The organism is Streptomyces sp. NPDC054765 (genome assembly GCF_053612065.1).
In genome coordinates, this window is record NZ_JBSHBP010000013.1 from 1 (window position 1) to 56729 (window position 56729).

Annotated in this window: 50 protein-coding genes and 1 pseudogene (1 of these 51 running past the window's edge); 30 read left to right on the top strand and 21 right to left on the bottom strand. The window is 71.8% G+C overall.

The annotated features are described in order from the left end of the window. Positions 1–12: 12 nt before the first annotated feature. The gene (locus ACWGJY_RS11265; protein WP_453260524.1) at positions 13–1599 is read right to left on the bottom strand and encodes a solute carrier family 23 protein; all 1587 of its coding nucleotides are present in this window, start codon (positions 1597–1599) and stop codon (positions 13–15) included. A 390-nt stretch (positions 1600–1989) separates the two neighbouring features. Here ACWGJY_RS11265 and ACWGJY_RS11270 point away from each other — a divergent pair, with 390 nt between their 5' ends. Genes ACWGJY_RS11270 through ACWGJY_RS11280 form a run of 3 tightly spaced genes read left to right on the top strand, consistent with a single transcriptional unit; the run spans position 1990 to position 6306 of the window. After that, the gene (locus ACWGJY_RS11270; RefSeq protein WP_453260525.1) at positions 1990–4332 is read left to right on the top strand and encodes an FHA domain-containing protein; all 2343 of its coding nucleotides are present in this window, start codon (positions 1990–1992) and stop codon (positions 4330–4332) included. A gap of 16 nt (positions 4333–4348) precedes the next feature. Then, positions 4349–5248, top strand: a complete 900-nt coding sequence (locus ACWGJY_RS11275; protein WP_453260526.1) for a hypothetical protein — start codon at positions 4349–4351, stop codon at positions 5246–5248. After that, complete coding sequence (locus tag ACWGJY_RS11280) at positions 5245–6306, top strand: serine/threonine-protein kinase (RefSeq protein ID WP_453260527.1); 1062 nt, start codon at positions 5245–5247, stop codon at positions 6304–6306. The genes ACWGJY_RS11275 and ACWGJY_RS11280 overlap by 4 nt, the downstream gene beginning before the upstream one ends. A gap of 92 nt (positions 6307–6398) precedes the next feature. Here ACWGJY_RS11280 and ACWGJY_RS11285 read toward each other — a convergent pair whose 3' ends face one another. Continuing rightward, positions 6399–7151 carry an alpha/beta fold hydrolase gene (locus tag ACWGJY_RS11285; protein WP_453260528.1) on the bottom strand — a complete coding sequence of 251 codons (753 nt, stop codon included), beginning with the start codon at positions 7149–7151 and terminating at the stop codon, positions 6399–6401. A 101-nt stretch (positions 7152–7252) separates the two neighbouring features. On the opposite strand from ACWGJY_RS11285, the gene ACWGJY_RS11290 reads away from it, so the two are divergent. Then, complete coding sequence (locus ACWGJY_RS11290; protein WP_453260529.1) at positions 7253–7876, top strand: TetR/AcrR family transcriptional regulator; 624 nt, start codon at positions 7253–7255, stop codon at positions 7874–7876. A gap of 126 nt (positions 7877–8002) precedes the next feature. Here the strand turns inward: ACWGJY_RS11290 and ACWGJY_RS11295 are convergent, their stop codons facing one another. Then, a complete protein-coding gene (locus ACWGJY_RS11295) occupies positions 8003–9322 on the bottom strand; it encodes a streptophobe family protein (protein ID WP_453260530.1) in 1320 nt (439 codons plus the stop codon). 560 nt (positions 9323–9882) lie between these two features. Between ACWGJY_RS11295 and ACWGJY_RS11300 the strand changes: the two genes are divergently transcribed. Both ACWGJY_RS11300 and ACWGJY_RS11305 read left to right on the top strand, forming a co-directional pair. Next, positions 9883–10863 carry a DUF6777 domain-containing protein gene (locus ACWGJY_RS11300; protein ID WP_453260531.1) on the top strand — a complete coding sequence of 327 codons (981 nt, stop codon included), beginning with the start codon at positions 9883–9885 and terminating at the stop codon, positions 10861–10863. Between the two features lie 366 nt (positions 10864–11229). Beyond that, complete coding sequence (locus ACWGJY_RS11305; RefSeq protein ID WP_453260532.1) at positions 11230–12411, top strand: Ig-like domain-containing protein; 1182 nt, start codon at positions 11230–11232, stop codon at positions 12409–12411. Positions 12412–12426: 15 nt separating this feature from the next. On the opposite strand, the gene ACWGJY_RS11310 is transcribed toward ACWGJY_RS11305, so the two are convergent. From ACWGJY_RS11310 to ACWGJY_RS11330, 5 genes are all read right to left on the bottom strand, one after another. Then, entirely contained in the window at positions 12427–12876 is a 450-nt protein-coding gene (locus tag ACWGJY_RS11310) for a hypothetical protein (protein WP_453260533.1), read from the bottom strand. Positions 12877–13046: 170 nt separating this feature from the next. Then, complete coding sequence (locus ACWGJY_RS11315) at positions 13047–14105, bottom strand: aldo/keto reductase (protein ID WP_453260534.1); 1059 nt, start codon at positions 14103–14105, stop codon at positions 13047–13049. A 320-nt stretch (positions 14106–14425) separates the two neighbouring features. After that, complete coding sequence (locus tag ACWGJY_RS11320; protein ID WP_453260535.1) at positions 14426–16483, bottom strand: phosphocholine-specific phospholipase C; 2058 nt, start codon at positions 16481–16483, stop codon at positions 14426–14428. A gap of 705 nt (positions 16484–17188) precedes the next feature. After that, complete coding sequence (locus ACWGJY_RS11325) at positions 17189–17746, bottom strand: ATP-binding protein (protein ID WP_453260536.1); 558 nt, start codon at positions 17744–17746, stop codon at positions 17189–17191. Between the two features lie 239 nt (positions 17747–17985). Beyond that, complete coding sequence (locus ACWGJY_RS11330) at positions 17986–18372, bottom strand: hypothetical protein (protein WP_453260537.1); 387 nt, start codon at positions 18370–18372, stop codon at positions 17986–17988. Positions 18373–18670: 298 nt separating this feature from the next. Here ACWGJY_RS11330 and ACWGJY_RS11335 point away from each other — a divergent pair, with 298 nt between their 5' ends. Further along, complete coding sequence (locus ACWGJY_RS11335) at positions 18671–19948, top strand: serine hydrolase domain-containing protein (RefSeq protein ID WP_453260538.1); 1278 nt, start codon at positions 18671–18673, stop codon at positions 19946–19948. Here ACWGJY_RS11335 and ACWGJY_RS11340 read toward each other — a convergent pair. Beyond that, complete coding sequence (locus ACWGJY_RS11340) at positions 19878–20417, bottom strand: MarR family winged helix-turn-helix transcriptional regulator (protein WP_453260539.1); 540 nt, start codon at positions 20415–20417, stop codon at positions 19878–19880. The two genes, ACWGJY_RS11335 and ACWGJY_RS11340, sit on opposite strands and share 71 nt — an antisense overlap. Before the next feature lie 164 nt (positions 20418–20581). Here ACWGJY_RS11340 and ACWGJY_RS11345 point away from each other — a divergent pair, with 164 nt between their 5' ends. Then, positions 20582–20839, top strand: coding sequence for a hypothetical protein (locus ACWGJY_RS11345; protein WP_453260540.1), 258 nt, complete (start codon positions 20582–20584; stop codon positions 20837–20839). A 25-nt stretch (positions 20840–20864) separates the two neighbouring features. Here ACWGJY_RS11345 and ACWGJY_RS11350 read toward each other — a convergent pair whose 3' ends face one another. Next, a complete protein-coding gene (locus tag ACWGJY_RS11350) occupies positions 20865–22292 on the bottom strand; it encodes a hypothetical protein (RefSeq protein ID WP_453260541.1) in 1428 nt (475 codons plus the stop codon). Between the two features lie 250 nt (positions 22293–22542). Between ACWGJY_RS11350 and ACWGJY_RS11355 the strand changes: the two genes are divergently transcribed. Further along, on the top strand, positions 22543–23805 hold the full coding sequence (locus ACWGJY_RS11355; protein WP_453260542.1) for a molybdopterin-dependent oxidoreductase: 1263 nt from the start codon (positions 22543–22545) through the stop codon (positions 23803–23805). A gap of 104 nt (positions 23806–23909) precedes the next feature. Continuing rightward, positions 23910–24356, top strand: coding sequence for a hypothetical protein (locus ACWGJY_RS11360; protein ID WP_453260630.1), 447 nt, complete (start codon positions 23910–23912; stop codon positions 24354–24356). On the opposite strand, the gene ACWGJY_RS11365 is transcribed toward ACWGJY_RS11360, so the two are convergent. The 4 genes from ACWGJY_RS11365 to ACWGJY_RS11380 form a co-directional block, all read right to left on the bottom strand. Next, the gene (locus ACWGJY_RS11365) at positions 24305–25024 is read right to left on the bottom strand and encodes a class I SAM-dependent methyltransferase (RefSeq protein WP_453260543.1); all 720 of its coding nucleotides are present in this window, start codon (positions 25022–25024) and stop codon (positions 24305–24307) included. The two genes, ACWGJY_RS11360 and ACWGJY_RS11365, sit on opposite strands and share 52 nt — an antisense overlap. An 8-nt stretch (positions 25025–25032) precedes the next feature. Further along, entirely contained in the window at positions 25033–25701 is a 669-nt protein-coding gene (locus tag ACWGJY_RS11370; protein WP_453260544.1) for a TIGR04282 family arsenosugar biosynthesis glycosyltransferase, read from the bottom strand. After that, on the bottom strand, positions 25698–26429 hold the full coding sequence (locus ACWGJY_RS11375) for a glycosyltransferase family 2 protein (RefSeq protein ID WP_453260545.1): 732 nt from the start codon (positions 26427–26429) through the stop codon (positions 25698–25700). Before ACWGJY_RS11375 ends, ACWGJY_RS11370 begins: the two co-directional genes overlap by 4 nt. Before the next feature lie 85 nt (positions 26430–26514). Continuing rightward, complete coding sequence (locus tag ACWGJY_RS11380; protein ID WP_453260546.1) at positions 26515–27576, bottom strand: NAD-dependent epimerase/dehydratase family protein; 1062 nt, start codon at positions 27574–27576, stop codon at positions 26515–26517. A 329-nt stretch (positions 27577–27905) separates the two neighbouring features. On the opposite strand from ACWGJY_RS11380, the gene ACWGJY_RS11385 reads away from it, so the two are divergent. Continuing rightward, on the top strand, positions 27906–28910 hold the full coding sequence (locus tag ACWGJY_RS11385) for a PP2C family protein-serine/threonine phosphatase (RefSeq protein ID WP_453260631.1): 1005 nt from the start codon (positions 27906–27908) through the stop codon (positions 28908–28910). A 102-nt stretch (positions 28911–29012) separates the two neighbouring features. Here the strand turns inward: ACWGJY_RS11385 and ACWGJY_RS11390 are convergent, their stop codons facing one another. Beyond that, entirely contained in the window at positions 29013–30242 is a 1230-nt protein-coding gene (locus tag ACWGJY_RS11390) for a YihY/virulence factor BrkB family protein (RefSeq protein WP_453260547.1), read from the bottom strand. Between the two features lie 18 nt (positions 30243–30260). Here ACWGJY_RS11390 and ACWGJY_RS11395 point away from each other — a divergent pair, with 18 nt between their 5' ends. The 16 genes from ACWGJY_RS11395 (at position 30261) to ACWGJY_RS11470 (ending at position 46767) form a co-directional block, all read left to right on the top strand. Further along, positions 30261–31904 carry an acyl-CoA dehydrogenase family protein gene (locus ACWGJY_RS11395; protein ID WP_453260548.1) on the top strand — a complete coding sequence of 548 codons (1644 nt, stop codon included), beginning with the start codon at positions 30261–30263 and terminating at the stop codon, positions 31902–31904. Positions 31905–32387: 483 nt separating this feature from the next. After that, positions 32388–33677 (top strand): GAF domain-containing protein, encoded by a 1290-nt coding sequence (locus tag ACWGJY_RS11400; RefSeq protein ID WP_453260549.1) that lies wholly within the window; start codon positions 32388–32390, stop codon positions 33675–33677. Between the two features lie 251 nt (positions 33678–33928). After that, positions 33929–34597: a class F sortase gene (locus tag ACWGJY_RS11405; protein WP_453260550.1), complete on the top strand. Its 669-nt coding sequence runs from the start codon at positions 33929–33931 to the stop codon at positions 34595–34597. A gap of 429 nt (positions 34598–35026) precedes the next feature. Continuing rightward, positions 35027–35644, top strand: coding sequence for a GNAT family N-acetyltransferase (locus tag ACWGJY_RS11410; RefSeq protein ID WP_453260551.1), 618 nt, complete (start codon positions 35027–35029; stop codon positions 35642–35644). 92 nt (positions 35645–35736) lie between these two features. Then, positions 35737–35820 carry a putative leader peptide gene (locus ACWGJY_RS11415; RefSeq protein WP_350257049.1) on the top strand — a complete coding sequence of 28 codons (84 nt, stop codon included), beginning with the start codon at positions 35737–35739 and terminating at the stop codon, positions 35818–35820. A 219-nt stretch (positions 35821–36039) separates the two neighbouring features. After that, a complete protein-coding gene (locus ACWGJY_RS11420) occupies positions 36040–37737 on the top strand; it encodes a nitrite/sulfite reductase (RefSeq protein WP_453260552.1) in 1698 nt (565 codons plus the stop codon). Further along, positions 37734–37940 carry a hypothetical protein gene (locus ACWGJY_RS11425; protein ID WP_453260553.1) on the top strand — a complete coding sequence of 69 codons (207 nt, stop codon included), beginning with the start codon at positions 37734–37736 and terminating at the stop codon, positions 37938–37940. The genes ACWGJY_RS11420 and ACWGJY_RS11425 overlap by 4 nt, the downstream gene beginning before the upstream one ends. After that, complete coding sequence (locus ACWGJY_RS11430) at positions 37937–38629, top strand: phosphoadenylyl-sulfate reductase (protein ID WP_453260554.1); 693 nt, start codon at positions 37937–37939, stop codon at positions 38627–38629. The genes ACWGJY_RS11425 and ACWGJY_RS11430 overlap by 4 nt, the downstream gene beginning before the upstream one ends. 20 nt (positions 38630–38649) lie before the next feature. Then, positions 38650–39183 carry an adenylyl-sulfate kinase gene (gene cysC / locus ACWGJY_RS11435; protein WP_453260555.1) on the top strand — a complete coding sequence of 178 codons (534 nt, stop codon included), beginning with the start codon at positions 38650–38652 and terminating at the stop codon, positions 39181–39183. After that, positions 39180–40127: a sulfate adenylyltransferase subunit CysD gene (gene cysD, locus ACWGJY_RS11440; RefSeq protein WP_453260556.1), complete on the top strand. Its 948-nt coding sequence runs from the start codon at positions 39180–39182 to the stop codon at positions 40125–40127. The genes cysC and cysD overlap by 4 nt, the downstream gene beginning before the upstream one ends. 2 nt (positions 40128–40129) lie before the next feature. Beyond that, the gene (locus tag ACWGJY_RS11445; RefSeq protein ID WP_453260557.1) at positions 40130–41491 is read left to right on the top strand and encodes a sulfate adenylyltransferase subunit 1; all 1362 of its coding nucleotides are present in this window, start codon (positions 40130–40132) and stop codon (positions 41489–41491) included. 213 nt (positions 41492–41704) lie between these two features. Next, positions 41705–42814 carry an aliphatic sulfonate ABC transporter substrate-binding protein gene (locus ACWGJY_RS11450; RefSeq protein ID WP_453260558.1) on the top strand — a complete coding sequence of 370 codons (1110 nt, stop codon included), beginning with the start codon at positions 41705–41707 and terminating at the stop codon, positions 42812–42814. Between the two features lie 40 nt (positions 42815–42854). Next, positions 42855–43685, top strand: a complete 831-nt coding sequence (locus ACWGJY_RS11455; RefSeq protein ID WP_453260559.1) for an ABC transporter ATP-binding protein — start codon at positions 42855–42857, stop codon at positions 43683–43685. After that, positions 43672–44610 (top strand): ABC transporter permease, encoded by a 939-nt coding sequence (locus ACWGJY_RS11460; protein WP_453260560.1) that lies wholly within the window; start codon positions 43672–43674, stop codon positions 44608–44610. Before ACWGJY_RS11455 ends, ACWGJY_RS11460 begins: the two co-directional genes overlap by 14 nt. 3 nt (positions 44611–44613) lie before the next feature. Then, positions 44614–45447 carry a sirohydrochlorin chelatase gene (locus tag ACWGJY_RS11465; protein ID WP_453260561.1) on the top strand — a complete coding sequence of 278 codons (834 nt, stop codon included), beginning with the start codon at positions 44614–44616 and terminating at the stop codon, positions 45445–45447. 228 nt (positions 45448–45675) lie between these two features. Beyond that, positions 45676–46767: a DegT/DnrJ/EryC1/StrS family aminotransferase gene (locus tag ACWGJY_RS11470; protein ID WP_453260562.1), complete on the top strand. Its 1092-nt coding sequence runs from the start codon at positions 45676–45678 to the stop codon at positions 46765–46767. Here the strand turns inward: ACWGJY_RS11470 and ACWGJY_RS11475 are convergent. Then, positions 46716–47567 (bottom strand): annotated as a pseudogene (locus ACWGJY_RS11475) (MFS transporter); the annotation flags it as partial. The gene ACWGJY_RS11470 and the pseudogene ACWGJY_RS11475 sit on opposite strands and share 52 nt — an antisense overlap. A gap of 128 nt (positions 47568–47695) precedes the next feature. After that, the gene (locus tag ACWGJY_RS11480) at positions 47696–48178 is read right to left on the bottom strand and encodes a MarR family winged helix-turn-helix transcriptional regulator (RefSeq protein ID WP_453260563.1); all 483 of its coding nucleotides are present in this window, start codon (positions 48176–48178) and stop codon (positions 47696–47698) included. A 324-nt stretch (positions 48179–48502) separates the two neighbouring features. Between ACWGJY_RS11480 and ACWGJY_RS11485 the strand changes: the two genes are divergently transcribed. Next, the gene (locus ACWGJY_RS11485) at positions 48503–48913 is read left to right on the top strand and encodes a DUF4328 domain-containing protein (RefSeq protein ID WP_453260564.1); all 411 of its coding nucleotides are present in this window, start codon (positions 48503–48505) and stop codon (positions 48911–48913) included. A 165-nt stretch (positions 48914–49078) separates the two neighbouring features. On the opposite strand, the gene ACWGJY_RS11490 is transcribed toward ACWGJY_RS11485, so the two are convergent. Next, positions 49079–50284, bottom strand: coding sequence for a S8 family peptidase (locus ACWGJY_RS11490; RefSeq protein ID WP_453260565.1), 1206 nt, complete (start codon positions 50282–50284; stop codon positions 49079–49081). 860 nt (positions 50285–51144) lie between these two features. On the opposite strand from ACWGJY_RS11490, the gene ACWGJY_RS11495 reads away from it, so the two are divergent. Then, complete coding sequence (locus ACWGJY_RS11495) at positions 51145–52035, top strand: aminoglycoside phosphotransferase family protein (RefSeq protein WP_453260566.1); 891 nt, start codon at positions 51145–51147, stop codon at positions 52033–52035. 141 nt (positions 52036–52176) lie between these two features. Here ACWGJY_RS11495 and ACWGJY_RS11500 read toward each other — a convergent pair whose 3' ends face one another. Further along, complete coding sequence (locus ACWGJY_RS11500; RefSeq protein ID WP_453260567.1) at positions 52177–52896, bottom strand: exonuclease domain-containing protein; 720 nt, start codon at positions 52894–52896, stop codon at positions 52177–52179. A 200-nt stretch (positions 52897–53096) separates the two neighbouring features. Here ACWGJY_RS11500 and ACWGJY_RS11505 point away from each other — a divergent pair, with 200 nt between their 5' ends. Then, the gene (locus ACWGJY_RS11505) at positions 53097–53897 is read left to right on the top strand and encodes an SDR family NAD(P)-dependent oxidoreductase (protein WP_453260568.1); all 801 of its coding nucleotides are present in this window, start codon (positions 53097–53099) and stop codon (positions 53895–53897) included. A gap of 136 nt (positions 53898–54033) precedes the next feature. Here ACWGJY_RS11505 and ACWGJY_RS11510 read toward each other — a convergent pair whose 3' ends face one another. Both ACWGJY_RS11510 and ACWGJY_RS11515 read right to left on the bottom strand, forming a co-directional pair. Then, positions 54034–55284, bottom strand: a complete 1251-nt coding sequence (locus ACWGJY_RS11510) for an SAV2148 family HEPN domain-containing protein (protein ID WP_453260569.1) — start codon at positions 55282–55284, stop codon at positions 54034–54036. A 102-nt stretch (positions 55285–55386) separates the two neighbouring features. Beyond that, positions 55387–56729, bottom strand: the 3' portion of a protein-coding gene (locus ACWGJY_RS11515; RefSeq protein WP_453260570.1) for a copper amine oxidase. 49 nt of this gene lie beyond the right edge of the window; only the last 1343 of its 1392 coding nucleotides appear in the window; the start codon falls outside the window, past its right edge; the stop codon is at positions 55387–55389.

Genomic DNA, 56729 nt, shown 5'->3' on the forward strand with positions numbered 1-56729 from the left:
GCCGTTGGCGGCTCAGTGGGTGGGGGTACCCCAGCCCTGCGGGCCGGACGAACCGGGCGGGGTGTGCGGGCCCTGCGGGGTGTAGTGGCCCTGCGGGGTGTAGTGACCCTGCGAAGTGTGCGGGCCCTGCGGGTCGTACGGGTCCGCCGGCCCGTGCGCGCCGGCCGGCTGGTGCGCGCCCGTCGGGGTGTGCACCTCCGCCGACTCGTCCTCCTCCATGTCGTCCCAGTCGATCTCCATCGCGCTGCGGCGGGTGAAGACGTTGAAGAAGAGGTTCAGCAGGATGGCGGTCAGACTGCCCAGCGTGATCCCGCTGTTGAGGACCGCCCGAATGTCCTCCGGCATCCGCTGGAAGAACGGCGCGACGGCGTTGGGCAGCAGCGCGGCGGCGAGGCTGACGGCCAGGATCAGGGCATTGCGCTCCTCGCGCAGATCCACCTTGCCCAGGATCTGGATGCCGACCGCGGCGACCATGCCGAACATCGCGATCGCGGCACCGCCGAGCACCGGGTGCGGAATCGCGGCCACCACGCTGCCCGCCTTGGGCAGCAGCCCGAGGACGATCATGAAGCCGCCTGCCGCGACCACCACGAACCGGCTCATGACTCTCGACATCCGCACCAGGCCGATGTTTTGCGCAAAAGCTGCATAGGGGAAGGAGTTGAGCACTCCACCGAGAATGGTGGCGGCACCATCGGCGCGCAGGGCGTTGGCGACCGTGGCGTTGTCGACCTTCTTACGGGTGACCTCCCCGATGGCGTAGATGTCTCCGGTGGTCTCCACCATGGTGATCAGCATGACGACGACCATGGCGATGATCGGGAACAGCTCGAACTTGGGCATGCCGTAGTGGAAGGGCGTGCTGACACCGAACCAGTCGGCATCCTTCACCGCACCAAAATCCGCGTCGCCCAGCAGCCAGGCCACCGCGGTACCGGCGACCAGGCCGAGCAGTACGGCGAGGCTGCTCAGATATGGCTTACCGACCCGGACCACGGCCAGGATGAAGAGCAGGGTTCCCAGCGCGTAGGCGAGGTTCTTGGGATCGCCGTATCCGGGCTGCCCGATCAACTTCGCACCGCCGGCCGCGTCTTGCAGACCCTGCGGGATCAGGGTGAGGCCGATGATGGTGAGGATCGTGCCGATGACGACCGGGGGGAAGTACTTCACCAGCTTGCTGAAGAATGGCGCGAACAGGAAGGTCGCTATGCCCGCGGTGATCACCGCGCCGTAGACGACGAGCAGTCCCGCGGTACCGCCGCCCGCACCCAGGCCGATGGCGATCATCGGCGAGACCGCGGTGAAGGTGACGCCCTGGACCAGCGGCAGCCGGGCGCCGACCTTCCAGATGCCGAGGGCCTGAATGATCGAGGCGATACCACAGGTCAGCAGGTCCGCGTTGATCAGATAGACGAGCTCCTCGTGGGAGAGGCCCAGGGCGTTCCCGACGATGATCGGGACGATCACCGCTCCCGCGTAGAAAGCGAGGACGTGCTGGAAACCGTAGAGAGTGAGCTTGCCGACGGGGAGCACCTCGTCGACGGGGTGGACCTGCTGGCGGGGGAACTGCTGGGGGTCTTGTCGGGAGACTCGTGCCATCTCTGCCTTGCCTTCGCGAGGTAGGTGAATAAGAAGGAACCGGCGCCGTCGCACCCCGGGTGACGCGACGGGCCGGCTGGGTCTTACAAAGCCGACGTTGAGCGGTGCTGCCGACACCACGTAGCCCTGCGCCGCACTGTGCGTCCTGGTTCGGCAGGACTTCCTTCGACCAGCGCGGCAAATTCCGGCATTTCCATGGAATTTACAGGTGGGGCTAATCGGAGGGTTCACCTTAGTTGACCTGCGCCGTTTCTCGCGAGTAGCCGGTCGTGTTCGCTCACATAAAAGGGGATCATGCCCTGAAATCCCGTTTTGGGGCGGTACTTTGTATGCCACGGCAACGTTTGCGCCAACAGGCGGGGCCCGGCCCGCCGCCGTAAAATTTCGGGTATGGCTGAGCGGCAGGATGCGCCCACCGCACCGGAACTCGTCGTCGAGTCCGACGGCAGTACCCAGGTGATGAGCCCCGGCCGCGTCTACCACGTAGGGCGGGACCCCGAGAGCGAACTCGTCATGAGTGACACCCGGGTCTCCTGGCACCACGCGGTGCTGCGCACCAAGTCCGGCCACTGGACGGTGGAGGACGAGGGCAGCACCAACGGCACCTTCGCCGACGGGCGGCGGGTGGCGGAGACCGGCATCGGACCGGGCAGTGTGATCCGGTTCGGCAACCCCGCCGACGGCCCGTGTGCGGTGCTCTCCGGGGTGCCACGGCCGACCCGGGTGGAGCGGCCCTCCGCCGTCTCATATCCCGCCGGCACCCGCACCTTCCGCAGGCCCAGTGCGGTACGGCCGCTGCCGGCCGCCCGGACCACCCGTATCGGCCGCGGGCCCGACAACGACCTGGTCGTCGACGACCTCACGGTCTCCCGCCGGCACGCGGAGCTGCGGGCGGGCCCGGAGGGCTTCGAGATCGTCGATCTGGACAGCCACAACGGCACCTATCTCAACGGCCGGCCGGTGGACCGGGCCCCGATGATCCCCGGCGATATCGTCGGCATCGGCCACTTCGCTTTCGCGCTGGTCGGCGATGAACTGCAGGAGTTCATCGACACCGGCGAGGTCTCGCTGGACGTGCAGGACCTGGCCGTACGGGTCGACAAGGGCCAGAAAACGCTGCTGGACAAGGTGTCGTTCCCTGTGGGCGAGAAGTCGCTGCTCGCCGTGGTCGGCCCCAGTGGCGCGGGCAAGTCGACGCTGCTCAACGCGCTGACCGGGCTGCGTCCCGCGGACAACGGCACGGTCCTCTACGACGGCCGTGACCTCTATCGCGACTACGCCGAGCTGCGCCAGCGCATCGGACTCGTACCGCAGGACGACATCCTGCATCTGCAGCTGACCGTGCGCCGGGCGCTCGGCTACGCCGCGCAACTGCGCTTCCCCGAGGACACCGCGAAGGAGGAACGGCAGGCGCGGGTCGACGAGGTGATCCATGAACTGGGCCTCGACCAGCGGGTGGACCAGCCGATCCACAGCCTCTCGGGCGGCCAGCGCAAGCGGGTGAGCGTGGCCCTGGAGCTGCTGACGAAGCCGTCGCTGCTCTTCCTCGACGAGCCGACCTCCGGTCTCGACCCCGGCATGGACCGCTCCGTCATGCATATGCTGCGCGGCCTGGCGGACGACGGCCGCACGGTCATCGTCGTCACCCACAGCGTGCTGAGCCTGGACGTCTGCGACCGGCTGCTGGTGCTGGCGCCGGGCGGGACGATCGCCTACTACGGCCCGCCGGCAGAGGCGCTGGCGTACTTCGGGTACGAGCAGTGGCCGGAGGCGTTCGAGGCCTTCGAGAACGACAAGGACCGTGACTGGGCAGGGGAGTTCCGCGCCTCGGCGCTGCACCGGCGCTATGTCGCCGGGGACTCCCATCAGCCCCTGCGCGCCCCCGAGGCGCCGCGGGGCCCGGTGGCCGCGCCCAAGGCGCAGAGCTGGGGCAAGCAGCTGAACACGCTGGTGCGGCGCTATGCGGCGGCACTGACCGCCGACCGGACCTTCCTGATCATCATGGTCGCGCTGCCGTTCGTGATGGGGGCAATGGCGCACGCCCTGGCCGGGTCCTCACTCGCCAAGGGCTCGGCCGCGATCAACGCACTGCTGATCCTGTGCGTCGGAGCGGTGCTGACCGGCGCCGCCAACGCGGTACGGGAGCTGGTCAAGGAGCGGACGATCTATCAGCGGGAGAGAGCCGTGGGCCTGTCCCGCTCGGCGTATCTGATGTCCAAGGTGCTGGTGCTGGGCGTGATCACCATCGTCCAGGCCGTGGTGCTGACGCTGGTGGCACTGTTCGGCGTCAAACTGAACGCACCGGGCGGAAAAGGAGTGTTGCTGCCACCACTGATCGAAATCATCCTCGCGGTGGCCCTGTTGGCCTTCACCGCCATGATGCTCGGCCTGTTCGTGTCCGCGCTGGTGCGGAAGGAGGAGGTCACCATGCCGCTGCTGGTCCTCCTCGCGATCGTCCAGGTCGTGTTCTGCGGCGCGTTGCTCAAACTGAACGGTGTGCCGGGGCTGGAGCAGCTGGCATGGCTGGTGCCGTCCCGGTGGGCGCTCGGCGCCATGGCGGGCACCATCGATCTGCACCACCTCGTGCCACAGGGGACCTCGGACCCGCTGTTCCAGCACAGCCCGGGGACCTGGCTGCTGAACATGGGCATGCTGGTCGTGCTCTCGCTGGTCCTCGGCTTCGTGGTCACCAAGCTGCTGCGGCGGCACGAGCCCGAGATCATGCGCAAGTAGCGCCGAGGAGCCGCCTGTGACCGCGCCCGAGTTCCTCCCCAGCCATGTCGTCCCCCCGGAAGGGATGGCGACCTGGTCGGCGCCGGACACCACCCGGCCGGCCTCGCCGCTCGATCCGCTGCTGCCGGTCCAGATCATCGACCGCCGCGGCGACTGGGCCCTTGCGCTGTGCTCCAACGGCTGGTCGGCATGGGTGGACGGCCGGCTGCTGCTGTCCGTACCGCGCGAACCGCCGGCCGCGGAGCAGCCCTCCGCCCGCACCGCCGATCCCCGTCCGCTGCTGGGCGCGGTGGAGGGTGAACTGAGCCGGTACCGGCAGCTGGTGGAGGAGCTGGCCGCCGGCCAGCTGGACGGCGAGTCGTTCACCCGGCGCACCCGGGGCACCCGGCTGGGGGTGGTCGTGGAAGGCGATGCGGTCTGGATGTACGACGCGCGGCACGAGCGGTGGTGCTACTGCGACGGGGTGTCCTTGCAGACGTACGCGGTGACGGCGGGGCCGTCGTCACGCTCGGGAGAGCGGGCGCCCCCGGGGGCAGCCCCGGAGGCGCAGGACGGGCCGGGAGGGACGGCGGATCCCGCGGGCCCGCCGGCCGACGACACCGGCGCCGGCATCGGCGCCGGTTCCAGGTCCGATGCCGGGACCAGGACCAGGACCTCCGGGACCGGAACCAGGGGAGGGGCAGGGTCCGGGGCCGGGTCCGGGTCCGGGGCCACCACCGGAGCCGCCCCGGAAGCCGATCCGCCGGAAGCCGATCCGCCGGAAGCCGATGCACCCCGAGCGGCGGACGCGCAGCCCCCGACGCCGCCCCCGCCGCCCCCGCCGGCCCCGCCGCCCCCCGACCCCGACCGGACCCGGGCGCTGCGCCCCGGTGATCCTCCGCCGCAGCCGCCGGACCCCGTGGGTGACATCCGGTGAACGGCGAGCAGGCAGCGCCCGGCCGGCCTCCCGAGTGCTCCACCGCTCCCGACTCCTCCGGTCTGAGCGGGCGGCGGATCGCCGGGTATCTGCTGCAGGACGAGATCGGCCGGGGCGGGATGGCGGTGGTCTACCGCGCGGAGGACCTGCGGCTCGGCCGTACCGTGGCGGTGAAACTGCTGGCGCCCGAGCTCGCCCGCAACGACACCTTCCGGCAGCGCTTCGCCCATGAGTCGCGGGTGGCCGCGGCGATCGACCATCCGCACATCGTGCCGGTCTTCGAGGCCGGGGAGACCGAGGGCGTGCTCTACATCGCGATGCGCTACGTCCAGGGGCGGGACCTGCGGGCTCTGCTGGACCGCGACGGCCCGCTGTCCCTGGAGACCGCCTGCCGGATCGCCCTCCAGGTCGCCTCGGCGCTGGACGCCGCCCATGCGCACGACCTCGTGCACCGGGACGTCAAACCGGGCAACATCCTGATCGCCGAGGGCACCGACAGCGACCGCCCCGAGCATGCCTATCTCACCGACTTCGGGCTGACGAAGAAGTCCCTGTCGCTGACCGGGTTCACCAGCGTCGGCCAGTTCGTCGGCACGCTCGACTATGTGGCGCCCGAGCAGATCTCGGGCCGCCCGGTGGACGGCCGCTGCGATGTCTACAGCCTGGCCTGCGTCCTGTTCGAGATGCTGACGGGGGCGCCGCCATTCCGGCGCGATGACGACATGGCGCTCCTGTGGGCGCATCAGTACGATCCGCCGCCGGCGCTGACGGAGCTGCGCCCGGATCTTCCGGAGGCCGTCGACACGGTCTTCGCCGAGTCCCTGGCCAAGGTGCCCGAGGCCCGCTACGAGACCTGTCGGGGATTTGTGGCGGCACTGCGCGCGGCCGGGCGGACCGCGGACCCCGGGGCGGCCGCGGGCACCCCGTCCGCGCACCCCGTGACGCGGGTGGACGCCCAGGCGGACCAGGGCGGCCGGCGCAGCGCGGCTCCCCCGCCACCGCCGCGCTGGGCGACCCCGGTGTTCCCCGGCCGCGCGGGGCTACGGGCCGGCCCTTAGGCACGAAGACGTTCGGGTCTGGAGCGGCAGGAACTCAACAGAGTCGGGCAGTCCCGCGACCGTGGCCAACCGCACGCCACACGCGCCGCCTCCTACGCCGAACTTTGTTCGGCCCAGAATGAGGTGAGGGCTCGCGCGCTGCGGACCGGATCTTGCACCATCCACCAGTGCCCCAACCCGTCGAGGGTGGCGATCCGGGCTCCTGCCCGGGTCGCGGACCGGCGGCGCATGTCCTGGGAGCCGACGAGATGGTCGTCGGTGCCGATGACGGCGAGGCCGGGGCGTGCTGCGGCGGCGGGGAGGTTCTGGCCCAGTTCGGCCATGACCGGTTGGATGGCGGAACGGTAGAAAGCAAGGATGGCCTGGCCCATGTGCGGCCCCTGAGCGGCGGCCAGCCGTGCGGCGACCGGCCTGTTGATGCCTCTGGCGACCATGCGCTCGGTGCGTTCGTCGCGCGTGCCGCCCATCAAGTCCGCGACCGACTTCTCGCCGGTCTCGGGCAATTGCCATTGCTGGGCGAGGTCGTGCCAGACATAGTCCGGATCGAACACGCCCAGGGAGTCGCTGACCCAGGTCCGCAGCAGGTCGGGCCTGGTCATGGCAACGGAAACGACCGTGCTGCCGCCCACGTCGTGGCCGACGAGATCGACCGGCTCGCCAAGTGTCTCCAACTCCGCGACGAGCCAGTCTCGGTAGGCAGACACGGTGCAGCCGAAGCCGGACGGGATGGGCGCGCCGAAGCCGGGCGGGGACAGACGCAGGACGTCCCTCCTGTCCAGTTCGGCGCACAGCGGGTCCCAGATCGCGGCGGTCTCGGGATTGCCGTTCACAAATACTGTGGTCATGAGGCTCCTGGAGCTCAGATGGCGAGCGAGGTTCCCCCACCCTTGCAAACTTGTTATTCGACAAGCAAGTTAGTTCGGGTGCGTGCGATATTCTCGCGCTCATGCCGCCCGAACAGCGCACCCCGGCCCGCAGGGCACGTCGCACCCAGGAACAGCGGCGCACCGAGACGAGAGCCGCGTTGCTCGTGGCGGCCGCGGAGCTGGTGGTGGAGTCCGGAGTGCGCGCGGTGACCCTGGCTCGCGTCGGTGAGCGGGCCGGGTACAGCCGGGGAATCGTCACCCACCACTTCGGCTCGAAACAGGCGCTGCTCGATGCGCTGGCGAGGTCCGGCCAGAGCGGGTTCGTCCCGGGCGTCGGTGACCTGCCGGCCGGGCTCGAACGCCTGGTACTCCTGATCGAAGGCTACGTCAGTGAACTCGGCCGCGACGGGGTTGCCAGCCGGGTGTTCCTGTTGCTGTGGGCCGAGGCATCGACGACTTCCGAACTCTCCTTGATTTTCCGGGAACGCGACGAGGCATTCCGGGCGGATCTGCGCGACGACGTGGCCGCCGGTATCGCGGACGGCACAATACGAGCGGACATCGACCCGCAGGACGTGGCGGTGGCGGTCCTGGGGCAGTTGCGGGGCATCGGAATGCAGCGCCTGTTGGACTCGAACGCCGTCGACACCCAGCGGCTCAGCCGTACCGTCGCCGAGCAGTGGCGCCAGGCATTGTCGGCATAGCGGAAGGACCAAGTAGGGACGCCCGGCAGAGGTGTTGGCCAACGGCACCCGCAACGAGGTCAAGCTGTCAGGACTTCTTCAGGCATGGAAACCGGGCGCGGGATCAGTCAGCGGCGGCCCGGCTCGTTACGGCTCCCGCGGCTCGTGCGGCTCCGGTACCTCGCCCGGATGGCGGACCCGCCGGGCCAACAGGCTGCCGAGGAAGCCGGTGACCAGCCCCCAGAGGAGGCCCACGCCCACCAGCCGGAGCAGTTGCGGCTCCAGGGTGACCTTGCCGCCCAGGTCGCCGCCGAGGTCACCGACGCCCATCAGGGACAGCCCGTAGTGGGCGGAGATGCGAGTGAGCAGTCCGACGACGAGCAGGGTGAGCGCCAGCGCCACGGCCATCTCGACGGCGTGCCGCCAGGCCGGCAGCCGGGCCGGGGAGCGGACCGCCGCGGTGAAGGCGGCGATGAGCAGCACCACCGCGGCCACCGCCACCAGCAGCCAGGCCCGGCCGTCGTACCGCGCGAGCGAGCCGAGGTCGAGGGTCCGCTGCCCGTGGGTGCGGAGCACCTGGTCGAGGGCCTGCGGCAGGGGAAGTCCGATGGCCTTGTCCACATGCCCCACCCAGGCGCCGCCGGTACCGATGCCCAGCGCCATCCAGGCGAGGTTCGGCAGCCCGAGGAACATGACCGCGAGGGTCTCGGCCGGGTGCCCCTTGGCGATGAGCTCGACGATGCCGATGACCAGCCCGATCACGGCATAGCCGAGCAGCGTCAGCAGCATCGCGAAGGCGGGTGGCCGTACGGAGTCCTGGAAGTGCAGCAGCCGGGGGGAGAGCGGGGCCCGGCGCGAGACGACGAAGGTCAGCACGAGCAGCGCCAGCACCCACAGCAGTCCGGCTCCGAGCGTCGCGGGCACATCTGCGCGGAAGCCGACGGTGGGGGTGGCGCCCAGGTCGGCGCCGATCCGGTTGGCGAGGTCGTTGCCCACGGAGATCCGGAAGCTGTGCCGGGCGGCGAGCGTGAGCAGCAACAGAAGCACCAGCCAGCACACCGCCGTCCGGGCGATCCGGGCGAGCAGTTCCCGGTTGCCGGCCACCGCCCGGTGGCGCAGCGGCAGCAGGAAGACGGCGGCGGTCACCAGCGCTCCGGCGAGCGTGACCGACAGCGGTACGACATCCAGGGCGGCATCGGCCTGTGCGAGGCCGCCGAGGTCGCCGGTGAGACCGACCGAGCCGCCGGCCGCGACCAGCACCGTGGCCGCGACCACGGACGGGAACGCCCCGCCGGGAAGGTCCGCCGCGCCCGCCGCCCACAGGCCGAGCGCGGCGACCACGATCATGGTGACGATGCCCGCCACGGCCGCGCCGAGCGCTTCCACCCAGGCCCGTACGGCGGGTGGGGCGCCACGGCGGACCGGGCCCGGCGAACCGGCCGGTGCGGGGCCTCGCATCTGGCTCACGCTCTCTCCTGCCGGTCACGGGACCGCGTACCAACGATCCGCCTGGAAGCACACCTTGGCCGGGATGCGCCGGCTTCACGGCCGTCCGGCACAGCACGCCCGTCCCTGTACATGTCCTGCCTTCACGGCATGTACGCACCACCGTAAGCACCGGCGCGCCGCCCCGCTTGCGGACGGTGTCACCCCCGGACACACAATGATCTGGACATTGACAAAACCGGGCAAAATTCGCATCGCCGGATGGCCCACTCGCGCCGGAAGAGGTAGCCGTGACATCTCCCCCGCCGCCGGACAGCCACCCGACAGGACCGCCGTCGGGCCCGCTCTCCGGCCGGCCCTCCGGGCCCTCGCACGAGCCGACACAGGTGAGCCCGGAACCGGGGCGGACACCACCGGCGGAGCCCGCCACACCGGGGTCCGGCATTCCCCCGGGCGGCCCCGGCGACGGAGGCGGAGGCGGGGGCGGCGGCTCCGGGCGCGGTGGCGGCGACGACGGAGCGGCCGGGGGCGGCGGGCCCTGGTGGCGGTCCGCGCCACGGGTCGCGATCCTCGCGGCGGCCGTGGTCGCTGCGGTGATCCTGACGGTCGTGCTCACCCGGCCGGGCGGCTCCGGCACCAGCGAGGTGTTCGCCGAACCGGCCGCCTCGACCGGCCGGAACCCGGTCACCAAGTCGACGGCGAACGAGTCCTCCCCGGCCCCGTCCGCCACGCCCAGAAAGCCGTCCGGCGGCGGGAACAGCACCTTCCAGGGCTCGACGCCCGGCCTCTACGGCGGCACCCAGAACAGCGCGAGCTGCGACGTCGAGAAGCAGATCACGTATCTGACCGGCGCCCCGGCGCGGAACCAGGCGTTCGCCGGCGTGCTGGGCAAGCAGCCGGGCGAGGTTCCGTCCTATCTGCGGTCGCTGACGCCCGTACAGCTGGGCTATGACACCCGGGTCACCAACCACGGCTTCAAGGACGGCAAGGCCACCACCTTCCAGTCGGTCCTGCAGGCCGGCACGGCGGTCATGGTCGACTCGTACGGAGTACCGCGGGTGCGCTGCAAGTGCGGGAACCCGCTGACCGAGCCGACGCCCCTCAAGGGAGAGGTGAAAACGGCCGGCACGAAGTGGCCCGGCTACCAGCCCTCGAACGCGGTCGTCGTCACGCCCGCGAAGTCCAAGGTCAAGGAATTCATCCTGCGCAACCCGAAGACGGGCCAGTGGTTCAAGCGTCCCGAGGGCGGCACCGGCGCCACGGACACCCCGACGACCCCGCCGTCCGAGACCCCCGGCGGTCCCACCTCCTCCGGGCCGCCGAACGGGTCACCATCCGCCGGTGAGACCTCGTCCGGGACCTCCGGCTCCCCGACCTCGGGCACCGGTACGGCCACCCCCGGGTCTCCGACGGGAACCGGCGGAGGGTCCAGCTCCACCGGCGGGACGACCGGGCAGCCCCCGACCACCTCCGGGGGCACACCCGGCGGTCAGACGCCCGGCGGCGGGACGGGCGGCGGCGGGTCGCAGCCGGGAGGCGGCGCGACACCCCCGTCCACCTGACGCAAGGGCCGTACACGGAAGCGGCGGGCAGCCGGCAGGCCACCCGCCGCTGTCCGCCGTGCCGCCGGACCGTCCGGGTGTCGCGCCGCCTTGGCGTCTTCGCGTCTTCGCGTCTTCGCGTCTTCGCGTCTTCGCGTCTTCGCGCCTTCGCGCCTTACCGCCTTGCCGCCTTGGCGTGGTGTTGCCGCACCCCCGCCGCACCATGCCCCGATATCGAACTGTGTCCTAATGATCCGGCGCACCGGACAACCCCCGAAGCAGACAAACCCTCTGCATATGTGGCGGGCGCACAAGCAGCCCTGGACGGATATCCCCGCACAGGGCCGGGCCCCGCCACCGTCAGTTTTTCTGCTTTGGAGGGACCCCGTGTACGCCGGACCACGTCGCCAACCCGCCCGGTTGATACCCGCCCTGATAGCGGCCGGCGCCCTGTTGACCGCATGCGGGCCGGGTGCCGATTCGTCGAAGGCGGAGCAGTCCGCGGCGAAGGTGACCGTCACCCCGGCCGCCGGAAACACGCCGGCCAAGCTCGGCTCGGAGATATCCGTACGGGCCGACGGCGGAAAGCTCACCTCGGTCGAGGTCAAGGACGACAAGGGCGGCACGGTCACCGGGCGCCTCGCCGGTGACGGTGCGTCATGGAAATCGGAGGGCAAAGTCAAGCCGCAGACCACCTACACCGTGCGGACCACGACGAAGTCGACGCAGGGCAAGGAATCCTCCGCCACGTCGAAATTCACCACCGAGCAGGCCGGCAAGATCAACAAGCTCACCAACACGCCCACCGGCGGGCAGACCGTGGGCACCGGAATGCCGATATCGATCCTGTTCGACCACTCCGTGGCGAAGGACCGGCGCGCCGACATCGAGAAGGCGCTGAAGGTCACCACGCAGCCGAACGTCCAGGGCGCCTGGGGCTGGGTCAAGGATTACTCCGGCAAGGACCGGATCGACTGGCGCCCCAAGGACTACTGGCCGGCCGGCACCAAGGTCTCCGTCAAGGGCGCACTGTCCGGGATCAACTCCGGGGACGACGGCGGCTGGTTCGCCCGGGACTACAACTTCGGCTTCCGTATCGGCGCCGATCACAAGGCCGTCATCGATGTGCCCTCCCACACGCTGACCATGTACGAGAACGGCAAGAGCGTCGGCAGCATCACCGGCTCCGCGGGCTCCCCGCAGGACCCGACGCGCGGCGGTGTGCACACCGTCCGCAGCAAGAACGCGGCCGAGACGATGGACTCCGCCACCATCGGCCACGGTGACGAGTGGATGCTGGACTCCAAGTGGGTCACCCACCTCACCGCTTCCGGGACCTTTCTGCACTCCGCCCCGTGGAACAAGTCGGTCGGTGTGGTCAACAACAGCCACGGCTGCTTCGGCATGACCACCTCGGACGCCAAGAAGGTCTACGACTTCCTGCCGGTCGGCTCCACGGTCGAGGTGAAGGGCACCAGCAACACCAACAAGACCGATGTCGGCAACGGCCTGGAGGTCTGGCAGGAGAACTGGGCGCAGTGGCAGCAGCGCAGCGCGCTGAAGCAGTGACCCCGGCGGCGGGCCTCATCTGCGGTGTCTGCTGGGCCCGCGGGTGCGGGTGAGCAGCAGGAAGGTGATGGCCAGGGCCGCGACGGCCTGGGCCAGGGCAGCGAGCTTCTTGTCGCCGCTCCAGTGCGGTTCGTACATGTCCGGCAGCGGCCCCCGCGCACCCACACCCACGTAGGTGTAGAGAAGCAGCAGCGCAAGGCCGCCCGCCGCGACGAGCCAGGCGAAGGTGTCGCCCGCCGGCCGGCGCCAGATCAGCACGAGCAGGGCGGCGAGCGCGGCCAGCGCGGCTTCGATGCGGAACAGCATGCCCTGGCCGATGGTCGCCGTGACCGTGTCGTACCGGCCGGCGAGCCGGGCGTGGACATAGGCGTCCAGGGCCAGCCCGGCCGCCGCCAGCAGCCGTGCGATCGCGCGGGCGGGCCGGCCGGACCGCCCGCGCTCCGCCAGGGAGTTGTCTGGTGCCACGGCTTCTCCAAGCCTCACGGTGAGCCGGCGGGGCACACACACCTCAATAGACCGCAGACGCCGCCGCCCCGCCATTCGGGCAGCGGCGTTCGGCGTACCGGGCGGGGGCGTGCGGACGTGCGGGCGCCCGCCGGGGCACGGCGCCCTCCGTACGCAGCGGGCCGTGCCGGTCAGCGGATCTCGCTCGTCGTACGGCGGTAGGTGGAGCGCCGGTCCTCGATCTCGGACCAGCGGTCGCCGTAGACGTTCTCGGTGATGCCCGGCTCCCGCAGGAAGTCGTGCGGGAATCCCAGCGGTACCGCGCTGCACCGGTCGAGCCGCGCCAGCGCATCGGCGTCCAGCGTGACATCGACGGCGGCGAGGTTGTCGAGGATCTGGCTCTCCTTGGTGGCAGCGATGACCGGGATGATGTTGCCGGGCCGGCTGCGCAGCCAGGCCAGCGCCACCTGCGCCGGGCTCCAGCCGCCCTGCTCGGCGATCTCCAGCACCGCGGTGACGGTCTCCTGCGCGTTGTGGTCCCGTTGGTCGTCCGCGCCGACGACGTCCAGCCGGCCCCTCTCTCCGCGGCGGTACTTGCCGGTGAGTCTGCCTGCCGCGAGCGGCGCCCAGGCCAGCACGGCCAGGTCGAAGGCGCGGGCCTGGGGCAGCAGTTCGCGCTCCGGGGTCCGCTCCAGCAGGTTGTAGCGCAGCTGCGATCCCGCGAAGGCGGTCCAGCCGCGCAGCTCGGCGAGGGTGTTCGCCTGCGCGATCTCCCAGGCCGGCCAGTCGGAGACGCCGACGTAGAGCACCTTCCCCGACCGCACCATGTCGTCGAGCGCCCGCATGACCTCCTCCACGGGCGTGAAGTTGTCCCGTGCGTGCACCCACAGCACATCGAGATGGTCGGTGCGCAGCCGGTCCAGGCTCGCCTCCACCGACCGCACCAGGTTCTTGCGGTGGTTGCCCGCCGCGTTCACCTCGCCCTTGCGGGTCGCGCAGGTGTACTTGGTCGCCAGGACGAAGCTGTCCCGGCGGCCTTCGAGCAGCTCCCCCAGGATCCGTTCCGAGGCGCCGTCGGTGTAGTTGTTGGCGGTGTCGATGAAGTTGCCGCCCGCTCCCGCATAGGCGTCCAGGATCCTGCCGCTGGTGTCCTTGGCGGCGCCCCACCCCCAGTCGTCGCCGATGGTCATGGCCCCCAGGCTCAGCTCGCTCACGCGCAGGCCGGTCCTGCCGAACAGTGTGTAGCGCACGTGGTTCCCTTCGGTCAGCGCAGCTCTCCGGTCGTGCGCCCACGCTAGGAGCTGGAGTGCGCTCTCACACAAGACGCGGCCCGCCGGCGGCGTCGGTTCCGGCCTCGACGGGCGACGAGCCGGCCTGGACCGCCAGGCCGCCTCCTGCGGATCGCGCCCCGGCCGGCCTTCGCCCGGCCGAAGACCGCACAGACCGCGGAGACCGCACAGGCCGCGCCGCCGGCGGATTCCGGCCGGCACGGCGGACGCCACGGGGCACCCGCCGCATCGGCGGGTGCCCCGTGCTGTGCCGGCAGACCGGACGGACGTGGTCCGCCCGCTCAGCCCGTGATGATCGCCGGGTCGCTCACGCCCGGCTCACCGGTCTCCACATGGCCGGCGAACCGGCGCAGGAAGGTACTGTCGGTGTCGGAGGTGACCGACAGGTCGTACCAGCGCTTGCTGGCCCGCAGGTCGATCGTCTTCTTGACGGTGGCGCCCGCGCGGACCGGGAAGGTCTCGTGTGCGCCGCCGTAGGCGTGGGTGACGGTGAGATGGCAGTCGGTGCGGCCGTGGTTGGCCAGGGTGAGTACGAGGCGGCCGGCGGTCCCGTCGTGGCGGGCCGTCACCTCGGGGCCTGCCTTCTTGCCGTCGCCCTTGAAGGAGCGCAGGAAGCCGTTCGGGCCGAAGACCGACAGGTCGTAGGTGCCCTTGGAGTACGAGGTGTTCCAGGTGTCGGAGATCTTCTTGCCGGCCTCCGTGGTGTACGTCCAGGGGCCGTCGGTGCGGTTGCCCCCGGTGACGGTGAAGCAGACGCCGGCCTTGTCACCGCCGCTGAAGGCAAGGGTGTAGCGCCCCGTGGAGGGGGTGGCGGACCCGTCGACGAACGGCGCGTACGGCAGCGGGCGGGACGGCCGGGAGCCCGGCTCCTGCTTGGGCAGGACGGAGTCGGCGGGCGGCTTCGGCACATAGCTGTCGTGCCGGTTCTTGTCCGGCGGCCGGAAGCCGTCGGTGGCCGGCAGCGCGGCCGGCTTGGTGTTCTCCAGACCGAAGTCGAAGGCGGAGGTCAGGTCGCCGCAGATGGCACGCCGCCACGGCGAGATGTTCGGCTCGTGCACCCCGAAGCGGCGCTCCAGGAACCGGATGATGGAGGTGTGGTCGAAGACCTCGGAGCAGACGTAGCCACCGGTGCTCCAGGGGGAGACCACCAGCATCGGGACGCGCTGGCCGAGCCCGTAGGGACCGGCCTCGTAGGTGGCGTTGCCGCCGAAGCTGTCGAGCTTGGAGTCGACGGTGGACAGGCCCCGGTCGGCGGAGGCCGGCGGGAACGGCGGGACGACGTGGTCGAAGTAGCCGTCGTTCTCGTCGTACGTGATGAGCAGGGCGGTCTTGCTCCACACCTCGGGGTTGGAGGTGAGCGCGTCCAGCACCTGGGAGACGTACCAGGCGCCGTAGTTCGCGGGCCAGTTGGGGTGCTCGGAGAAGGCCTCGGGGGCGGCGATCCAGGAGACCTGGGGGAGCTTGCCGGCCTTCACATCGGCCTTGAGGTGGTCGAAGTAGCCGTCGCCCTTCTTGGCGTCGGTGCCGGTGCGGGCCTTGTCAAAGAGCGGGTCGCCGGGCTTGGCGTTGCGGTACTGGTTGAAGAAGAGCAGCGAGTTGTCGCCGTAGTTGCCGCGGTAGGCGTCCTCGATCCAGCCCCACTTGCCGTTGGCGTCCAGGCCGTCACCGATGTCCTGGTAGACCTTCCAGGAGATCCCGGCCTTCTCCAGCCGCTCCGGGTACGTCGTCCAGCTGTACCCCACCTCCTCGTTGCCGAGGACCGGGCCGCCGCCCGAGCCGTCGTTGCCGACATGGCCCGAGAACATGTAGTAGCGGTTGGGGTCGGTGGCCCCGATGATCGAGCAGTGGTACGAGTCGCAGATGGTGAAGGCATCGGCGAGCGCGTAGTGGAACGGGATGTCCTTGCGGGTCAGGTGCGCCATCGTGCCGGTGCCCTTGGCGGGGATCCAGCTGTCGTACTTGCCGTTGTTCCAGGCCTTGTGGCCGCCTCCCCAGTCGTGGTTGAGGCCCTCGATGAACTGCATACCGAGGTTGTCGGCGGTCGGGTGGTAGGGCAGCACGTCCTTGGAGCCGTCCGACTGGTGCCAGACGGACTTCCCGTTGTCGAGGGTGACCGGACGCGGGTCACCGAAGCCGCGTACGCCCTTCATCGAACCGAAGTAATGGTCGAAGGAACGATTCTCCTGCATCAGGACGACGACATGCTCGATGTCGTTGATGGAGCCGGAGCGCCGATTGGCGGGGATGGCCGCGGCGCGGACGATGCTGCTCGAAAGGGCCGAGACGCCCGCGGTGGCGCCGGCGATCTGGAGGAAACGCCGCCGATTCAGTTCAGGCATGACTTTGGGGACCTCATGTCGGTGGGGATCACGAAATGGGGAGTGATGCTATGCGCTTGTGTACCGAGCCGTGGGGAAACTGGCGTCAGCAGAGTGTTCCAAGAGGAACCAGCCCCGGGGAAGGGGGGGTGTCCCAGATGTGACGCATCGGCGTACGGACGGCGAACTCCCTGGTCCGGCCGGTCGTATGCGGTGCCCGGAGGGCACTTCGGGCACGGGGCGCAAGGTGCCGGGCGGCGGCCGGGGCACTGCCGCGAGCGCGCACGGCACGGCCGGAGCCGGCTGCACGGCAGATCAACGCAGCCAGGACAAGGCCTGGAGACACGTCAACGCACGCCAGGACAGGGCCTGGAGCGGGCGGGACGCGCACCTCGGGAGCGGCCGACGGCCCTGGGGCGCCACGCTACGGTGCGCGGCGGCCGAGCACCAGGGTCGGGACGGCGGAGTCACACCCGGCTGCACACCGTGACCGGTGACCGCGTCACGGCGGTGAACTCCTCAGCTGCCTTCCGGCAGGAGTCCGGGACCGTGTCCCGGGCGCAGCGCGGCCGCCGTGTCCCGGGCGCAGCGCGGCCGCGGGAGGGGCGCGGCGGACGGCGGACGGCCCGTTGGCGAGGCGTGACGGGGTGGCGCGTCAGCGCCTCGCGGGCCTCGTTGCCGGTGCGTCGGACGACGACGAGTCGGACGACAACGAGCGGCGGCGGGTCAGACGAGCGACACCGCGGCCGAGGCCGCCGGGGTGGCCTCGGCCGCGGCGGCGGCCTCGGGCAGGGGCGGGGGCGGGGCGAGCGGCTCGGCCGGGAGGGCCGGAGGTAGTGCCGGCTGGCCCTTCGCGTCGGGCACGCTGCGCAGCGGTGTGCGGCTCGTCAGCCGGGTCTTGCGGGTCGCCTCGACGCGCCGGGTGAACCAGATGACCTTGCCGTCCGGGGTGCCGCAGGTGCCCCAACTGTCGCTGAGTGCCGCCACCGTGGAGAGTCCGCCGCCGGCGGCGGAGAGCAGCTTCGGCAGCCGTGGCCCCTGGTCGGCGACGGAGGCCGTGAGGTGGCGGCCGGTCCAGCGGAGTTCGACGACGCAGCGGGCGTCGGGGCCGATATGGCGATGGACGTTGGTCAGGAGTTCCGCCACTCCCCGGCATACGGGCGGGATATGCAGTTCGAGATCCCAGTACCGCAGGTGCGCGGCCAGAATTCGCCGGATCTGCGGCACACGCTCCGCCGAAGCATGCAGTTCGACCGTGTAGTGCCGGTCGCTGGGAAGTGTCATGTCATGGCTCCTCACCGCGAGGCTCATGCCCTTCACCTCGTTGGACCAACGAACCCCGAAACACGAAGAGTGAGCATTTATCACGTATGGGTCATTTGTCATGGTGACCCCACGGGGCGGGTTCCGCAACAGATCACGGCCCCCGCAGTCCCCTGGCACACCCCGTCCCGGCCGGTCCGCAGCCATGTCAGGAACCGCGTGTGCTCGCGCCTCCCCCGCTCCGCTCCGGGAGTGACCCGCTAACGGGTCTCCAGCCGCAGCTCGACCTCCTTCTCCTGGTCGCCGGCGGCCATGCCGAGGACATGTACCGCGAACGCGGACTCCAGGCCCTTGCACAGCTGGTCGACCGCCCAGTAGCCGCCCTGGAGACTGACCAGGACGGGCGCGGTCAGCCGGCGGGGCTCGGCCGCGGACCGGAGATCACTCACGTCGAAGGTCGAGGTCCACACGGTCGAGCCCGCCCCGGCCACCTCTTCGGGTACGTCGTCCGCGGCCCGGTCGGAGCGGAAGGAGGTGCGCAGCGCGCTGAAGACGGCATGCGCGTCCTGTGTCGCGCAGCTCTCCAGCTCCACCACCACCTCGGCCGATACATGGCCCGTGTCTGACACCTGTTTCGCGCTGTTCACTGTGGGACCTTCCTTAGCCGCCGTCCTCCGGGAGCCGAACGCTTCCAGGCTCGCCCCGCGGACCGGTGTGTGCGACCGGAGACCCGCCGTCGCGGGGTCCGCGGGCGCCGCGGTGGCGGAGGGACGGGGCGGAGGCCGGTGGGGGAACCGGGGCGGAATCCGGACACGCGGCACTGCGCCGTCCGGACTCACATGGTTGCCATGGGCATCGACCCGGACGGATTATCCGGTACAGGACGCCGTACGCACGTACGGAAGTACCGGATGACCGCACACGGACGACGCGAGGAGAGCCACCGTGGGACCAGCCACCGTCGACGGCCACTGCGCACCGGGCTTCACCGGCGTACGGGACGCGTTCGAGCGCAACTTCAGCGAGCACGGCGACATCGGCGCGGCGGTCACCGTGACCGTGGACGGCGAGGCGGTGGTCGACCTGTGGGGCGGCCACGCGGATGCCGCTCGTACCCGCGCCTGGGAGCGCGACACCCTCGTGAATGTCTACTCGACGTCCAAGGGGATGACCGCGCTGTGCGCCCATCTCCTCGTGGACCGTGGCGAGTTGGACCTCGATGCGCCGGTGGCCCGGTACTGGCCGGAGTTCGGGCAGGCCGGCAAGCGGGACATACCGGTGCGCTGGCTGCTCAGCCACCGCGCCGGTCTGATCGCGCCCCGTGAGCCGCTCCCCCCGGGGCACGCCTACGACTGGGACCGGGTGTGCGCCGCCCTGGCCGCGACCCCACCGTGGTGGGAGCCGGGCACCGCCCAGGGCTATCACGCGGTGACCTTCGGATATCTGGTGGGCGAGGTCGTACGGCGGATCACCGGGCAGTCGCTCGGCACGTTCCTGCGCAGCGAGATCACCGGGCCGCTCGGCGCGGGGGTGTTCATCGGCACCCCCGCCGCGGAGCACGCCCGCTGTGCGGACATGGTCGGGCAGCTGGACGAGGCGCGGCTCGCCGAGCAGTTCCCCGGTGTCCCGCGGCCGCCCTTCCGGGCGCTGTGTGACCATCCGCTGGCCGTGGCGATGCTGGCGCTGACCTACATCCCCACCGGCGATGTCAACAGCGCCGCCTACCGGTCGGCCGAGATCCCGGCGGGCAATGCCCACGCCTGCGCCCGTGGACTGGCGACCGTGTACGGCGCGCTGGCGGGCGGCAAGCTCGTCGGGCCCGGCACCCTGGCGGCGATGCGCCGGTCGCAGAGCCTGCCGGGCGAGCGTGATCTGACCATCGACGCCCTTGCCCCGGCGGGCCACGAACACCGGTGGGGGCTTGGCTACATGCTCAACCACCGGGGCCAGGCAGGGCCGAACCCAGGAGCGTTCGGCCACGGTGGCGCGGGCGGCTCCTATGCCTTCGCGGATCCGGAGAACCGGCTGTCCTACGCGTACACCATGAACAAGTACGGCGGAGGCACGACCGGCGACGACCCGCGCAACCGCGGCCTGGTCAGGGCGGTTTACCAGGCGTTGGCGGAGAGCCGGAGCAAGGGCCCCGGCGCCCTCAGGGAGCGGCCGACTCGGGCGGCGGCGCCGGCCGCGGGGGCACCGGAGGCTCCCCCGCCGCGTCGGTGAGGGCGCGCAGCGAGTCGATGAGCCCGGCGCGCTGGGCGGCCGGCAGCCGGGCCACGATCCTGGCGATCTCCGTGTGCCGGCCGGCCAGCACCCGTTCGACGAGGGCGCGGCCCTCGTCCGTCAGGCTCAGTACGACCTCACGGCGGTTGCCGGGGTTGGCCTGCCGGGTGACGCTGCCGGCCGCTTCCAGCCGGTCGACCATCCGCATCGCGGTGGACGGGTTGACGCCCAGCGCGCCGGCCAGCGCGGCGAGCTTGACGGGGCCCTGGCCGTCCAGCACCACCAGGGCCCGCAGCTGGGGCAGGGTGAGGGAGGGCGCCGTTCGGCCGAGTGTCCGGGCGGAGATCCCGACCAGCAGCCGGGAGGCGGTCAGCACCGCGGCAATGACCTCCTCGACATCATGATCGAGATCCTCGCCGGGCGCGGCCGCCCCGGCCTGCCGCGGTGCGCGCTGTGCGTCGTGCCCCATGGCGCCTTTATACCCGGTGAGGGCATCGTGCCTGGTGGCGGGCCCTGTCGGGGGCCGGTGACGGTTCAAATGCGGGCCCCCGCGAACGCCTCCGCCGAGCGCGATAATGGGAAGTGCGGCATGCATCCGGCCCGGCGCGAGCGCGGCGGGCCCGAGAGGGCGTGATGACCATGGAACGGGACACCGAGACGGTTCACGAGGCCTATGCATTCGTCTGTCTGCACTGCGGGCACGGCTGGGAAGAGGAGTACGAGATCCGGCACACCACGGATCTGGCCGGCCACCGGCGCGCCGACTACTTCGCCCGCGGCGCGCGGGCCCGCTCTCCGCTGACCCTCAACGACTGCCCCTCCTGCAATCTCGGCCCGATCCGCATCCTGCGCCCCGGCCGGGTGAACTCGACCCGCCCCTACCTCGCCTGACCCCTTCCCGGTAGGTGATGAATCGTCACCACCCGGTGTACAAGAGGTGGTTGACCAACAGCGCCAGCACGGCCTGAGCCGTCAGCCAAGCGCGCCGCCGGGCCGTGGGCAGCAGGGCGCAGGCCGCCGGCAGCCAGGCGGCGAACGGCAGCCAGATGCGCTCGGTCTCCGCCTTGCTCATCCCGGAGAGGTCGGCGACCAGCAGGGCACACAGCGCCGCCAGCACGAGGACGGCCAGCCGGTCGGAGGGGGCACGCAGGGGCCCGGCGGACGGGCGGAGCCCTCGTAGGGAGGCGGGGGCCGTCGCGAGGGCGCGGCGCAGACCGGCCACCGTCGCCAGACCGGTGATCAGGACGGTGCAGGCGAGATTGCCCCACACCCAGTAGGCGTACGGGCGGACCGCCGCGGCGCCCTGGTAGTAGCGCTCGACCAGCAGGTGGTAGCCCTCCCACCAGCGGAATCCGGCGAGGGTGAAGACGACGGCGACCATCGCCGCCCCGGCCGCCAGGAGAGGCAGCGGGCGCACGGTGCGGGTGAGCAGCAGGATCGCGGCGGCGATCAGCGCGATCAGAGTGAGGCCGTAGGAGAGATAGCAGGTCAGGCCGAAGAGCAGTCCGGCGGCCAGGGCGGCGGCGGCCGGCCGGCGGGTACGGCGGGTGGCGGCGAGGGCGAGGAGCGCCAGGGACCAGGCGGCGACGGCCGCGAAGTAGCCGTCCGCCGAGGTGCCGACCCAGACGGCGGACGGGGCCAGGACGAGGAACGGGGCGGCCCGGCGGGCGGTCGGCTCGTCGGTGAGGGCGCGCAGCGCGACGAGGACCGCGGCCACGGCGGAGGTGCCTACGGTGATGCACCAGATGCCGGCCCAGCCGCCACCGCCCAGACCGATGCGGTCCAGGCCGACGAAGGTGAGCACGGCGGCCGGCGGATGCCCGGCGACATGGGCGGGCCAGTGGTCCGGCGCGTTGTTGAGGATGTGCGAGGTGAAGCCGCGCAGCGCCGGCCCGAGATCGTCGAACCGGCGGATGACGGTCAGGTACTCGTACGCGGTGGTGAGCCGGCCGGCGATACCGGTCCGCCAGCCGTCTATCAGTGCCAGCGCACCCGTCCAGGCCATGGTGGCGGCCCAGCCGGTGAGGACGAGACGGCGCCAGGGCAACCGGGCGGCGAGGGGCGGCCCGTGGACGATCACCACGACGGCGGCCGTGAGCGCGGCGGGGGTGCCGGGGCCCAGGTGCGGGAACCACGAGGCGTACAGCGGTGGCCAGTTGACGTGCAGGCTGCCGTCGGCGCGCTCGATGGCGGTGCCGACGACCGCGGCAGCCGTGACGAGGAGGGCGCCGGCCGCCGCGGCCACCAGATCGCGGCGGCGCCCGGCGCGTTCCTCAAAGGCCGCACGGGAGGTCGGGCGGCCGGGCGGACGGGAGGTCACTCGGGGAGTCACTCGGGGGGTCACAGCGGCACGCTAGGCGCCCGGGGGCGGCAACGGCCGTACGAGGGCCGCGGCGTCATCGTTCCGTCAGATTTCCCCGGTACCCCGCCGGCGAAGGCCGTGGCCGCCCGCCGACGTCAGAGTTTCGTCATGCGTCACGGCCCCGCCGGCGCACCGGTCGCGGCATACCGTCGAAGCCAGGTCCGCCCCGGCCCTGCCGTCAGCAGGGTCCAGGGCGGCGGACCCTCGTCGCGCCAACCGCCAAGGACACATCATGGGTGCCCCTCCCCCGCTCGCTCGCCGCCCCTCCCCGGCATCGCCGTCGTTCTGGCGCAGCCCGCTGCGCGGTCCCCGGCTGACCGCGCTGCTCGGCATCGTGCTGCTCGCCGGGATCACGCTGCTGTTCGTGACCGGTCTGCTGTCGTACGCCGCGTACAACCCGGATCTGGCCGGCGGCGTCAACGACAAGACGCCGGACAAGGGCCTGCTGGGCTTCTACCTCTTCAGCTGGCCGACCGGCCCGCACTGGCTCTACCGCCTCACCCAGGGGCTGCATGTCACCGTCGGGATCGCGCTGGTGCCGGTCCTGCTGGCGAAGCTGTGGTCGGTGATCCCGAAGCTCTTCGCGCTGCCGCCGGCCCGGTCCGCCGGCCATGCGCTGGAGCGGCTCTCGCTGCTGTTGCTGGTCGGCGGGGCGTTGTTCGAGTTCGTCACCGGGATCCTCAACATCCAGCTGGAGTACGTCTTCCCCGGGTCGTTCTATCCACTGCACTTCTACGGCGCATGGGTGTTCATGGGTGCGTTCGCCACCCATGTGGTGCTGCGTCTGCCGCGGACCGTACGGGCGTTGCGGGAGCGCACGGACCCGGATGCGGCGGCCGACGACACCGGGCTGGTGGCGCCCCGGCCGGACCGGCCGACCGTGACCCGGCGGGGTGCGCTGGGGCTGGTCGGCGCCGGTTCGGTGCTGTTGTTCGCCACGACCGCGGGGCAGAGCATCGGCGGGTGGTGGCGGCGGACGGCCCTGCTGGCACCGCACGGTGGCGGCGATCCGGGCAGCGGCCCGAACGGCTTCCAGCTCAACAAGACCGCCGCGGCCGTCGGCATCAGGGCCCAGGAGACCGGCGAGAACTGGCGGTTGACGGTCGAAGGCGGCGGACGGCGGGTGCGGATCGGCCGCGCCGAGCTGCTGACGCTGCCGCAGCACACGGCGGCGCTGCCGATCGCATGTGTCGAGGGCTGGTCGACGGACGACCAGCTGTGGAGCGGGGTGCGCCTGCGGGACCTCGCCGCGCTGGTGGGGCTCGGTGAGCAGCCTCCCGGCGTACTGGTGGAGTCGCTCCAGCTCCACGGCGCGTTCCGGCGGGCCGCGCTGCGCGACAACCAGGTGCGCGACCCCCGGGCGTTGCTGGCGCTGCGGGTGGGCGGCGCCGACCTGTCCGCCGACCACGGCTTTCCGGCGCGGATCATCGTTCCGGCGGCGCCCGGGGTGCTCAACACCAAGTGGGCCGCGCGGCTGACGTTCGGGGAGTGGTGAGGGTGCAAAGGCGGCAACCGGCAGGGCGTGAACGGGGAGCGCGGGCGCTCGGGGCACTGCGCCGTCCGCGCCGATACGGCGAGGGCCCGCTGCATCTGCTGCTGATGCTCGCCTCGTTCGCGCTCACCGGCTTCGCGGGGGTGCGGCTGCTGGCCGGCGGGCAGTGGCCGCTGGTGATCGCGTGGTTCGCCGGGGCGGCGCTGCTGCACGATCTGGTGCTGCTGCCGCTGTATGCGCTCGCCGACCGTGTGGTGGTCCGTGGTACGGCGGGGAGAGGCCGGCGGCGGGCCTGGACCTCGTATGTCCGGCTGCCCGCCGCGCTGTCCGGGCTGTTGCTGCTGGTGTGGTTCCCGCTGATCGCCGGTTCGGTGGGCGGCGGTGCGGCGGCGCACTACGAGGCCACGACGGGGCTGCCCGGCGGGGTGTTCCTGGCCCGCTGGCTGCTGGTCACCGCCGGGCTGTTCGCGCTCTGCGCCCTGTGCCTGCTGGGCCGTGCGCTTCAGCCGCGGCGGCGCAGGGAGACGAAGCAGCGTTCGGCGCCCGGTACCTGACCTGCCCGGTCCGTGACGCTCCACTGCTCGACGGGCGTCCAGCCGGTGGTGGCCGCGTGGCGCAGCAGCGCGGGGGCGCCCACCCGGGCCCAGGGGAACAGTTCGCCCGGCGCGCGCGGTGCGCCGGGGCGGAGGTGGTATCCGCGCTCGACCCGGACCTGGACCCGTTCGTCGACATCCGCCGGGGTGGTCTCCACGATCAGCAGACCGTGCCGGGCAACCAGGTCCGCGCTGCGGGCGAGCAGGGCGGACGGGTCGCCACCGATGCCGATATTGCCGTCGAGAAGCAGTGCGGTGTCCCACCTCCCCTCGTCCGGAAGGGAGTCGAAGACCGAGCAGCGCAGCGCGGGTCCGCCGGTGGCGGTGGTGCGGGCCACCGCGGCCGCGCTGACGTCGATGCCGAGCGCCCGCCGGCCCTGTGCGGTGAGCGCGGCGACCAGCCGGCCGGGACCGCAGCCGATGTCGAGGACGGCGCCCTCGCAACGGCGCAGCGCCGACAGATCGGCGGCGTCCGGCCCGGCGCACCAGCGCTCGACCTCCAGCGGCAGCAGCCAGCCGTCGCTGCGGCGCAGGAAGAGCGGGCCGCGGCCGCTGCGCAGCGCGTCGGCGTAGGGGTCGGCGCCCCAGGTGACGGTGTCGGGCCGGTCGGTCTGGGCCGTGGGCGGCATGGCGGTGCTCATCGTCCGGTGACCGCGGTCAGCCGGGCGAGGGTGGCGGCGAACCGTCCGGCGGGCGCCGCGGCGGCGACCTGTTCCGCATCGTCCGCGGTGTCGACATCACGCAGCGGCGGCAGGTCCCGCACCCGCAGTCCGGCGGCGGTCAGCCGGGCGCGCTGGGCGGCGCCGGTGCGGTCGGTCGACATGGGGACGCCGCGCAGCAGCCGGGGGTCGGGGGCGGCCAGGCCGAGCGCCCAGAATCCGCCGTCCTCGGCCGCCCCGAACCAGGCGTCACAGTCGTCCCAGGCGTCCGAGTCCAGTGCAGGGGCGAGGAGTTGCGGGGTGACCTGAGGGGTGTCCATGCCGATGAGCAGGGTCGGGCCCGCGCTGTCGGCGAAGGCGGCGGCGAGCCGCTCGTCGAGGCCGCCGGCACACTGCGGCCGGACGTCGAAGCCGGCCGGCAGCCAGCTCCCCGGGCGGCCGTCGAGGACGACCACCCGCCGCCGGGCGGGCATGGCGCGAACCGCCCGGAGGGTGTCGTACAGCGCGGCCTCGGCCAACTGGGCGGCCTCGTCGGGGGTGTAGGGCGGGGTGAGGCGGGTCTTGACCCGGCCGGGCACCGGTTCCTTGGCGATGACCAGGACCGTCGTCGGTCCGGGACACTCCGGACGGTCTGCGGGCTCGGTCATCGGGCCGTCTCCTCTGTACGGGGCGCCGACGGCGGCTGGTTCAGAACGGTGCGCATGTCGCGCACCGCGTGCCAGGTGCCGCGCCAGGTGCCGGTGACCTTGGAACGGCCGGTGCGCGGACGGTAGGGCACCTCGCGTTCCTCGACGCGCCAGCCGGCGTCGGCGGCCCGGACGACCATCTGCAGGGGGTAGCCGCTGCGGCGGTCGGTGAGGCCGAGGCCGAGCAGTGCGGTCCGCCGGGCGGCGCGCAGCGGGCCGAGGTCGTGCAGCCGCAGTCCGGTGCGGCGGCGCAGCATCCGGGCCAGCGCGAGGTTGCCGAGCCGGGCGTGCGGCGGCCAGGCGCCGCGCCCTTGGGGGCGGCGGCGGCCCAGCACCAGATCGCTGTCGCCGTCGCGGACGGCGCGGACGAACGGGACGAGCAGCGCGGGATCGAGGGAGGCGTCGCAGTCGCAGAAGCAGACGATGTCGGCGTCGGCGGCCAGCAGTCCGGTATGGCAGGCGGCGCCGAAGCCGCGGCGCGGCTCGTGCACCACGGTGGCGCCCAGACCGCGGGCGATCTCGGCCGAACCGTCGGTGGAGCCGTTGTCCACGACGATCGCCCGCCAGCCGGCCGGGATGCGTGCCAGCACCCAGGGCAGCGCGGCGGCCTCGTCGAGGCAGGGCAGTACGACATCCACCGAGGTGGTCCGGGGGGCGGGGGCAGGGGTGGGGGTCACGCCGTGGGTCACGCCTTCACCTAAGCATCAGAAGCGGACAAGTGGGGTTTCAGGTTCTTATGGGACGGGACGCCGAGGGGAGCGGCGACGCCGTGGGTCACCCCGTCGGCGCCGCCCTCATCCCCTCCCGGGCGAACTCCTGCATCCCCTGCGCGAATCCGGTCGCCGCCCGCCAGCCGAGGTCCTCGGCGATCCGCTGCGACGAGGCGGTGATGTGCCGTACGTCGCCGAGCCGGTACTCCCCCGTCACCACGGGCGCCGGTCCGTCGCACGCCTCGGCCAGGGCCCGCGCCATCTCACCGACCGTGTGCGGCACTCCGCTGCCCGTGTTGTACGCGGTCAGGGTGCCTTGCGCCCGGTCCGGGAGGGCTTCCAGGGCGACCGCGTTGGCCGTGGCGACATCGCGCACATGGACGAAGTCCCGCCGCTGGCCGCCGTCCTCGTAGACCGTCGGCGACTGGCCGCGGGCCAGCGCCGAGCGGAAGAACGAAGCCACCCCCGCGTAGGGGGTGTCGCGCGGCATCCCGGGCCCGTAGACGTTGTGGTAGCGCAGCGCGACGGCCTGGCCGCCGGTGGCACGCGCCCAGGAGGCGGCCAGATGTTCCTGGGCGAGTTTGGTGGCGGCATAGACGTTGCGCGGATCGGTGGGCGCGTCCTCGCCGACCAGACCGGGCCGCAACTCCACGCCGCAGTGCGGGCAGCGGGGCTCGAACCGCCCGGCGTCCAGTTCGGCCACCGCCCGCGGGCCGGGCCGCACCACCCCGTGGCGGGGGCAGGTGTAGCGCCCCTCCCCGTAGACCACCATCGACCCGGCGAGCACCAGCTCACGCACCCCGGCCGCGGCCATCGCGGCCAGCAGCACCGCCGTGCCCAGGTCGTTGCAGCCCACATAGTCGGGCGCATCCGCGAAATCCTTGCCGAGGCCCACCATCGCTGCCTGGTGGCAGACCGCCCGCACGCCCCGCAGCGCCGCGTCGACCGCGGCCCGGTCCCGTACGTCGGCGACGATGCGGTGCTCCCCCGGGCGCGGGGGCGGGGGCTCGGGGTGTGCCGAGGGGAGCAGTGCGTCGAGCACGACAGGCTCGTGCCCGCGCGCCAGGAGCGCCTCGACGATCTGCGATCCGATGAACCCGGCGCCGCCGGTGACCAGTACACGCATGCCGGTCACGCTAAGCGGGATCGGCCATTCCGACCCGCGCCTGAGCCGCCGTGTCATGGGTCCGTAAGATCCGCGACCCCTCCGGGACGGGCGCCTTCCGGTCGTTCGGGCCACTGCGATTCGGTAACGGGGCGCATTCGAGGTATTTCGGTACGGCATATGTTGCATATGCTCAGGTCGGGGGTCGGGGGGCCGCTTTCGGACACTCCGACGGCCGACGGCCCCCTGCCCGATCACTTCACCTGACACCGTCGGAGAACACCTTGGCCGTGGAGAACGGGGCGCCGCGCACCGGCTCCCCTGTGCTGTCCGCGCTCCCCTACGCGGTCATGGCCGTGGTCACCACGGTCGACCTCACCGCGGGTCCGGGGGTCGGGTTTCTGCCCCTGGTGTCGCTCGGGCCGGCCTTCGCCGGACTGGTCGGCGGCTGGCGGCGGACCGCCGTGGTCGGGCTGACGGCGTTCGTGCTCTGCCTCGGTCTGGGCGTCTACAACGGTCTGTTCGAGAGCCGGCGCGGGCTGACCGCCCTGCTGTCGGTGACCGGGGTGACCGCGGCCGGGGTGGTCGCCGCGGTGATGCGGCAGCGCCGTGAGGCGGAGCTGGCGAGCGTCCGCTCCATCGCCGAGGTCGCCCAGCGGGTCCTGCTGCGCCCGGTGCCGCGCAGCGCGGGCCCGCTGCGGATCGCGGTCTCGTACACCTCGGCGATGGCCGAGGCCCGGATAGGGGGCGATCTGTACGAGGTGGTGACCTCACCGGCCGGGGTGCGGATCATCGTCGGCGATGTGCAGGGCAAGGGCCTGGAGGCCGTGGAGAGCGCGGCGGTGGTGCTGGGCGCCTTCCGGGAGGCGGCACATGACGAACCCGATCTGCCGGCCGTCGGCGAGCGGGTGGAGCGGGCACTGAACCGCCATCTGTCCGGCGAACGGTTCGTCACGGCGGTACTCGCCGAGATCGGTGACGGTCCGGACGCCACCCTGCTGAACTTCGGCCATCCCGCGCCGCTGGTCGTCCGCCCCACCGGCGCGGTCGGCTTCGCCGCACCGCCCCACCGCGCCCTCCCGCTCGGCCTCAGCCTCCATGACGCCGCGGCACCGGTCCCCTACGGCGTGCCGTTCACACCCGGCGACCAGCTGCTCTTCTACACCGACGGGGTCACCGAGGCCCGCGACGCGGCGGGCCGTTTCTACCCCCTCGACGAGCGCTCGACGCTGCTCAAGGACCCCGATCCGCAGACCGCGCTGCGCTCGGTGCGCGAGGATCTGGTCGACCATGTCGAGGGGCCGCTGCACGACGATGCGGCGATGCTGCTGGTCCGCTATCGCGAGGACCGCTGAACGGGGCCGCTGATTTTGGGGGTCGCTGAAGGGCGTGGCTGAAGGGGACCGCTGAACCCGCGTGGTGTCCGGGGCTCGGTTCTTCCGCCGCGGCGCGCCGGCTCAGTCGTCGCGCGTGTCGCCGGTACCGCGGCCCTCCCCGTGGCCGTCCTCCCCGTCGCGGCCGCCGCGATGCCCCCCGCCGTCGCGGTCGCCGCGGTCGCGGTCGCCGCCACCGTCGCCGCGGTCGCCGCCACCGTCGCCGCGGTCGCCGCCACCGTCGCCGTCGTGCCCCACGCCGTCCGCCGTGGTCCCCGCCGTCTTGTCGGTGCCCGCTTCATCGGCGCCCGCCCCCTCGCTGCCCGTCCCCTCGGCGCCCGTCCGTGCCTCCGCCTTCGCCGCCGCCCGCCGTGCGGCCTCCGCACGGGCCGCGGCCGTGGCGACCGACGGCCACACCCGGTCGAGTGAGGCGTTCATCGCGGCGCCGACCAGCACCGCGAAGGCGGACACCCCGATCCACAGCAGTACGGCGACCGGCGCGGCCAGCGAGCCGTAGATCGTGGGCCCCTCGACCGTCGAGGTGAGATAGAGCCGCAGCAGAAAGCTGCCGAGCACCCACATGCCGAGCGCGACCACCGCACCGGGAATGTCCTCCGGCCAGGGCGAGCGGACCGGTACCGACGCGTGGTAGAGCGTGGTCAGAAAGGCGACCGACAGCAGCAGGACCACCGGCCAGTACAGCGCCCGGATGATGTGCTCACCGGCCGGCAGCCAGCTCACCACGGTGTCGGGGCCGGCCACCATCAGCGGCAGGGCGACGGCGCCGACGACGAGCGCGGCGAGGTACAGCGCGAACGACAGCAGCCGGGTCTTGATGATGCCGCGCCGGCCGTCGAGCCCGTACATGATGGTGATGGTGTCGACGAAGACGTTCATCGCCCGGGACCCGGACCACAGGGCGATGGCGAAGCCGATCGAGATGATGTCCGGGCGGCGGCCGGTGAACACATCGTCGAGCAGCGGCCGGGCGATCTCGTTGACGCCCTTGCCGGACAGCACGGTGCCGGCCGCGCCGAGGATGTGCGTGCGGACGTTGTCGATGGTGTTGTGCCCGATCCAGGCATTCGTGTAGCCGAGCACGCCCAGGAGCCCGAGGATCAGCGGCGGCAGTGACAGCAGGCTCCAGAAGGCGGCCTCGGCGGCCAGGCCCGTCACGCGGTACTTCATACAGGAGTTGACGGTGTCCTTGAGCAGGAGCCAGGCCAGCCGACGCTTGGAAACGTTGCGGTAGAGGGCGCGGGCCTTGGTCAGACGGCCCGCGGGCCGCTCGGTTGGTTCGTTTGCCGGCTGCACCTCTTTACCGTATCCGGCATGGCAGCATCCACTCACACGGTCACGAACCAGCCTCCGCCGCTGGTCGGATATGACGTCTTCGCCGGCGACGCGGCCCTGACCGAGGGCATCACCCGGCATGTCGCCGACGTCCGGCTCGACGAGGCACGCGAAGAGCTGAGCACCCTGGGGCAGGCGGCCGGCTCCGCGCACGCCCAGCGCTGGGGCGTACAGGCCAATACGCACCCGCCGGTCCTGCGCACCCACGACCGCTACGGCCACCGCATCGACGAGGTCGAATTCCACCCGGCCTGGCACCGGCTGCTCGGCCATGCCGTCACGGCCGGGCTGACCGGCGCCTGGTCCCGGCCGGACGGCCATGTCCGCCGCGCCGCCGGCTTCATCGTGTGGACCCAGGCCGAGGCGGGGCACGGCTGTCCGCTGTCGATGACCCACGCGGCGGTGCCCACGCTGCGCGCCGAGCCGGAGCTGGCGGCCGAGTGGGAGCCGCTGCTGACCTCGCGGGTGTACGACCACGAGCTGCGCCCGGTCGCCGAGAAGGGCGGCGCGCTGGCCGGGATGGCCATGACGGAGAAGCAGGGCGGCAGCGATCTGCGGGCCCTCACGACCCGCGCCGAACCGCTGGCCGCGCCCGGCGAATACGTCCTGACGGGGCACAAGTGGTTCTGTTCGGCGCCGATGTCGGACGCCTTCTTGGTGCTGGCCAGGGCGCCGGGTGGGCTCACCTGTTTTCTGCTGCCGCGGGTGCTGCCGGACGGGAGCCGTAACGCCTTCCGTATCCAACGGCTCAAGGACAAGCTCGGCAACCGCTCGAACGCCTCGGCGGAGGTGGAGTTCGACGGGGAGAGCTGGGCGCGCCGGGTCGGTGAGGAGGGGCGCGGGGTGGCGACGATCATCGAGATGGTCGCGGCGACCCGGCTGGACTGCGTCAGCGCGTCGGCGGCGGTGATGCGGCAGGCGGTGGCGCAGGCGCTGCACCACACCGCGTACCGGGAGGCCTTCGGTGACCGGCTGGCCGACCAGCCGCTGATGCGCAATGTGCTGGCCGATCTGGCGCTGGAATCGGAGGCGGCGACCACCCTCGCGCTGCGCCTGGCAGCGGCGTACGACAGCGGCACCGAGCAGGACCGGCACTTTCTGCGGCTGGCGGTGCCGGCGGCGAAATACTGGGTGACCAAGCGCTGCACGCCGATGGTGGCCGAGGCCCTGGAGTGCCTGGGCGGCAACGGTTACGTGGAGGAGTCGGGGCTGCCCCGGCTGCTGCGTGAGGCGCCGCTCAACTCGATCTGGGAGGGCGCCGGCAATGTCCAGGCGCTGGACGTCCTGCGGGCCCTGCGGCGCGAACCCGAGGCGCTGCACGCGTTCCTGACCGAGATCGGGGCGGCGCGGGGCGCGGATCACCGGCTGGACCGGGCGATCACGGGGCTGCTCACCGAACTCGCCGATCTGGAAGGCATCGAGGCGCGGGCCCGGCGCCTGGCGGAGCGGATGGCGCTGGTGCTCCAGGGCTCGCTGCTGGTGCGCCATGCGCCGCCCGAGGTCGCGGACGCGTTCTGCGCCGGCCGGCTCGGCGGCGACGCGGGTGCGGCGTTCGGGACGCTGCCGCACACACTGGACCTTGCGGCCGTAGTGGCGCGGGCCCGGCCGGTGGCCGGCGGCTGAGCGCTCCGGCGTCCCGCCGCCGGGCAGGTCATGACGCGGCGGCGACTCCCCGTCGGCTCCGGGCCGGCGCCTCGCGAAGCGACGGGGACAGGGGGTTGCCGCCGCCGCGTCCGTCAGGGAGCGGTGCCGCGCCGACTCGGCACCGCTCCCGGTCTGAGGGCCTCCCGGGCGCTGCGGCGCCTGCCTCGCGCCGCGCAGCGGGACGACGAGGTCGCCGGGAGCCGGCGCACCGTGCCGGCGTAGCGCAGGGCGGCCGATGGAATCTCCAGCGACAACCGGCGGGTTCCCGACGGGTGACCGGTGAACCCGCGGTGGCGAGACACCATCGGCCGCTCCGGCAAGCCTTCCCGCGCACGTCCTGAGCGGCAATGGTTGCAGTGCGTTGCAGTGCCCGGAGACGGACCGGGACAATGGCGCTGCCAGGACGGACCGGTGAGCGTACGAGGGGCACGACCCGAAGGACAGGGCACTACGGAGAACAGCGTGAGCGACAGAGCGATCGACGGCGCCATCTGGTCGGCCCAGGACAACCGCGCCACCGCACACCGCCTCGCCACGGTCCATGAGACGGTGCTCGCGGGCGAGATGGCGCCCGGCGCCTCGTCCGGCGCGCCCCGCGCGGTGATCGGTGAATCCTGGCGCCGGGTGCTGAGCTCGGGGGTCGACCCGGACCGGGACCGGCCCCAAAGCCCGCTGTCCGTGGCGGAGTTGGAGCACCGTCGGCAAGTGTCCCGGCTGGCGACGGTGCTGCCGGTGCTCAACGAGGGGCTGTTGTCTGCCGCCGACGCCGCGCAGCAGATCATGGTCGTCACCGACGCCGAGGGCCGGGTGCTGTGGCGGGAGGGCAGCGCGCCGGTGCGGCGGATGGCCGACCGGCTGGGTTTCGACAAGGGCGCCGACTGGGCGGAGGACGTCGTCGGCACCAACGCCATCGGCACCGCACTGGTGGCCGGCCGGCCGGTGCTGGTGCACTCCGCGGAGCATTTCGTCCGCAGCCACCACCAGTGGACGTGCGCCGCGGCGCCGCTCCACGACCCGCGCGACGGACGCCTGCTGGGCACGGTCGACATCAGCGGTCCGGCGCCCTCCTTCCACCCCACGACGCTCTCGCTGGTGTCCGCGGTCGCCCGGCTCGCCGAGGGCGAGCTGCGCACCCGCCATCAGCTGTCCCTGGAACGGCTGCGGTCGAGCGCGGCACCGGTGCTGGCGCGGATCGGCGGACGGGCGCTGGCGGTCGACCCGGGCGGCTGGGTCGTGGGGGTGACGGGCCTGGCCCCGCCGGACCGGGTGGCACTGCCCAAGGCGCCCGCGGCCGGGCCGCTGTGGCTGCCGCGGTACGGCATGTGCATCCTGGAGCCGCTGCCCGGCGGCTGGCTGGTCCGGGTCGGGCGGCAGGAGCCGGATGCCGGGCCGAGCCGGGTGGTGCTGGACGTCAGCGGCCGGGACGGCTCGACGGTCACCGTCAGCGGACCGGCCGGCAGCTGGTCGCACGAGCTGACCCCGCGCCATGCCGAGTTGCTGTTCGTCCTCGCCACGCATCCGCAGGGGCGCAGCGCCGCCGAACTCGCCCGGGACCTCTTCGGTGACGACAGCCGTACGGTGACGGTGCGGGCCGAGCTGTCCCGGCTGCGCCGCCATCTCGCGAGTGTGCTGGCGCACCGGCCGTACCGCTTCGCCGACGGGGTGGAGGTCGAGCTCCGGCTGCCGCCGCGGCCCGGGTATCTGCTGCCGCAGTCGTCGGCGCCCGCGGTGGCGGCGGCGCGCCGGGGGTGACGGGACGCCGGCGCAGGAAAGGCCGGGGCGAGGCAGGACAGGGCAGGGCAGGGCAGGGCAGGCAGGCAGGCAGGCAAGGCAGGCAAGGCAGCGATACGGTGCCGCACCCGCCACCCGCCATCTGTTCGCCCGTTCGCCCGTTCGCCCGTCTGCTCTCGCCCCCGCGCCGGGGCGCGCCTAGCGTGCCGACAGCGGGCCACGTGCCCCGGGACCGTGCGCCTCCCGGGGCGCGCGGGCACGGGAGGTGAGCGATGAGTCCGACGGAAACACCGGAAGGGGCGTCCGGAGAGCCGGCCGCCCCACGCCGGCCCAGGTGGGGCGTGCTGGCGCTGGCCGGACTCATCGGCATCGGCATGGTGCGCCAGGGGTTGTCCGGTGAGGCGGACGGCCCGCCGCAGCCGGGGGCCGGTACCGCGCTCTTCCCCGGCGACCTCCCGCCCGACGGCCCCGCGCCGTCGCCGCTGCCCCGTTCCGCCCCCTCCCGGGTGGCGATTCCGTCGATCGGGGTGGCGGCCCCGCTGATGCCGCTGGGCCTGGACAAGGACGGCTGGATCAAGGCCCCGCCGCCCGATGACCCCCGGCCGGCGGGCTGGTACGAGGGCGCGCCGACCCCGGGCGAGAACGGCACCGCCGTCCTCGTCGGCCATGTCGACAGCCGCAGCGGGCCCGCGGTCTTCTACGGGCTGGGCGCCCTGGAGAAGGGCAGGACGATCCGGGTGACCCGCGAGGACGGGCGGACCGCGGTCTTCGAGGTCTACGGCATCCAGGTCTTCGACAAGCGGAAGTTCCCCGCCCGGAAGGTCTACGGCACCACCGGACGCCCCGAGCTGCGCGTCCTGACCTGCGGCGGCGCATACTCGGCGGGCTCCGGCTACGCGGGCAACGTGGTGGTCTTCGCCCGGATGACGGGGAGTGGCTAGCGGGTACCTGCCTTCCGGGCGGCACCCGCCGGGCGCGGTTGTTGCCTCCGGGCTGCCCGCTCGTTCGCTCCGGGCTGCCCGCTCGTTCCCTCCGGACTGCCCGGTTGTTCCCTCCGAGCGGGGTTGTGTCCTCCGGGCACGGCTGGTCCCCGGCCCGGCGGGAGTGCCGGCGCCCTGCCCCCGGAGCCCGGGTGACGCCCGGCCCGACGACCGGCCACACCCCACACTGTGAGCTGTGGTCTCACAATTCGGGACAGGCGCCCGCCGCGCCGCTCGCCGCACTGCCTGCCGCCCGCCCGCCGCGCGCCCGCCGGCCGGGTCCGGCCCCCTCCCCTTCGGTCCGACCCCTTCGGTCCGACCCCTTCGGTCCGGCCCCCTCCCCCTCGGCCCGGTCCCGGGCCCCCCGTCCCGGTGTGATGTGCTGACCGCATGAGCATCTCGGTCACCACGTGGTACCTGGAGCAGACCTCGCGCCCCGGCCTGCCCCCCGTCGAGGGGCCGACGGCCGAGCAGGACGTCCGCATCGTCCGGTCCGGGACACCGTCGCCCGAATTCAGCCGGTTCCTCTATACGGCGGTCGGCGGGGACATCATCTGGACGGACCGGCTGGCATGGTCGTACGACCGGTGGGCGGCGTATCTCGGGCGCCCCGGAGTGGAGACCTGGGTGGCGTACGAGCACGGCACGCCCGCCGGGTTCATCGAGCTGGCGGCGGAGGCGGACGGCTCCGTGGAGATCACCTACTTCGGGATCGTCCCGGGGTTCCAGGGGCGCCGGATCGGCGGGCATCTGCTCGCGTACGGGGTCGAGCGGGCCTGGGACCTGGCCGAGCGGTGGCCGGGGCTGGCGCGGACCGAGCGGGTGTGGCTGCACACGTGCAGCAAGGACGGCCCGCACGCCATGGCCAACTACCGGCGGCGCGGCTTCCGGGTCTACGACACCACGGTGACCGAGGAGCCCGACGTGCCCGCCCCCGGCCCCTGGCCCGGGGCGGGGCCCATCACGGCCGGCACACCCACCACGGCCGACACACCCGCCGCCGAGTGATCGACACCACATTGTCTCGCGATGCGGGACGGAGGTGTCCAGATTTTGGATAACGGTGGACTGGCCGGAGAGCGGCGTGCCACGCTTCCGTCATGTCTCGAGCTGGAATTGCCTTGGTGAGTCGGCGGCACGTCGACCTCGGCCGCATGTCCAGCGCCATTTGTCGGGCGGGCTGAGGCTGCATTCACCAGGGGCCTTCGCTTCGGCCCCGGGCAGCACCCAGCACCACCGGACCGCACGCCGTCCCCATCGTCGCGGACGCACCGACACCCCTTGCCCCGCAGGCCTTCCCGACGCGTTGCCGCGCGCCGCATTTCGCGATGTCTGCGCAGGTCGTCGTGGGTGCCCGACGCCCCGTCCGCATCCCTTGAGCCCGCCCAGAAGGACGTACACCCATGGCTGCCTCCCCCGAACAGCCCGCAGCTGCCACGACCCGCCGCAAGGCCGGACGCCACCGCGGCGAGGGCCAGTGGGCCGTTGGCCACCACACCCCGCTCAACGGCAACGAGCAGTTCAAGAAGGACGACGACGGTCTCAATGTGCGGACACGCATTGAGACGATCTACTCCAAGGCCGGTTTCGACTCCATCGACCCCAACGACCTGCGCGGGCGCATGCGTTGGTGGGGCCTGTACACCCAGCGCAAGCCCGGCATCGACGGCGGCAAGACCGCGATCCTGGAGCCGGAGGAGCTGGACGACAAGTACTTCATGCTGCGGGTCCGCATCGACGGCGGGCGGCTGACCACCGAGCAGCTGCGCGTCATCGGCGAGATCTCGCAGGAGTTCGCGCGCGGCACTGCGGACCTCACCGACCGGCAGAACGTCCAGTACCACTGGATCCGCATCGAGGACGTGCCGGAGATCTGGCGGCGCCTGGAGGCCGTCGGCCTGTCCACCACCGAGGCCTGCGGTGACACCCCCCGCGTCATCCTCGGCTCCCCGGTCGCCAGTATCGCCGAGAACGAGATCATCGACGGCACCCCGGTGATCGAGGAGATCCAGCGCCGGATCATCGGCAACCCGGAGTTCTCCAACCTGCCGCGCAAGTTCAAGTCCGCGGTCTCCGGCTCGCCCCTGCTGGACGTGGCGCACGAGATCAACGACATCTCGTTCGTCGGTGTCGAGCACCCCGAGCACGGTCCGGGCTTCGATGTGTGGGTCGGCGGCGGGCTGTCGACGAACCCCAAGCTCGGCGTCCGGCTGGGTGTGTGGGTCTCGCGCGAGGAGGCCGCCGATGTCTACGAAGGCGTCATCTCGATCTTCCGCGACTACGGCTACCGCCGGCTGCGCACCCGCGCCCGGCTGAAGTTCCTGGTCGCCGACTGGGGTCCGGAGAAGTTCCGCCAGGTGCTGGAGGACGACTACCTCCGGCGGAAGCTCACCGACGGTCCCGCGCCGCAGCAGCCCGACCGGCGGTGGCGCGACCACGTCGGGGTGCACCGGCAGAAGGACGGCCGTTTCTACGTGGGCTTCGCCCCGCGGGTGGGCCGGGTGGACGGCGCCACCCTCACCAAGATCGCCGAGCTTGCGGCGGAGCACGGTTCGGGCCGGCTGCGGACCACCGCCGAGCAGAAGATGATCGTGCTGGACCTCGACGAGGCGCAGGTCGACTCGTTGGTCTCCGGTCTGGAGGCGCTCGACCTGCGGGTCCAGCCGTCCCCGTTCCGGCGCGGCACGATGGCCTGCACCGGCATCGAGTTCTGCAAGCTGGCGATCGTGGAGACCAAGGCCCGCGGCGCCTCGCTGATCGATGAACTGGAGCGCCGGCTGCCGGAGTTCGACGAGCCGGTCACCATCAACGTCAACGGCTGCCCGAACGCCTGCGCCCGTATCCAGGTCGCGGACATCGGTCTCAAGGGCCAGCTGGTCCTGGACGACGACGGCAACCAGGTCGAGGGCTACCAGGTGCACCTGGGCGGCGCGCTGGGCCTGGAGGCCGGCTTCGGCCGCAAGGTCCGCGGACTGAAGGTCACCGCCGACGAACTCCCCGACTACGTCGAGCGGGTGCTGCGCAACTTCACCGCACAGCGCGCGGACGGCGAGCGGTTCGCCACCTGGGCGGCCCGCGCGGAAGAGGGTGCGTTGAAGTGAGCGAACGCGCCGCGCCGTTCCACTGCCCGTACTGCGGGGACGAAGACCTGCGGCCCTCCGAAGAGGGGGCCGCCTCCCGCGGAGAGGGTGCCGCGTGGGAATGCCGGGCCTGCAGCCGCGCGTTCCGGCTGAAGTTCCTCGGCCTGCTGGCCCCGGGGAACGTCAGCCGGCCCCCTTCCGCTTCCGACGGAGGTACCTCGTGACGACCGCCACCGGTCTTCAGCAGCTCGCCGAGCAGGCGGGCCGCGACCTGGAGGACGCACCCGCCCTGGAGATCCTCACCTGGGCCGCCGAGACCTTCGGTCCGCGCTTCTGCGTCACCTCCTCGATGGAGGACGCGGTCGTCGCGCATCTGGCCTCGCGGGCCTTCCCCGGCGTGGACGTGGTCTTCCTGGACACCGGCTACCACTTCCCGGAGACCCTCGGGACCCGGGACGCGGTGGCCGAGGTGATGGACGTCAACGTCCGCACCCTCACACCCCGCCGGACCGTGGCCGAGCAGGACGCCGAGCACGGCCCGAAGCTGCACGACCGCAACCCGGACCTGTGCTGCGCACTGCGCAAGGTCGCGCCCCTCGAAGAGGGCCTGGCCGCCTATGACGCCTGGGCGACGGGGCTGCGCCGGGACGAGTCGCCCACCCGGGCGAACACCCCGGTCGTCGGCTGGGACCCCGGGCGGCAGAAGGTGAAGGTCTCGCCGATCGCCCGCTGGACGCAGGCCGACGTGGATGCGTACGTGGCCGAGCACGGGGTGCTCACCAACCCGCTGCTGATGGACGGCTATGCCTCCGTCGGCTGCGCGCCCTGCACCCGCCGGGTGCTTGCGGGCGAGGACGCCAGGGCCGGCCGCTGGGCCGGCAGCACCAAGACCGAGTGCGGGCTGCACGGATGACCGAGCATCAGGAGATATCCATGACGGGTGCCACGATCTGGCTGACCGGTCTGCCGAGCGCGGGCAAGACGACCCTCGCGCACGAACTGGCCGGCACGCTGCGCGGCGCGGGCCACCACGTCGAGGTGCTCGACGGCGACGAGATCCGCGAGTTCCTCTCCGCGGGCCTCGGCTTCACCCGCGCGGACCGGCACACCAACGTCCAGCGCATCGGCTTCGTGGCCGAGCTGCTGGCGAGCAACGGCGTCAAGGCGCTGGTGCCGGTGATCGCGCCGTACGCGGACAGCCGCGAGGCGGTGCGCGCACGCCACCAGAGCGAGGGCACCGCATATCTGGAGGTGCATGTGGCCACCCCCGTCGAGGTCTGCTCCGAGCGGGACGTCAAGGGGCTCTACGCCAAGCAGGCAGCCGGCGAGATCTCCGGGCTGACCGGCGTGGACGACCCGTACGAGGCGCCCGAGTCGCCCGATCTGCGTATCGAGTCGCACACCCAGACCGTGCAGGAGTCCGCGGCGGCGCTGCACGCGCTGCTCATCGAAAGGGGACTGGCATGACGGCCGTCACCACCGTGACCGAGAACGCGGACGCGGACGCCAACAATCCGTACGCGCTCTCCCACCTGGACGCCCTGGAGTCCGAGGGGGTGCACATCTTCCGTGAGGTGGCGGGTGAGTTCGAGCGGCCGGTGATCCTGTTCTCCGGCGGCAAGGACTCCATCGTCATGCTGCACCTCGCGCTGAAGGCGTTCGCGCCGGCCCAGGTGCCGTTCTCGCTGCTGCACGTCGACACCGGGCACAACTTCCCCGAGGTCCTCGACTACCGCGACCGCACCGTGGAGCGGCACGGCCTGCGGCTGCACATCGCCTCCGTACAGGACTTCATCGACCGCGGTGAGCTGCGCGAACGCCCGGACGGCACCCGTAACCCGCTGCAGACCGTCCCGCTGCTGGACGCCATCGAGAAGAACCGTTTCGACGCGGTCTTCGGCGGCGGCCGACGGGACGAGGAGAAGGCGCGTGCCAAAGAGCGGGTGTTCTCGCTGCGCGACGAGTTCGGCGGCTGGGACCCGCGCCGGCAGCGCCCCGAGCTGTGGCAGCTCTACAACGGCAAGCACTCGCCCGGTGAGCACGTCCGGGTCTTCCCGCTGTCCAACTGGACCGAGCTGGACGTGTGGCAGTACATCGCCCGCGAGAAGATCGAGCTGCCCGCCATCTACTACGCCCACGAGCGCGAGGTCTTCGCCCGCAGCGGCATGTGGCTGGCGCCCGGTGAATGGGGCGGCCCCAAGGACGGCGAGAGCCTGGAGACCCGGCAGGTGCGCTACCGCACCGTCGGCGACATGTCCTGCACCGGCGCCGTCGACTCCGACGCCGGCACCATCGAGGCCGTGATCGCGGAGATCGCCGCGTCCCGGCTCACCGAACGGGGCGCCACGAGGGCCGACGACAAGCTGTCCGAGGCCGCCATGGAAGACCGCAAGCGCGAGGGGTACTTCTAACCATGAGCACGACCACGAACACGGACGCGGTCGACGCCGTTGACGCGGGCGCCACCTCGCTGCTGCGGTTCGCCACCGCCGGGTCCGTCGACGACGGCAAGTCGACGCTGGTGGGCCGGCTGCTGCACGACTCCAAGTCGGTGCTCGCCGACCAACTGGAAGCCGTCGAGCGCGCGTCCCTGGGCCGCGGTCAGGAGACGCCGGACCTGGCGCTGCTGACCGACGGGCTGCGCGCCGAGCGCGAGCAGGGCATCACCATCGATGTCGCCTACCGCTACTTCGCCACCCCGCGGCGCCGCTTCATCCTGGCGGACACCCCCGGACATGTGCAGTACACCCGCAACATGGTCACCGGCGCCTCCACCGCCGAGCTGGCCGTGGTGCTGGTCGACGCCCGCAACGGCGTCGTCGAGCAGACCCGCCGGCATGCCGCGGTCGCCGCCCTGCTGCGCGTCCCCCATGTCGTGCTGGCCGTCAACAAGATGGACCTGGTCGACTACACCGAGCCCGTCTTCGCGGCCATCGCCGAGGAGTTCACGAGGTACGCGGCCACGCTGGGCGTCCCGGAGATCACCGCGATCCCGATCTCGGCGCTGGCCGGCGACAACGTCGTGGCCCCGTCGGCGCACATGGACTGGTACGGCGGCCCGACCGTGCTGGAGCACCTGGAGACCGTGCCCGTCGTCGCCGACCCCTCGGACGACCCCGGCCGCTTCCCGGTCCAGTACGTGATCCGTCCGCAGACCGCCGAACACCCCGACTACCGCGGCTACGCGGGCCAGATAGCCTCCGGCGTGCTGCGCGTCGGCGACGCCGTCACCGTGCTGCCCTCGGGCCGGACGAGCACCATCGAGGCGATCGACGCGCTCGGCCAGGCCGTGGACGTCGCCTGGGCGCCGCAGTCCGTGACCGTGCGGCTCACCGATGACCTGGACATCTCGCGCGGTGATCTGATCGCCCCGACGGCCACCGTGCCGGGTGTCTCGCAGGACATCGAGGCGACCGTCTGCCATGTGGCGGACCGTCCGCTGAAGGTCGGCGACCGGGTCCTGCTCAAGCACACCACCCGTACGGTCAAGGCGATCGTCAAGGACATCCCCTCCCGGCTGACGCTGGACGACCTCTCCCCGCACCCGGCGCCCGGTGAGCTGGCCGCCAACGACATCGGACGGGTCGTGATCCGTACGGCCCAGCCGCTGTCCCTGGATGCCTACGCCGACTCCCGGCGCACCGGTTCCTTCCTGCTGATCGACCCGGCGGACGGGACGACGCTGACCGCCGGAATGGCGGGCACCGCCTTTGCGGAGGCGGCCGCGGAGGCCGCTGCGGCCGAGGACGCGGACGACAAGGGAAGGGACTTCTGAGCATGCTCCAGGACGTTTTCTCGACCTTCGCGAAGGAGGGCGGCCGCATCGGCAGCGGCGCCCTGGGCAGCGGGCAGGGCGGAGTCGGCCGATGTGTGCGCTGACGATGCCCGGCTCCGTGCGCCCCACACCTCCCTTCCGAAGATCCATTGATCCGCCGGGCGCGCCCTAGAGGGGCGCGTAGTGTCCGGCCCTCCGAGAGGAACTCCTCCCGTGTCTGCCGTTCGTCACCGCCTGCTGGCGGCCGCCGTCTTTGTCCCGCTCCTGACAGGTGCGCTGGGCGCCTGCGGCTACGGCTCCGAGGCCAAGAAGGACACCGCGGTCAACGTCGCCCCCAAGGGCCCGAAGACCGATGGACTCGACCAGGTGAAGATCGGGTTCTTCGGCAACACCACGCACGCCACTCCCCTGGTCGGCCTCCAGAAGGGCCTCTTCCAGAAGGAACTGGGCGGCACGGCGGTGAAGTCCTCCGTCTTCAACGCGGGACCCGCCGAGATCGAGGCGCTCAACTCGGGTGCCATCGACATCGGCTGGATCGGCCCCTCCCCCGCGATCAACGGATATGCCAAGTCGCACGGCAAGAGCCTGAAGATCATTGCGGGTTCGGCGTCCGGCGGTGTGTCGCTGGTGGTTGACCCGAAGAAGATCAAGAGCGTCGACGATCTCAAGGGCAGGACGATCGCGACCCCGCAGCTGGGCAACACCCAGGACGTCGCGCTGCTGAACTACCTGGCCGAGAAGGGCTACAAGGTCGATGCCACCACCGGCAAAGGTGACGTCACCGTCCAGCGCACCGACAACAAGGTGACGCCTACCGTCTTCCGGCAGGGCGGCGTCGACGCCGCGTGGGTCCCCGAGCCCACCGCTTCCAAGCTCGTCGCCGAGGGCGGCAAGACGCTCCTGGACGAGAAGAAGCTGTGGAAGGACGGGAAGTTCGTCATCACGAACATGATCGTCTCGCAGAAGTTCCTCAAGGAGCACCCCAAGGCCGTCGAGGCGGTACTGCGTGCCTCGGTGAAGACCAACGCCTGGATCCGGTCGCACCCCGCCGAGGCAAAGCAGGCGCTCAACGACAAGCTCGCGGACCCGCAGATCTCGGGCAAGGCACTGCCGGGCAACGTCATCGACCCGGCCTTCAAGAACGTCGACATCACCGATGACCCGCTGGCCGCCACCCTCCAGCAGGAGGCCGACCACGCCGTCAAGGCGGGCCTGCTCAAGAAGCCCGATCTCCGGGGCATCTACGACCTCACCCTGCTGAACAAGGTGCTCAAGTCCGAGGGCAGGCAGCCGGTCGACGACGCCGGACTCGGCAGCAAGTAGCCCCGCCCGCAGCACCGCACTCCCCCAGGAGGTGACACCGATGACGACCACCACGCTCACCACGCAGCAGCCCGCCACGGCGGACCCGGGCACCACCGTGCCGTACGCGGCCCGCATCGACCATGTCTCGAAGTCGTTCGGCCGCACCGGCGCACAGCAGCATGTCCTGGACGACATCAGCATCGATGTGGCGCCCGGCGAATTCGTCTGCCTCCTGGGGGCCTCGGGCTGCGGCAAGTCCACCCTCCTCAACCTCGTGGCCGGTCTCGACGCACCGTCCGCCGGCGCCATCGAGACGCCGGGCGGCCGGCCGGCCCTGATGTTCCAGGAACATGCGCTGTTCCCGTGGCTGACCGCGGGCCGCAACATCGAACTGGCGCTGCGGCTGCGCGGGGTGCCGCGCGCGCAGCGCCGCGACGAGGCCGAGCGGCTGCTGGAACTCGTCCGGCTGGGGGGCGCCCACGGCAAGCGGGTGCACGAGCTGTCGGGCGGGATGCGCCAGCGCGTCGCAATGGCCCGTGCGCTCGCCCAGGACAGCCAACTGCTGCTGATGGACGAGCCGTTCGCCGCGCTCGACGCGATCACCCGCGATGTGCTGCACGACGAGCTGACCCGCATCTGGCGCGCTGCGAACGACAGCGCCCCCGGCGCGGGCAGCCTCTCGGTCCTCTTCGTCACCCACAACGTCCGTGAGGCCGTACGGCTCGCCGAGCGGGTGGTGCTGCTGTCCTCCCGTCCCGGCCGGATCGCGCATGAGTGGCAGGTGGACATCCCGCAGCCGCGCCGCATCGAGGACGCCGCGGTCGCCGACCTTTCGATCGAGATCACCGAACAGCTGCGTGGGGAGATCCGCCGCCATGGCCAGCACTGAGACCGAGGACCGGTCCGCCGCCGGCCGCCGGGGCGAGGACCCCGCGGCCGGCTCCGCCACCGGCCCTGCCGGTGATATCGCTGGTCTGGAGGCCGGGCTCGACGCCCTGGAATCCCGGATCGTCGACCGGCAGCCGTGGCTGCGCACCGCCGCCTCGAAGGCGTTCCCCCCGCTCGTCGCCATCGTCATCGTGCTCGCGCTGTGGCAGCTGGCCTACCACTTCGAGCTGAAGCCGCACTACCTGCTGCCGAGCCCCGTCGACGTGGGCCGCTCACTGCAGCAGAAGTGGCTCGAAGGCACCCTGCTGGGCTTTGTGTGGACCAGCGTCTCGCGCGGTGCCCTCGGCTTTCTGGCCTCGGTGGCCCTCGGCACGGTGCTCGGGCTGATCGTCGCCCGGGTGCGGCTGGTACGGGCCGCGATCGGGCCGATCCTGAGCGGTCTGCAGTCCCTGCCCTCGGTGGCCTGGGTCCCGGCCGCGATCATCTGGTTCGGGCTGAGCGACGCCACGATCTACATGGTGGTGCTGCTCGGCGCGGTCCCGTCCATCGCCAACGGGCTGGTGTCCGGTGTCGACCAGATACCCCCGCTGTACCTGCGGGCGGGCCGCACCATCGGCGCCACGGGTCTCGCGGGTGTCCGGCATGTGCTGCTCCCGGCCGCGCTGCCGGGCTATATCGCCGGCCTCAAGCAGGGCTGGGCGTTCTCCTGGCGCTCCCTGATGGCCGCCGAGCTCATCGTCAACGCGCCCGATCTGGGCACCGGACTGGGCCAGCTGCTGGAGCAGGGCCGCGAGCTCCAGGACATGTCCTGGGTGCTCGCCGCGATCCTCCTCATCCTCATCGTCGGCATCGGCATCGAGCTGCTGATCTTCGCCCCGGTCGAACGCCGGGTGCTGCGCAGCCGCGGCCTCCTCGTGAAGAGCTGAACCATGGACGCACGCCCCGCTCCCCCCACGCTTCTCGTCATCGCCCACGGCAGCCGCGACCCGCGGCACGCGGCGACCGTCTCCGCGCTCTGCGCGCGGGTCCGGGCGCTGCGGCCGGGCGTGCGGGTCGAGGTCGGCCATCTCGACTTCAACGCCCCCCGGGTGCCGCAGGTGCTGGCGCGCCTGTCCGCCGAAGCGGAGGGGCGGCGTGCCGCACATGGGCTGGGGGGTGGCGCCGGGCGACGGGCGGGCGTACGGGACGTGGTGGCGCTGCCGCTGCTGCTGACGCGGGCCTTCCATGCGAAGTCCGACATCCCGGCGGTCCTGCAGGAGGCGGCGGCCCGGCTCCCTCTGCTGACGATCCGTCAGGCCGATGTGCTGGGCCCCTCGTCGCTGCTGACCGACGCGCTGGAGCGCCGGCTGGCGCAGGCGGGGCTGCGGCCCGGTGACCGTCGCTCGACCGGGGTCGTCCTGGCCGCGGCGGGCTCCTCAGACCCGGAGGCGAGCGCAGTGATCGCTGAAATCGCGCGGGAGTGGCGGCGCACCGCTGGTTGGTGCGCCGTGCGACCTGCGTTCGCCTCCGCATCCCTTCCCCGCACGGCCGACGCCGTGCGGGCCCTGCGCGCCGAGGGCGTCGAGCGGGTGGCCGTCGCCCCGTACGTCATCGCCCCCGGCTTCCTCCCGGACCGCATCGCCGCAGGGGCCCGCGAAGCCCGTGCCGATGTGCTCGCCCCCGTCCTGGGAGCGGCCCCCGAGCTGGCCCGGCTGCTGCTGCGGCGCTACGACCAGGCGGTCCTGGACCGCGCCCGCGGGGACCTGGCGGCGCTGAGCGCCTGACGGGCCCCCGGCGCGGTGGATCAGGGCCGGTCTTCAACGTCCCGTCCGCGCCGCCCGACTCCCTCGCCCTGCCCGCGTGACCGCCGTGAGCGGCAACGAAGACCACACAACGCGCCGCACACCACCAGTGGCCGGCGAGGCCGGCGCCGGACGAAAATCGGCCCAGCTGACCTAGCTGACCTTACTGACCGCCGCTGACTCTTCACCAGCAGCCATCCCTCCGCTGTCATGGGAACAGCACCCATCGGTGCGGCCGGAGACCGTCGGGGGGAACTGATGCTGGACCGGAGTTACGTCGTGCCCTGGGGAAAGCGGGGCAGCATATCGGCCGACGCCGAGACAGCCGTACGGACCGAGCTCGTCCACGAAAGCTCTCCGGCGCCGACGGGCCGCCGGCGCGAACGGTTCGAGCGCTCCTTCGCCGGGACGGTCGGCAGCCGGCACGCGATCTCGGTGACCAGCGGAACGGTCGCCCTCCACCTGGCGATCCGCCTGCTCGACCTGGCACCCGGCGACGAAGTGATCGCCACCCCGCAGACTCACCGGGCGACCGTCGAGCCGCTGTCCGGCTACGACGTACGGGTCCGGTTCTGCGACATCGACCCGGCGACGCTCAACATCGACCCGGCCGCGCTGGAAGCCCTGCTCACCCCGCGCACCAAGGCCCTGTTGCTCGTGCACTACGGCGGCTGCCCCGCCGAGATGGACACCATCATGGCACTGGCGCGGCGCCACGGCTTCGTCGTGCTGGAGGACTGCGCACATGCGCTGGGCGCCCGCTACCGCGGACGGAGCCCCGGGGCGCTGGCCGATATCGCCACCTTCAGTCTGCGGAACGCCCGGAACGGCACCGTGCTCGGCGAAGGCGGCCTGATCACCTGCGACCGGGACGACTGGGCCGAGCGCCTGCACCGGCTGCGCGCCGCCGCCCCGGAGGCCCGGAGGGATGCGGAGGCGGTGCCGGCCGTGCAGCCGTGGACCATGTCCCCCGCGCCTCTCCGCCGCGGCTGTGTGCGCCGGCCCGGCAGCGACACCACGATGCCGGAGGTCGTCGCGGCCCTCGGACAGGCCCAGCTCACCGGGCTCCGGACAGCCGTCGCCCGGCGGCGCGCACTCGCCGGACGACTGGACGAAGTGCTCGCCCGCTACCCGTTCATCACCCCGCAGTCGGCACCCGCGCACAGCGGAAGCCGTACGAGTTGCCTTCGTGAGAAGGGAATGGCCACCACCGACGCCAGAAACGACATGGGCAACAGCAGCAGGCTGATCGCGATGGCGGACATTCCCCGGCTCTCCTCCAGCCACTGCGACAGGCCGTAGAGGATGCAGTAGGGCACCAGCATGGTGGCCCCGACCCGCAGATACGTCATGCTCAGCGGGCGGTTGCGGGCGAGCATCCGCACATCGATGAAGGGCGTCACCGCCCTGCGCTCCCAGAGCACCAGCACGGCCGCCAAGGCCACGGTCGCGCTCAGCAGCAGCCAGTCCGGATCGGTCAGGTCGCCGCAGAACAGCAGCGCGCAGGTGACCGTGCCGGCGAACAGCAGCATCCCCGGCGGGTCGAGGTTGGTCAGGAGCGCCGTACGCGACGGGCGGGCACCGGGCCGGTCCGCTGCCGCCTCGGCAGGCGTACCGCCGTCGGCGTCGCGGGGGATCCACCGGAGGGTCATCGCGATCCCGATCAGCGCCAGCGGCACGTTGATCAGGAACGTCGAGCGCCAGCCCGTCGTGGCCACCAGTGCTCCGCCGATCGGCAGCCCCACGGCCGCGGTCACCAGCCCGGCGGCCGACAGCGCGCCCAGCGTTCCCCCGACCTTCAGCCCCGGATCACGCTCGGAAAGGCGCCGCACGATCATCATGGCCGTGGGGTATCCGCCCGCCGTACCGATCCCGAGCAGCACACGGGACGCGGTGAGGGTCAGCAGGTTCGGGGCCAGCGTCCCCACGACTCCGGCTGTCGCGACCAGGGCCATCCCTGCGAGGAACACCCGTCGGGGGCCGAAGTGTTCGGCCAGTCTGCCCATCGTGGGCTGTGCGATCGCGCTGGCGAGGTAGAGCGACGACACCAACACTGCCGTCGCCGCAAGGCTCACCTGGAAGGAATGGGCGATCGGCACCATCGCCGTCGCGAGAATGGAGCTGTTGACCGGGTTCAAGGCCGATCCCACCAGCAGGGGCGCCACCAGACGCCATCCCGGTGTGCGGTCCGCCTTGGCCTCGGTCGTCTCGTCGCAGGCTAATTCACTGCTCACCGCGCCCCTCCACGGGCTCCCCGGCCACGAGCAGCCACCACCGGGGGGACTGCGCTGTCGGCGAGGCGATTGACCATCTTCACGGCCGCCGCCAGGGCCTCTTGTTCGTCAGGATCCAGCTCGTCGGCGATCGCCGCACGCAACCAGCGGGCGTGCAGGCCCAGAAGGTCGTCGACCAACGCCTTGCCGCGCTCCGTCCCGGAGAGCAACGCCCTGCGGCCGTCGGCGGGATCGGGGCTGCGTTCCACCAAGCCGCCCTGTTCCAGCCCCCACACCGTCTGCGCCATCGACTGCGGACGCATGTACTCCATGGCTGCCAACTCGCTCGTGGTGATCGGGCCCTCGTGCACCACGCGGTACAGCGCCGTCAGTTGAGGGCGCGACCACCCTTCGGCATCCACGCCCGACTCCGCCCGGATCCGTCCTCGGAGCCGACGCATCGCGAAGTCCAGATCCATGGCCAACGCCGCCAAGTCCATTGGTTCGCCCTCACCATTTCAAGGTCACAGTTGAACAGGTACCTTGAACAGTATGCCTGAACAGGTTACCTGTCTATATATCAGTGCGGGCGCAGGACGGTGGTGTACGTGACGATCTGGGTCGCGCTGCCGGCGGATCAGGTCCCCGTTGATCGTCTTGGTGGACAGCACAGGCCCCAGGTGGGCCAGCCGTCGGGAGGGAGCGGCACTCCATCCGCCACGGCGACTGAATCACTGCCGGGAGAAGGCAAGAACCGTACGCGGTGACCGAAGGATGACAGATGGTCACTCCGCGCCCACCCGTGTGCGGACTCTTTCATTTTTATGGGGTTTCAGTCATGTCTTCTGACTCTCCCGGCATACCTGCTACATACCTGCCGGGGGCTCCGTGGTCCGTTCGCCCAAGGGGCTCGCGAGCGTCGCACGGCGCTGCCGGCGCCGGTCATCACCGGCGATGGCTCAGCCGTCCACGCCGGAGTCAACGTCCGTGCACTGCTGGACAATCCGGCGTCCACGAACCGGCATGAGCTGGAGCAGGGCGACGCCCTCCACCCGTTGTCCGGAATTCTGCAGGTGGCGTGCACGATCGCGACGGCCGTGGTCTGCATCGTCTGGTTCTACCGGGTTCGCGCGAATGCCGAAGCTTTCGCGCGGGACGATATCGCGGCGGCTGTGTTCGGGATCCTTTTCGTGCGGAAGCTGACACGTATGCAGCAGGTGAAACCCGGGGGCTGAGGATATGCCGCCGCGGGCCGCGTCACCGCGCTTCCGGCGCCTCCTGAGCCGCGGGGCGACGAGCCCGGCTCCCTCGCCCCGGCCGCGGAACACCACGACGCCGGCCGCCGCGCCCCGTGGGGGCGAGCGCGGCGGCCGGCGGGTGGAACTGAGGCGGTGAGGTGCTTACTCGACGACCTTCAGCAGCTTGTTGGGCGTCCCCTTGGTGGGGTTCGTGATCTTGCCGGCCGTGGCGCCGTCGGTCAGGGCCTTCTCCACGTCCGCCGGCTTGGCGTCCTTGTGGCCGGCCAGGTAGACCGCGGCGGCACCCACGACGTGCGGGGTCGCCATGGACGTACCGGAGATGGTCTTGGTGGCGTCGTCGCCGGTGTTCCAGTCCGAGGTGATGTCGGAGCCGGGCGCGTAAAGGTCCACCGCGCTGCCGAAGTTGGAGAAATCGGACTGCTGGTCGTCCTTGGTGCTGGAGGCCACGGTGATGGCCTCCTTCACCCGCGCCGGCGAGCTCTGGCCCGCGTCGCCGGACTCGTTGCCCGCCGCGACACCGAAGGTGACACCGGCGTCGATGGCCTTCTTGACGGCCGCGTCCAGCGCCTCGTCCACGCTGCCGCCGAGCGACATGTTGGCGACCGAGGGACCCTTGTGGTTCTTGGTGACCCAGTCGATGCCCGCGACGACCTGCTCGGTGGTGCCGGAGCCCTGGCCGTCCAGGACCTTGACGGCGACGACCTTGGCCTTCTTGGCGACACCGTGCTCGGTACCGGCGATGGTGCCCGCGACGTGCGTGCCGTGGCCGTTGTCGTCCTCGGCCTTGGCGCTCTTGTCGAGGGCGTTGAAGCCGTACGACGCACGACCGCCGAAGTCCTTGTGGCTGATGTGGATGCCGGTGTCGATGACGTAGGCGGTGACCCCCGCGCCCGCGGCGTCGGGATAGGTGTACTTCTTGTCGCCCTGGGTGTCCGCCTGGTCGATACGGTCCAGGCCCCACGACGGCGGGTTGTTCTGGGTGCCGTCGATGTGGAACTTCTTGTTCTGCACGACCTTGTCGACGGCCGGGTCGGCGGCGAGGTGCTTGGCATCTTCCGCGCTCAGACCGGTCGTCGAGAAGCCGTCGATGGCGGAGGAAAAGTTCCGCTTGACCTTGCCGCCGTACTTGGCGGCGAGGTCGCCGCTCTCCGCGGTACGGATCGACTTCTTCAGCATGACGATGTAGCTGCCGTTCACGGCACCCTTGGCCTCGGCTCCGTAGATCTTGCCTTCGGCGGCAGGCGACGCACCCGCGGTGACCGCGGTGACGGCGGCGATACCAGTGGCGGCGACCACGGCGGCTATCGCCGTGACACGTCGCTTCTTGCTGGAACGCTTGTGAGCCATTGCGAGGGTTCTCCTCGTTCGTGGTGTGGGGGGAAAGCGTTGCGCAATAGCCCGAAGAGACCGGAAGATCTACGTCGGGCTGGCTCGAAACCCTGTCTGATTGACGAGTTCAATTCAAGGTCCGCCGGAGCGTGTGAGATAGCCAACAAGGCCACCCAAATGGGAAATGTTTCAGAAGCGGTCAAAAGGACACGGGGTTGAACCGGGGTGGCTCAACTCCGTTTACGCAGCCGCAATAGCGGGTGACGTGACAGCGAATGGCGCATCGGTCCGGCGGGAGCGCCGCGGCCGGAGGAGGCTTGCCACCGAGGTGCGCGGCTCGGCCGTCACCGCCTATCCGGCTCGGTCATCACCGCGTATCCGGCTCGGTCATCACCGCGTATTCCAGGGGCAGTTGGGGAGAACGGCGAGTTCGATACGGCCCGCCGGGCAGCCGGCTGCCGGGGTCTTGTCCGCCGGCTGGCGCCGGAGCCGGGCGGTACGCCCGCGAGCTGTCCCTCAGCACTGGGACCGGGCCAGAACCGGATTGCCCTCCCTGACGGGCCGCTTGCGCAAGGCGCCCAGGCCGATCGCGCCGCTGTAGTACTCCGGTGGCGCGGTCGGTCAGCCGTCGGGTGCCCCCGCCGTCGGCACCTCTGTCATCGCTCCCCTCCCCTCCCCTCCCCTCCCCTCCCCTCCCCTCCCGTCCCCCGTCGGCCGCTTCCGGCCGCTTCCGGCCGGCGGCGTCGTCGTGACGGCGGCCACATCGGTCAAGGTCCCGGCCGGTCTCCTTGAAGGATCTCCCCGCCCGGCAGCTCCCCCGGACCTGTCCCGGCGGACCTGCGACACTGGTCGCGTTGACGCACCGCAGGAGGCACCCGATGACCGAACCGAGCCCCGTCGCCTTCACGGAGGCGCGCGCCCGGGACGTACTGGCCGCGGCCGGACGTCCCGATGCGGCGGCCGATGCCGTACTGCTCTCGCTCGGCGAGAACGCCGTCTTCGCCCTCGGTGACAACGGACCGGTCGTACGGGTGGGCCGCAGCGTGGAGCTCCTGGAGCGGGCCGAGCGGGAACTCGGCGTGGCACAGTGGCTGGCGGCCGAGGGCGTGCCGGCCGTGCGGGCCGCGGAGCCCGTGGCCACCTTGGCCGACGGGCATCCCGTGACCTACTGGCAGCGGCTGCCACAGGCCGTGCGCCCCGCCGGTCCGGATGATCTCGCCGCCCTGCTGAAGCTGGTCCACGCCCTGCCGGAGCCACCGTTCGCGCTGCCCCGGCGCGAACTGCTCGGTGGCGTCGAGCGCTGGCTGCGGCTGGCCGGCGATGCCGTGTCGGCGCCGGACGCGGAGTATCTGCGCGGGCGGCGGGATGCGTTCGCGGCGGCGGCCACGGCGCTGGAGCCGCATCTGCCCCGCGGTCCCATCCACGGTGATGCGCTGGCCCGCAACATCCATGTCGGGCCCGACGGACCGGTGCTGGTCGACCTGGAGACCTTCTCCTTTGATCTGCGGGAGCACGACCTCGTCGTCATGGCACTGAGCCGGGACCGCTACGGGCTGTCCCCGGAGGCGTACGACACCTTTGTGTCCGTCTACGGCTGGGACGTACGGGACTGGGAGGGCTGTGCCGTGCTGCGCGGGTCCCGGGAGACGGCGAGCTGCGCCTGGGTGTCCCAGCACGCACCCGGAAACCCGGCGGCGCTCAAGGAATTCCGGCGCCGGATCGCCTCACTGCGCGAGAAGGACGCCACGGTGCGGTGGTACCCCTTCTGAGCCGGCCGGCCGGTCCCGGGACCGGGTCGTACGGCTCAGGGCGACAGGCCCCTGACCGCCGGCCGGCCGGCCGTCGGTGGGGCGCCCCGCCCTCCGGGCCTGGCACCATGTCACGGCCGTGACCGCGCCGTACGTCCTCGCTCAGCCCTTGGCCTGGTACGGAATCAGGGGCCAGGCCGGCTCGACTATCGCCCGGGAATCGCCGGAGCGCCGCAAATACGCCTGGAACGAGGCGGCTTGATCGGCGGCCGCCTGCTCCTGGAGGGCGTGCAGCGCACGGGGCGACGGGATGGCGACGGCCGGGAACGTCTCCCCGATGCGCCGGGCGACCCCGGCCGCGGCCGCCGCGTCGGCACCCGCTTCATGTGCGCCGTCCAGCCGGACGCCGTAGTGACCGCAGAGCGCCTGGAGCGCGCGCTTCCCCTTGCGGTAGCGGTCCACGTGCTTGTCCAGGACGAGGGGATCGATGACCGGCGCGGGGGCGTGCCCGAGTCGTTCGGTCAGCGTCCGCAGGCCGTGGCGCCGGCACTCTCGGTCCAGGAGCGAGAGGTCATAGCGGGCGTTCATCACCACCAGAGGGATGTCGGCGCGCAGGGCCTCGGCCAGCGACTCGGTGATTTCTTCTATGGCGGTCGCCGGCGAACGGCCGTGTTCTTGGACATATGCGGTCGAAATGCCATGAATGGCCGACGCTTCATCGGGAATCGGCACCCCTGGGTCGAGCAGCCAGGTCTGCTTCGCGACCGCGCGGCCGTCCCCCTCCAGCCGGATCAGTGCGGCGGTGACGATGCGGTCCCGCTCGACGTCCGTGCCCGTGGTCTCCAGGTCGAAGCTGACCAGCAGCTCCTGATGCCAGCTCATGCCGAAACCTCGCTACGCTCGGCCTCGCACTCGCTCGGCGCGCACCCTGCTTCGATTCTCTCGCTACGCTCGCTCATGCGGCCTCCTTCAGTGGTACTTCCCCCGTTGCCCGTTCACTCTCCCACGCACCACTGACAATCGACCGGCCACCCGTCGCGGCACCGGAGCCATGGCCGCCTGCCGCCCTTAGGCTGACCGCCATGGACCTACGGCTGGCAGGACACGGCGCGCTGGTGACGGGCAGCAGTTCGGGGATCGGCGCGACGATCGCCGAGATGCTGGCGGACGAGGGGTGCGAGGTTCTCGTCCACGGGCGTGACGCGGGGGCCGCGGCGGCCGTCGCCGAGCAGGTCGCGGCCCGCGGCGTACGGGCCGAAGTGGTGCTCGGTGACCTGACGGAACCGGGCGTCGCCGAGCAGGTCGCGCTCACCGCACGCGACTTCGGGGCCCGCATCCTCGTCAACAACGCCGGTCCGTTCGCCGAGCACGACTGGGAGAGCGCCCGCCCGGCCGACTGGCGGGCCGCCTTCGAGGGCAATGTGCTGCCGACGGTGCGGGTCAGCCAGACGCTGCTGCCGTCGCTGCGCGCGCACGGCTGGGGCCGGGTGATCACCATCGGCAGCCGGGCCGTGCGGACACCGCTGCCCCATATGGTGGCGTACTCCGCGGCCAAGGCCGCCGTGGTGAACATGACCACCAGCCTGGCCCGGCACCTCGCCGGGACCGGCGTCACCGCGAACTGCGTGAGTCCGGGGGTGATCGCCACCCCGTCCATGTACCGGATGTTCGAGGAGCGGGCGGCGGGCGAGGAGGCCGGGGCGGGCCCGGAAGGCGGACCGGGCGAGGCGGATATCGTCGCGGAGTACGCGCCGAACCCGAGCGGACGGCTGGGGCGCCCGGAGGACATTGCCGCCGCGGTCGCCTACCTTGCGAGCCCGCTCGCCGATTACATCAACGGGATCGAGCTGCGGGTCGACGGCGGGATCACGGGGACGCCGTAAGGCTTGCCCGTCCGAGCCTCCTTGCGCGGGCAATCCTTCTTGCGTGTCCAGCCCTTCCCGCCCCTGTGGCCCGCCTCGCCCCGTCACCCCGGTGCCCCGCCCGACGGCGACGGGAGGGACGGCGGTCGGCAGCCGGTCAGGAAACCGGCCGCGAGTCCGCCCACATGCTCTCGAATTCCTCACGGTAGGTCTCGAAGAGGCCGTGGTCGCCGTCACGGGCATCCCGGGCGTCCTGGCGGACGATCTCCCGGCCGCTGCCGCGGAGGACGAGGACCGGGGACTCCATGCCGCGGCTCTTGCGGAGGTAGGGCTGGACGACGGCCACGCCGTCGGAGCCGTCGCCGTCGACGAGATAGGCGGTGAAGCGCGGGGTCTCGTCGAAGACCTGGATCTCGAAGGCGCCGGGGTCGCGCAGCCGGGCGCGCACCCGTCGCATATGGAGGATGTTCATTTCGATGGAGCGGCTCATTTCGCCCTTTTTCAGGCCGATTTCGCGCTCCCGGCGACGCACCGCGCTGCTGGCCGGGTTGAGGAACAGCAGACGGACGCGGCAGCCGGATTCGGCGAGCCGGACCAGGCGGCGGCCCGAGTAGTTCTGGACCAGGAGGTTCAGCCCTATGCCGACGGCGTCGAGCCGGCGGGCGTCGCCGAAGAGGTCCTCGGCGGGGAGCTGGCGCTGCAGCCGTACCCGGTCGGAGTGCACACCGATGACATCGGCGTAGCGGTCGCCGACGAGGTCCTCCACCGCGTCGATGGGCAGCCGCCCGGAGATACGGGTGCCGACGCCGGAGCCGAGGATGTCCAGGAGGCGGGCGGAGGCGCGCTCCGCCTGGGCGAGGACCGTCTCGGACAGGGCGCGGTTGCGGGAGACGATGTTGCGGGCGACCTCCAGCTCGTCGAGGGCCAGCTCGACATCGCGGCGGTCGTCGAAATACGGCTCGAAGCAGGGCCAGTGCTGGACCATCAGTTCACGGAGCTGCGGCAGCGTCAGGAAGCTGACGATGTTGTCGTCGGCGGGGTCGAGGAGGTAGCCCTTGCGGCGGCTGACCTCGCGCACGGCGACCGCGCGCTGGACCCACTCCTGTCCGGCGGGGCCGGCCGCGGCGATGACCCATTCGTCGCCGTGCACCGGCTCGTAGATCGGACGCAGCACGGCCGCGACGACGGCCCGCAGCCGCTGCTCGACGAGATTCAGCCAGATGTAGGCGCGGCCGGCCCGCCGGGCCCGGGTGCGCACCTCGCTCCAGGCGTCGGCGCCCCAGTCCAGCTCCGCCCCGATCTCCAGCGGCCGTGCCAGGGACACCGCGCCGGGCGGTGCGTCGACGGAGCCGCCCTCATGGCCCTCATGACTCTCGTCACCAGGGGGCAACTCCAGCCCGCCGCTCACCTGCCACCGCCTTCCCGAACCCCCGCCGCCAACGATCAAGGCAGACTACTGCGGTGCGGGAGGCGGTGCAGCAGGATGGATCGAGTCGGTTACCAACTCCCCTTACCCATAGTGCCCGTTGTGCCCGGACAACGCGGGTGGAGTGAGCGGATTCATAGCGGTGACGTCACGGGGCACCAGCTGGAAACCCTGCCAGTGCACGGGCATCGGCTCCTGGTCCTCGTCCCTGGCGATGTGGTGGAACCCGATGTTGACCCACGCGATGGGGTGTTTCAGCGGCTGGCCGTTGACCCAGGTGTCGACGCTCTTGCCGGCATGGGCTCCACAGTTGGCCAGGTTATTACTGGCGAACTGCTCACATTTGTTGTACTCGGTGAAGTAAATGTCGTGTGTAGTGTAACTGCGCCCGGTGTACTTGCTGGTCGGGCCCGGGACGATCTCGTACGAGCGCGGGTGGCCGTCCTTGTTCCTGCCGGTGGCGCTCACCACCCGCCACCAGCGCATCGCGCCGGAGTCCCCGGCCAGCTCCTTGGTGACGGGCTTACGGGTGGTGCGGATGGTGGGAGTGTTGCCGCCGGGCCGGATGGTGGTGGCGGAGTCGAACTGTTCGACCTTGTTGGCGGCGGAACCGTCCAGGCCGAAGTTCAGCCGCCAGAAGACATTGTGGCTGTGGCTGGTCGCGTAGTCCTTGGCGCCCTTGCCGACCGGTGCGCCGCGCCCGTCGCCGGCGTCGTAGTCGCCGGGTGAGATGGTGCCGGTGGCGCCGACCTGCAGGGTCATGGTGCCGTCGCCGGAGAACCGCCACTCGCTGATGTACTCGTACCAGCCGACCTTGTTGACGGTGTAGAGCAGCAGGTCCTTGCCCTGGAGCTGGTAGGTCTTGGCCTGTTCGCCGGGGTAGGGGCCCATCCGGTAGGCGTGGCCGCGGGCGCGGGTGGTGGCGCACAGGCCGCTGACGTCGGGGTGCGCGGGGTCATAGGCGCCGGGGACCCGGACGGTCTTGATGGTGCCGCCGAGGCATTCGGCGGGGTCGAGCTTCATCAGGCCCTGGGCGAAGCCCTGGCCGGTGAGGTCGTCGTATTCGTTGCCTCCGTCGTCGTAGGGGACGTGGATCTGGGCGAGTTTGGCCGTGGTGAGCACCTTGATCGGGGTGCGTTCGCCCTTGGGCTGGTAGGAGATGTCGTCCAGGACGAGACCGGCGTTGCCTTCGTAGTGCCAGCACATGCGCCAGACGGTGCCGCCGTCGAGCGTCTGGGTGATGCGGTAGGCGGCGCTGCACTGGGGGGTGGGGGCGGGTGCGGGTGCGACGGGGGCTTCGGGGGCGGCCTGGGCGGACGGGCCGCTCAGCAGGGCGGTCACGGCGAGCAGCAGGGGGGCTGCGACGAGGACCGCGGCGCGGCGGGGGCGGATGCCGGTGGCGCGGGCGCCAGTGGTGTGGGTGCCGG

What these genes read in the sequence shown, in the direction of transcription:
- ACWGJY_RS11265 (WP_453260524.1), bottom strand. Translation starts at nt 1,599, where the DNA reads ATGGCACGAGTCTCCCGACAAGACCCCCAGCAGTTCCCCCGCCAGCAG.
- ACWGJY_RS11270 (WP_453260525.1), top strand. Translation starts at nt 1,990, where the DNA reads ATGGCTGAGCGGCAGGATGCGCCCACCGCACCGGAACTCGTCGTCGAG.
- ACWGJY_RS11285 (WP_453260528.1), bottom strand. Translation starts at nt 7,151, where the DNA reads ATGACCACAGTATTTGTGAACGGCAATCCCGAGACCGCCGCGATCTGG.
- ACWGJY_RS11290 (WP_453260529.1), top strand. Translation starts at nt 7,253, where the DNA reads ATGCCGCCCGAACAGCGCACCCCGGCCCGCAGGGCACGTCGCACCCAG.
- ACWGJY_RS11320 (WP_453260535.1), bottom strand. Translation starts at nt 16,483, where the DNA reads ATGCCTGAACTGAATCGGCGGCGTTTCCTCCAGATCGCCGGCGCCACC.
- ACWGJY_RS11325 (WP_453260536.1), bottom strand. Translation starts at nt 17,746, where the DNA reads ATGACACTTCCCAGCGACCGGCACTACACGGTCGAACTGCATGCTTCG.
- ACWGJY_RS11340 (WP_453260539.1), bottom strand. Translation starts at nt 20,417, where the DNA reads ATGGGGCACGACGCACAGCGCGCACCGCGGCAGGCCGGGGCGGCCGCG.
- ACWGJY_RS11345 (WP_453260540.1), top strand. Translation starts at nt 20,582, where the DNA reads ATGACCATGGAACGGGACACCGAGACGGTTCACGAGGCCTATGCATTC.
- ACWGJY_RS11355 (WP_453260542.1), top strand. Translation starts at nt 22,543, where the DNA reads ATGGGTGCCCCTCCCCCGCTCGCTCGCCGCCCCTCCCCGGCATCGCCG.
- ACWGJY_RS11360 (WP_453260630.1), top strand. Translation starts at nt 23,910, where the DNA reads ATGCTCGCCTCGTTCGCGCTCACCGGCTTCGCGGGGGTGCGGCTGCTG.
- ACWGJY_RS11365 (WP_453260543.1), bottom strand. Translation starts at nt 25,024, where the DNA reads ATGCCGCCCACGGCCCAGACCGACCGGCCCGACACCGTCACCTGGGGC.
- ACWGJY_RS11370 (WP_453260544.1), bottom strand. Translation starts at nt 25,701, where the DNA reads ATGACCGAGCCCGCAGACCGTCCGGAGTGTCCCGGACCGACGACGGTC.
- ACWGJY_RS11380 (WP_453260546.1), bottom strand. Translation starts at nt 27,576, where the DNA reads ATGCGTGTACTGGTCACCGGCGGCGCCGGGTTCATCGGATCGCAGATC.
- ACWGJY_RS11385 (WP_453260631.1), top strand. Translation starts at nt 27,906, where the DNA reads ATGGCCGTGGTCACCACGGTCGACCTCACCGCGGGTCCGGGGGTCGGG.
- ACWGJY_RS11395 (WP_453260548.1), top strand. Translation starts at nt 30,261, where the DNA reads ATGGCAGCATCCACTCACACGGTCACGAACCAGCCTCCGCCGCTGGTC.
- ACWGJY_RS11405 (WP_453260550.1), top strand. Translation starts at nt 33,929, where the DNA reads ATGAGTCCGACGGAAACACCGGAAGGGGCGTCCGGAGAGCCGGCCGCC.
- ACWGJY_RS11410 (WP_453260551.1), top strand. Translation starts at nt 35,027, where the DNA reads ATGAGCATCTCGGTCACCACGTGGTACCTGGAGCAGACCTCGCGCCCC.
- ACWGJY_RS11415 (WP_350257049.1), top strand. Translation starts at nt 35,737, where the DNA reads ATGTCTCGAGCTGGAATTGCCTTGGTGAGTCGGCGGCACGTCGACCTC.
- ACWGJY_RS11420 (WP_453260552.1), top strand. Translation starts at nt 36,040, where the DNA reads ATGGCTGCCTCCCCCGAACAGCCCGCAGCTGCCACGACCCGCCGCAAG.
- cysC (WP_453260555.1), top strand. Translation starts at nt 38,650, where the DNA reads ATGACGGGTGCCACGATCTGGCTGACCGGTCTGCCGAGCGCGGGCAAG.
- cysD (WP_453260556.1), top strand. Translation starts at nt 39,180, where the DNA reads ATGACGGCCGTCACCACCGTGACCGAGAACGCGGACGCGGACGCCAAC.
- ACWGJY_RS11445 (WP_453260557.1), top strand. Translation starts at nt 40,130, where the DNA reads ATGAGCACGACCACGAACACGGACGCGGTCGACGCCGTTGACGCGGGC.
- ACWGJY_RS11455 (WP_453260559.1), top strand. Translation starts at nt 42,855, where the DNA reads ATGACGACCACCACGCTCACCACGCAGCAGCCCGCCACGGCGGACCCG.
- ACWGJY_RS11460 (WP_453260560.1), top strand. Translation starts at nt 43,672, where the DNA reads ATGGCCAGCACTGAGACCGAGGACCGGTCCGCCGCCGGCCGCCGGGGC.
- ACWGJY_RS11465 (WP_453260561.1), top strand. Translation starts at nt 44,614, where the DNA reads ATGGACGCACGCCCCGCTCCCCCCACGCTTCTCGTCATCGCCCACGGC.
- ACWGJY_RS11470 (WP_453260562.1), top strand. Translation starts at nt 45,676, where the DNA reads ATGGGAACAGCACCCATCGGTGCGGCCGGAGACCGTCGGGGGGAACTG.
- ACWGJY_RS11480 (WP_453260563.1), bottom strand. Translation starts at nt 48,178, where the DNA reads ATGGACTTGGCGGCGTTGGCCATGGATCTGGACTTCGCGATGCGTCGG.
- ACWGJY_RS11485 (WP_453260564.1), top strand. Translation starts at nt 48,503, where the DNA reads ATGGGGTTTCAGTCATGTCTTCTGACTCTCCCGGCATACCTGCTACAT.
- ACWGJY_RS11490 (WP_453260565.1), bottom strand. Translation starts at nt 50,284, where the DNA reads ATGGCTCACAAGCGTTCCAGCAAGAAGCGACGTGTCACGGCGATAGCC.
- ACWGJY_RS11495 (WP_453260566.1), top strand. Translation starts at nt 51,145, where the DNA reads ATGACCGAACCGAGCCCCGTCGCCTTCACGGAGGCGCGCGCCCGGGAC.
- ACWGJY_RS11500 (WP_453260567.1), bottom strand. Translation starts at nt 52,896, where the DNA reads ATGAGCTGGCATCAGGAGCTGCTGGTCAGCTTCGACCTGGAGACCACG.
- ACWGJY_RS11505 (WP_453260568.1), top strand. Translation starts at nt 53,097, where the DNA reads ATGGACCTACGGCTGGCAGGACACGGCGCGCTGGTGACGGGCAGCAGT.